Origin of the sequence: Rhizobium esperanzae, assembly GCF_014197615.1 — a bacterium.
Classification (GTDB): domain Bacteria; phylum Pseudomonadota; class Alphaproteobacteria; order Rhizobiales; family Rhizobiaceae; genus Rhizobium; species Rhizobium esperanzae_A.
Map to the genome: position 1 here is coordinate 1 of NZ_JACIFY010000029.1, position 48,791 is coordinate 48,791.

At 62.5% G+C, this 48,791-nt stretch carries 43 protein-coding genes, 1 tRNA gene and 1 pseudogene; 19 read left to right on the plus strand and 26 right to left on the minus strand.

From position 1 onward, the window contains the following. Positions 1 to 86: 86 nt before the first annotated feature. Positions 87 to 242: pseudogene (locus GGD57_RS27390) on the plus strand (IS630 family transposase); the annotation flags it as partial. A gap of 158 nt (positions 243 to 400) precedes the next feature. Here the strand turns inward: GGD57_RS27390 and pgi are convergent. Beyond that, positions 401 to 2,026 carry a glucose-6-phosphate isomerase gene (pgi, locus tag GGD57_RS27395; RefSeq protein WP_184473310.1) on the minus strand — a complete coding sequence of 542 codons (1,626 nt, stop codon included), beginning with the start codon at positions 2,024 to 2,026 and terminating at the stop codon, positions 401 to 403. Positions 2,027 to 2,164: 138 nt separating this feature from the next. Further along, positions 2,165 to 3,865 carry a long-chain fatty acid--CoA ligase gene (locus GGD57_RS27400; RefSeq protein ID WP_184473311.1) on the minus strand — a complete coding sequence of 567 codons (1,701 nt, stop codon included), beginning with the start codon at positions 3,863 to 3,865 and terminating at the stop codon, positions 2,165 to 2,167. 247 nt (positions 3,866 to 4,112) lie between these two features. Between GGD57_RS27400 and GGD57_RS27405 the strand changes: the two genes are divergently transcribed. Beyond that, positions 4,113 to 4,505: a PRC-barrel domain-containing protein gene (locus GGD57_RS27405; RefSeq protein WP_184473312.1), complete on the plus strand. Its 393-nt coding sequence runs from the start codon at positions 4,113 to 4,115 to the stop codon at positions 4,503 to 4,505. Between the two features lie 219 nt (positions 4,506 to 4,724). Here GGD57_RS27405 and GGD57_RS27410 read toward each other — a convergent pair whose 3' ends face one another. The 7 genes from GGD57_RS27410 to GGD57_RS27440 all read right to left on the minus strand — a co-directional run bounded on the left by GGD57_RS27410 (position 4,725) and on the right by GGD57_RS27440 (position 11,835). Continuing rightward, the gene (locus GGD57_RS27410) at positions 4,725 to 7,181 is read right to left on the minus strand and encodes a glycoside hydrolase family 2 protein (protein WP_184473313.1); all 2,457 of its coding nucleotides are present in this window, start codon (positions 7,179 to 7,181) and stop codon (positions 4,725 to 4,727) included. Positions 7,182 to 7,190: 9 nt separating this feature from the next. Beyond that, entirely contained in the window at positions 7,191 to 7,586 is a 396-nt protein-coding gene (locus GGD57_RS27415; protein ID WP_184473314.1) for a VOC family protein, read from the minus strand. Positions 7,587 to 7,633: 47 nt separating this feature from the next. Further along, positions 7,634 to 8,383, minus strand: coding sequence for an ABC transporter permease (locus GGD57_RS27420; RefSeq protein ID WP_184473315.1), 750 nt, complete (start codon positions 8,381 to 8,383; stop codon positions 7,634 to 7,636). Next, complete coding sequence (locus GGD57_RS27425; RefSeq protein ID WP_184473316.1) at positions 8,380 to 9,324, minus strand: ABC transporter ATP-binding protein; 945 nt, start codon at positions 9,322 to 9,324, stop codon at positions 8,380 to 8,382. Before GGD57_RS27425 ends, GGD57_RS27420 begins: the two co-directional genes overlap by 4 nt. Further along, complete coding sequence (locus GGD57_RS27430; protein ID WP_184473317.1) at positions 9,321 to 10,487, minus strand: ABC transporter permease; 1,167 nt, start codon at positions 10,485 to 10,487, stop codon at positions 9,321 to 9,323. Before GGD57_RS27430 ends, GGD57_RS27425 begins: the two co-directional genes overlap by 4 nt. Before the next feature lie 66 nt (positions 10,488 to 10,553). Continuing rightward, positions 10,554 to 11,462: a glycine betaine ABC transporter substrate-binding protein OsmF gene (gene osmF / locus GGD57_RS27435; protein ID WP_088684591.1), complete on the minus strand. Its 909-nt coding sequence runs from the start codon at positions 11,460 to 11,462 to the stop codon at positions 10,554 to 10,556. Positions 11,463 to 11,649: 187 nt separating this feature from the next. Next, positions 11,650 to 11,835 (minus strand): acetyltransferase, encoded by a 186-nt coding sequence (locus GGD57_RS27440; protein ID WP_246713748.1) that lies wholly within the window; start codon positions 11,833 to 11,835, stop codon positions 11,650 to 11,652. Positions 11,836 to 11,884: 49 nt separating this feature from the next. Between GGD57_RS27440 and GGD57_RS27445 the strand changes: the two genes are divergently transcribed. Together GGD57_RS27445 and GGD57_RS27450 are read left to right on the plus strand one after the other, a co-directional pair. Beyond that, on the plus strand, positions 11,885 to 13,111 hold the full coding sequence (locus GGD57_RS27445; protein WP_184473319.1) for a LysR family transcriptional regulator: 1,227 nt from the start codon (positions 11,885 to 11,887) through the stop codon (positions 13,109 to 13,111). After that, positions 13,108 to 13,833: a copper homeostasis protein CutC gene (locus tag GGD57_RS27450; RefSeq protein ID WP_184473320.1), complete on the plus strand. Its 726-nt coding sequence runs from the start codon at positions 13,108 to 13,110 to the stop codon at positions 13,831 to 13,833. Before GGD57_RS27445 ends, GGD57_RS27450 begins: the two co-directional genes overlap by 4 nt. A gap of 378 nt (positions 13,834 to 14,211) precedes the next feature. On the opposite strand, the gene GGD57_RS27455 is transcribed toward GGD57_RS27450, so the two are convergent. The 7 genes from GGD57_RS27455 to GGD57_RS27485 form a co-directional block, all read right to left on the minus strand. Continuing rightward, the gene (locus tag GGD57_RS27455) at positions 14,212 to 15,231 is read right to left on the minus strand and encodes a zinc-binding alcohol dehydrogenase family protein (RefSeq protein ID WP_184473321.1); all 1,020 of its coding nucleotides are present in this window, start codon (positions 15,229 to 15,231) and stop codon (positions 14,212 to 14,214) included. A gap of 235 nt (positions 15,232 to 15,466) precedes the next feature. After that, positions 15,467 to 16,441 carry an ABC transporter permease gene (locus GGD57_RS27460; protein WP_085735995.1) on the minus strand — a complete coding sequence of 325 codons (975 nt, stop codon included), beginning with the start codon at positions 16,439 to 16,441 and terminating at the stop codon, positions 15,467 to 15,469. Between the two features lie 27 nt (positions 16,442 to 16,468). Beyond that, complete coding sequence (locus GGD57_RS27465; protein WP_184473322.1) at positions 16,469 to 18,022, minus strand: sugar ABC transporter ATP-binding protein; 1,554 nt, start codon at positions 18,020 to 18,022, stop codon at positions 16,469 to 16,471. A 110-nt stretch (positions 18,023 to 18,132) separates the two neighbouring features. Further along, positions 18,133 to 19,122, minus strand: a complete 990-nt coding sequence (locus GGD57_RS27470) for an ABC transporter substrate-binding protein (protein ID WP_184473323.1) — start codon at positions 19,120 to 19,122, stop codon at positions 18,133 to 18,135. Positions 19,123 to 19,327: 205 nt separating this feature from the next. Then, positions 19,328 to 19,777 (minus strand): RbsD/FucU family protein, encoded by a 450-nt coding sequence (locus GGD57_RS27475; protein ID WP_184473324.1) that lies wholly within the window; start codon positions 19,775 to 19,777, stop codon positions 19,328 to 19,330. A 9-nt stretch (positions 19,778 to 19,786) separates the two neighbouring features. After that, positions 19,787 to 20,806: an aldo/keto reductase gene (locus tag GGD57_RS27480; RefSeq protein ID WP_184473345.1), complete on the minus strand. Its 1,020-nt coding sequence runs from the start codon at positions 20,804 to 20,806 to the stop codon at positions 19,787 to 19,789. 90 nt (positions 20,807 to 20,896) lie between these two features. Continuing rightward, positions 20,897 to 22,399: a UxaA family hydrolase gene (locus GGD57_RS27485; RefSeq protein WP_184473325.1), complete on the minus strand. Its 1,503-nt coding sequence runs from the start codon at positions 22,397 to 22,399 to the stop codon at positions 20,897 to 20,899. A 299-nt stretch (positions 22,400 to 22,698) separates the two neighbouring features. Between GGD57_RS27485 and GGD57_RS27490 the strand changes: the two genes are divergently transcribed. After that, positions 22,699 to 23,598 carry a GntR family transcriptional regulator gene (locus GGD57_RS27490; RefSeq protein ID WP_184473326.1) on the plus strand — a complete coding sequence of 300 codons (900 nt, stop codon included), beginning with the start codon at positions 22,699 to 22,701 and terminating at the stop codon, positions 23,596 to 23,598. 94 nt (positions 23,599 to 23,692) lie between these two features. Here GGD57_RS27490 and GGD57_RS27495 read toward each other — a convergent pair whose 3' ends face one another. Continuing rightward, a complete protein-coding gene (locus tag GGD57_RS27495; protein ID WP_184473327.1) occupies positions 23,693 to 24,370 on the minus strand; it encodes a DJ-1/PfpI family protein in 678 nt (225 codons plus the stop codon). 74 nt (positions 24,371 to 24,444) lie between these two features. Between GGD57_RS27495 and GGD57_RS27500 the strand changes: the two genes are divergently transcribed. The 3 genes from GGD57_RS27500 to GGD57_RS27510 all read left to right on the plus strand — a co-directional run bounded on the left by GGD57_RS27500 (position 24,445) and on the right by GGD57_RS27510 (position 27,805). Continuing rightward, positions 24,445 to 25,443 carry a GlxA family transcriptional regulator gene (locus GGD57_RS27500; RefSeq protein WP_184473346.1) on the plus strand — a complete coding sequence of 333 codons (999 nt, stop codon included), beginning with the start codon at positions 24,445 to 24,447 and terminating at the stop codon, positions 25,441 to 25,443. Positions 25,444 to 25,475: 32 nt separating this feature from the next. Then, positions 25,476 to 27,455, plus strand: a complete 1,980-nt coding sequence (locus tag GGD57_RS27505; protein WP_184473347.1) for an ABC transporter ATP-binding protein/permease — start codon at positions 25,476 to 25,478, stop codon at positions 27,453 to 27,455. 128 nt (positions 27,456 to 27,583) lie between these two features. Next, a complete protein-coding gene (locus GGD57_RS27510; protein WP_184473328.1) occupies positions 27,584 to 27,805 on the plus strand; it encodes a hypothetical protein in 222 nt (73 codons plus the stop codon). Between the two features lie 99 nt (positions 27,806 to 27,904). Here the strand turns inward: GGD57_RS27510 and GGD57_RS27515 are convergent, their stop codons facing one another. The 7 genes from GGD57_RS27515 to GGD57_RS27545 all read right to left on the minus strand — a co-directional run bounded on the left by GGD57_RS27515 (position 27,905) and on the right by GGD57_RS27545 (position 33,116). Continuing rightward, positions 27,905 to 29,395, minus strand: a complete 1,491-nt coding sequence (locus tag GGD57_RS27515; protein WP_184473329.1) for an MDR family MFS transporter — start codon at positions 29,393 to 29,395, stop codon at positions 27,905 to 27,907. 231 nt (positions 29,396 to 29,626) lie between these two features. Further along, the gene (locus GGD57_RS27520) at positions 29,627 to 30,007 is read right to left on the minus strand and encodes a hypothetical protein (protein WP_184473330.1); all 381 of its coding nucleotides are present in this window, start codon (positions 30,005 to 30,007) and stop codon (positions 29,627 to 29,629) included. Positions 30,008 to 30,277: 270 nt separating this feature from the next. After that, positions 30,278 to 30,598 (minus strand): addiction module antidote protein, encoded by a 321-nt coding sequence (locus GGD57_RS27525; RefSeq protein WP_184473331.1) that lies wholly within the window; start codon positions 30,596 to 30,598, stop codon positions 30,278 to 30,280. A 1-nt stretch (position 30,599) separates the two neighbouring features. Continuing rightward, positions 30,600 to 31,055, minus strand: coding sequence for a type II toxin-antitoxin system RelE/ParE family toxin (locus tag GGD57_RS29490; protein ID WP_348646004.1), 456 nt, complete (start codon positions 31,053 to 31,055; stop codon positions 30,600 to 30,602). Between the two features lie 257 nt (positions 31,056 to 31,312). Next, positions 31,313 to 31,786 carry a hypothetical protein gene (locus GGD57_RS27535; RefSeq protein WP_184473332.1) on the minus strand — a complete coding sequence of 158 codons (474 nt, stop codon included), beginning with the start codon at positions 31,784 to 31,786 and terminating at the stop codon, positions 31,313 to 31,315. Between the two features lie 173 nt (positions 31,787 to 31,959). Further along, a tRNA-Thr gene (locus tag GGD57_RS27540) sits at positions 31,960 to 32,035 on the minus strand. Between the two features lie 121 nt (positions 32,036 to 32,156). After that, positions 32,157 to 33,116 carry an NAD(P)H-dependent flavin oxidoreductase gene (locus tag GGD57_RS27545; RefSeq protein ID WP_184473333.1) on the minus strand — a complete coding sequence of 320 codons (960 nt, stop codon included), beginning with the start codon at positions 33,114 to 33,116 and terminating at the stop codon, positions 32,157 to 32,159. 288 nt (positions 33,117 to 33,404) lie between these two features. On the opposite strand from GGD57_RS27545, the gene GGD57_RS27550 reads away from it, so the two are divergent. Further along, positions 33,405 to 34,604, plus strand: a complete 1,200-nt coding sequence (locus GGD57_RS27550; RefSeq protein ID WP_184473334.1) for a regulator — start codon at positions 33,405 to 33,407, stop codon at positions 34,602 to 34,604. 351 nt (positions 34,605 to 34,955) lie between these two features. On the opposite strand, the gene ppk2 is transcribed toward GGD57_RS27550, so the two are convergent. Continuing rightward, a complete protein-coding gene (gene ppk2, locus GGD57_RS27555; protein WP_184473335.1) occupies positions 34,956 to 35,837 on the minus strand; it encodes a polyphosphate kinase 2 in 882 nt (293 codons plus the stop codon). Between the two features lie 241 nt (positions 35,838 to 36,078). On the opposite strand from ppk2, the gene phoR reads away from it, so the two are divergent. The 7 genes from phoR (at position 36,079) to phoB (ending at position 44,125) form a co-directional block, all read left to right on the plus strand. Beyond that, entirely contained in the window at positions 36,079 to 37,302 is a 1,224-nt protein-coding gene (gene phoR / locus GGD57_RS27560; RefSeq protein ID WP_184473349.1) for a phosphate regulon sensor histidine kinase PhoR, read from the plus strand. A gap of 402 nt (positions 37,303 to 37,704) precedes the next feature. After that, positions 37,705 to 38,739: a substrate-binding domain-containing protein gene (locus GGD57_RS27565; protein WP_184473336.1), complete on the plus strand. Its 1,035-nt coding sequence runs from the start codon at positions 37,705 to 37,707 to the stop codon at positions 38,737 to 38,739. 166 nt (positions 38,740 to 38,905) lie between these two features. After that, entirely contained in the window at positions 38,906 to 40,387 is a 1,482-nt protein-coding gene (gene pstC / locus GGD57_RS27570) for a phosphate ABC transporter permease subunit PstC (RefSeq protein WP_184473337.1), read from the plus strand. Then, entirely contained in the window at positions 40,384 to 41,706 is a 1,323-nt protein-coding gene (pstA, locus tag GGD57_RS27575; RefSeq protein ID WP_184473338.1) for a phosphate ABC transporter permease PstA, read from the plus strand. Before pstC ends, pstA begins: the two co-directional genes overlap by 4 nt. Before the next feature lie 15 nt (positions 41,707 to 41,721). After that, positions 41,722 to 42,537, plus strand: coding sequence for a phosphate ABC transporter ATP-binding protein PstB (pstB, locus tag GGD57_RS27580; protein WP_184473339.1), 816 nt, complete (start codon positions 41,722 to 41,724; stop codon positions 42,535 to 42,537). A 44-nt stretch (positions 42,538 to 42,581) separates the two neighbouring features. Next, entirely contained in the window at positions 42,582 to 43,295 is a 714-nt protein-coding gene (gene phoU, locus GGD57_RS27585; protein ID WP_184473340.1) for a phosphate signaling complex protein PhoU, read from the plus strand. Between the two features lie 146 nt (positions 43,296 to 43,441). Beyond that, entirely contained in the window at positions 43,442 to 44,125 is a 684-nt protein-coding gene (gene phoB / locus GGD57_RS27590; RefSeq protein WP_010068798.1) for a phosphate regulon transcriptional regulator PhoB, read from the plus strand. Positions 44,126 to 44,386: 261 nt separating this feature from the next. Here the strand turns inward: phoB and GGD57_RS27595 are convergent, their stop codons facing one another. After that, complete coding sequence (locus tag GGD57_RS27595; RefSeq protein WP_184473341.1) at positions 44,387 to 44,926, minus strand: GcrA family cell cycle regulator; 540 nt, start codon at positions 44,924 to 44,926, stop codon at positions 44,387 to 44,389. A gap of 424 nt (positions 44,927 to 45,350) precedes the next feature. Between GGD57_RS27595 and GGD57_RS27600 the strand changes: the two genes are divergently transcribed. The 3 genes from GGD57_RS27600 to GGD57_RS27610 all read left to right on the plus strand — a co-directional run bounded on the left by GGD57_RS27600 (position 45,351) and on the right by GGD57_RS27610 (position 48,588). After that, positions 45,351 to 46,550 (plus strand): aspartate aminotransferase family protein, encoded by a 1,200-nt coding sequence (locus tag GGD57_RS27600; protein WP_184473342.1) that lies wholly within the window; start codon positions 45,351 to 45,353, stop codon positions 46,548 to 46,550. A 37-nt stretch (positions 46,551 to 46,587) separates the two neighbouring features. Beyond that, positions 46,588 to 47,502, plus strand: a complete 915-nt coding sequence (argF, locus tag GGD57_RS27605; protein WP_184473343.1) for an ornithine carbamoyltransferase — start codon at positions 46,588 to 46,590, stop codon at positions 47,500 to 47,502. Positions 47,503 to 47,595: 93 nt separating this feature from the next. Continuing rightward, positions 47,596 to 48,588 (plus strand): Hsp33 family molecular chaperone, encoded by a 993-nt coding sequence (locus GGD57_RS27610; RefSeq protein ID WP_184473344.1) that lies wholly within the window; start codon positions 47,596 to 47,598, stop codon positions 48,586 to 48,588. Positions 48,589 to 48,791: the final 203 nt, after the last annotated feature.

Consider the following 48,791-nt stretch of genomic DNA (forward strand, 5'->3'; position numbering starts at 1 on the left):
CGAAGTAGGAACGCAACGTATCTGGCTTGTCAGCCTATCGCACGCCTCAACAGGAACCTGCACTGGAGAGTCATCATGACAAAGCGATTGAAATGCTCTTCGCCAAGATCAAGCACAGGCTCCGCCAGGCGCAGGCCAGAACCAGAAACGCCGTCTCCGACGCACTCGCAATCATCCTCCAAACAGTCACCCCGCAGGAGTGTCAAAACTACTTCAGCGAGGCTGGATATGAACGGACTTAAAACAATCCCGCTCTAGAAGAACGTTCAATCCGATTTTCGCACGGCAGCGATGCGCCAGGCCTGCCGGTCTCAGTTGATCATTTGCGGCCGCCTCGTTTGGCACGTCCCCTCGCCCCGCAAGCGGGGAGAGGGTTAGGGTGAGGGGCAATCTCGAATGCCTACTTCGCCAGCTTCGCCAGCGCCGCAACCAGCCCCTGCGTCGAAGAGTCATGCGATGCGGCACTCTGCTTGCCCTCGACGACAGGCAGCAGACCCGTCGCCAGTTCCTTGCCGAGTTCGACGCCCCATTGGTCGAAGGAGTTGATGCGGAAGAGCACGCCTTCGACGAAGACGCGGTGTTCGTAGAGCGCGATCAGGCGGCCGAGCGCGTAAGGCGTCAGCTTGTCGTAGACGAAGGTGATCGACGGGCGGTTGCCGGTGAAGACGCGGTGCGGCGCGATGAAATCGGCCTTCTTGTCGTCCATGCCCTTGTCGGTCAGCTGCTTCTTGGCTTCCGCGAAGGTGCGGCCCTTCATCAGTGCTTCCGACTGGGCGAGCACGTTGGAGATCAGCAGCTGGTGCTGGTGGCGCAGCTCCGGCTCGAAGGCATTGGCGGCGATCATGAATTCGGCCGGGATGATGCTCGTGCCCTGATGGATCAGCTGATAGAAGGCGTGCTGGCCGTTGGTGCCGGGTTCGCCCCAGACGACCGGGCCGGAATTGCCCTCGACCGGCGTGCCGTCGATGGTCACACCCTTGCCGTTCGATTCCATGTCGAGCTGCTGCAGATAGGCGGGGAAGCGCGACAGGCGCTGGTCGTAGGGCAGGATGGCGCGGGTCGGATAGTTCAGCACATTGCGGTGGTAGAAGCCGATCAGGCCGAGCAGGACAGGCAGGTTCTCGGTAATCGGCGCCTTACGGAAGTGATTGTCGACGGCATGGGCGCCATCGAGGAATTTGCCGAAATTCTCCGGGCCGACGGCGATCATCAGCGGCAGGCCGATCGCCGACCAGATCGAGTAGCGGCCGCCGACCCAATCCCAGAAGCCGAAGACGCGGGCGCTGTCGATGCCGAAGGCGGCAACCTTGTCGAGTGCCGTCGAGACGGCGGCGAAATGATGCTGGACGGCGGCTTCGCCGAGCGCCTTGGCGATGAAATTGCGCGCCGTCTGCGCATTGGTCATCGTCTCCACCGTGGTGAAGGTCTTCGAAGCGACGATGAACAGCGTCGTTTCCGGCTGCACCAGCTTCAGGGTATCGGCGATATGGGCGCCGTCGATATTGGAGACGAAATGGGCGCGCGGACCGTCATGGAAGGGCGCAAGCGCCAGCGTCGCCATGACGGGGCCGAGATCCGAGCCGCCGATGCCGATATTGACGACATCGGTGATCGCCTTGCCGGTCGCGCCCTTCAGCGTGCCGGAGCGGATCCCGTCGGCAAACCTGCCCATGGCGGCAAGCACGGCGTTGACATCGGGCATCACGTCCTTGCCGTCGACGAGGACAGGCGTGTTGGAGCGGTTGCGCAGCGCCGTGTGCAGGACGGCGCGGTCCTCGGTGAAGTTGATCGCCTTGCCGGAGAACATTTCCTCGCGCTTCTTTTCGACGCCGCCTTCTTCGGCAAGCTTGACCAGGAGCTTGAGGATGTCGTCATTCACCGCCGTCTTGGAAAAATCCATCAGCAGGTCGTCGAGCGATACGGAAAAGCGCGAAAAGCGCTGCGGATCGGCTGCGAAGGCGGCACGGATGTCGGTTGCCTTGGTGGCATCAGCGGTGCTTTTCAGCTGTTCGACGATGGCGTTCATGGAAGGCTCCTTTGGAGGCGGAAAGGTTGCGGAAACTATTCGCTTTATCGGGGGCAAATCAAGTTCAGCCGCCGTTCCAATATGAAAAAAGCCACCCGCGGCGAACGGATGGCCCTCATTTTCATAAAGCTGTCAAATTCAGCCGCGCAGGTCCTTGCGCAGGATCTTGCCGACAGGCGATTTCGGCAGCTCGGTTCGGAATTCGATGAAACGCGGGCGCTTGTAATTGGTGAGATTGGCGATGCAATGGGCCTTCACCTCGGCCTCCGTCAGGTTCGGATCCTTCCTGACGACGAAGAGTTTGACCGCCTCGCCCGAATGGCCGTCCGGCACGCCGACGGCCGCCGCCTCGAGAATGCCGGCATGCATGGCGGCGACCTCCTCGATCTCGTTCGGATAGACGTTGAAGCCGGAGACCAGGATCATGTCCTTCTTGCGGTCGACGATCTTGGTATAACCGCGGGCGTCCATGAAACCCATGTCGCCCGAACGGAAATAGCCGTCATCGGTCATCACCCGCGCCGTCTCCTCCGGCTTCTGCCAGTAGCCGGCCATCACCTGCGGCCCGCGGATGCAGATCTCGCCGACATCGCCCAATGGCAGCGACTTGCCCTGCTCGTCGCGGATATCGAGGTCGGTCGAGGGCATCGGCAGGCCGATCGAGCCGGTGAATTCGGCCGAATCGAAGCGGTTGGCGGTGGCGACAGGCGAGGTCTCGGAAAGGCCGTAGCCCTCCGTCACTGCCGTGCCGGTCATCTTTAGCCAGCGTTCGGCGACGGGGCGCTGCACCGCCATGCCGCCGCCGAGCGACATGATCAGCGAGGAGAAATCGAGCTTGGCGAAATCGGCATTGTTCATCAGCGCATTGAACAGCGTGTTGAGGCCGGGGAAGATATGCACATCGGACTTGCCGAATTCCTTGACGAGGCCGGGGATGTCGCGCGGATTGGCAATCAGGATGTTGCGGGCGCCGAGCGACATGCCCATCAGCGAATTCACCGTCAGCGCGAAGATATGGTAAAGCGGCAGGGCGCAGAGGAAATTCAGGACCTCCGGCTGTTTTTTGCGCTCGAAGGCCGTTCGCAGCCAGAGCGACAGCTGCAATTTGTTGGCAAGCAGGTTTGCATGCGTCAGCACCGCGCCCTTGGCAATGCCCGTCGTGCCACCGGTATATTGCAGGAAGGCGATGTCGCTGCCGGCAAGCGTCACCGGCTGCAGTGTTTTTTTCGCCCCTTCGCGCAGCACCTGGCCGAAGCTTTTGTGCTGAGGGATCGACCAGGAGGGAACCAGTTTCTTCACTCGGCGCACGGCGAAATTGACGATCAGCCCCTTGGCCCCCAGCATTTCGCCGAGCGAGGTGACGACGACGTGGCGAAGGTCGGTCTTGTTCAGAACCTGCTCCACCGTGCGGGCGAAATTCTCCAGCACGAAGATCGCCTTGGCGCCGGAATCGCGCAGCTGATGTTCGAGCTCGCGCGGTGTATAGAGCGGGTTGACGTTGACGACGACAAAGCCGGCCCGGAGGATGGCGTAGGTCGCGACCGGGTTCTGCAAGACGTTCGGCATCATCACCGCGACGCGGTCGCCCTTCTCGAGACCGGTGCTCTGCAGCCAGGCGGCGATCTTCCGTGTCTGGCTCTCCAGTTCGCGGTAGCTCATCGCCTTGCCCATGCTGGAAAAGGCGGTGCGGTCGGCATAACGGGCGCAGGATTTTTCGAGCAGTTCCGCCAGCGAGGCATATTCCAGCGGCGGAAGCTCGGCCGGAACCATATCCGGATAGGCGGCAAGCCAGGGCTTCTCAGGCTTGGCTCCGTTCGGATGGACGGAAATGCTGTTCATCTTATCCTCTCTCCCTTGCGGCCGCCGCGCCGGCACCGCGCCGGGAATCGACTGAAGGATCCTCCATCTTCCAGTCCGGCAGCTTATGCCATTGCCTGAACGGTTCAAGCCGAATGAAGCTACAATAACCTTGACGTAAACGTCAATCGTCGCCCATTGCGCAATCACACAAGAGCTGGGAACTTTGAGTCCGCCATGGCGTTGATCTTGCATCCCCAATCCGAGGAACACCCAAAGGAGATCGACAATGTTGAATCAGGATACTGACGCCAATCGCCGCGACCCGAATGCAAAGGAGACGCATTCGATGATCGCCAGCGACCGCGTCGAAGGCACCCGTGTTTACGGCGCCGACGGCAAGCATATCGGCTCGATCGAACGCCTGATCATCGGCAAGCGCGACGGCCGTGTCGCCTATGCCGTGCTGAGCTTCGGCGGCTTCCTCGGCATCGGTCACGATCACTATCCGCTGCCCTGGGAAAAGCTGAACTACGACACCCAGCTGGACGGCTACCGCATCGACCTGACCAAGCAACAGATCGAAGGCGCCCCGAGCTATTCGGACGATGACGACACCTGGTACAACGACAATGGCCGCCGGGTCTACGACTACTACGGCGTGCCGCCCTACTGGATGTAACGTCGCCCGATTGCCGAGCTGGAAGGGCCCCGTGGAGGCGGGGCCTTTTTGGTGGCGGTGACGACTAAAGCGCGTCGCATTCTGGAGCAAGACAGCGACGAATACGGGCCGCATTTGCGATTTACGTGGGCTTCGCTGGCCCCCTTCATCCGCCCTACGGGCACCCGGAGTCGAGCCGCAGGTCTCGACCCGGTCGGTGCCGGCAGGCGGATGGGGCAGCTAGCGCGAACCCGCAACAAGATCGTTGGCCGACCGCAGCACTCTGCCGACGACTATGTCATCCTGCTCAATAACCTTCGCCGTCTTCACCACAAACACATGGCTTTCGCCCGGCAGCAGCGTCACCAGCATCGAATCGACTACCGCATCCGGATCCAGCCGATCCGCTATCAGGCAGAGATCCTTGAGGAAATTCTCAGCCGTCACCTCTATCGCGTAACCGCCGTCGATCCCGGTGACATCGACGCTCAGCCGCGGCGCTTGCAGGGCGAGGTCGATATCCTCGACGAAATAGTGAAACGCCCGCCGGTCCAGCATCTCGACGACAACGACCTCGTCCTTCGGTAAGTCAGGGCTAACGATATCGCTCGGCAGCGGAAATTCCTTCGCCTCGAACCGGTCGCAGAGCAGCCGCCAGAATTCGAATTCGGCAAGCACGGTCCCGTCGAGCTTCAAACGTTTACCGGCAATCTTTGCCCGCCAGAACAGCGTCCGTTCGTTGACCGCCACCGCCGCCAGGCCATCGCCGCGCGGCTGGATCGTCAAGAGGCGCGGATCATAGGCGGCCTTCAGCGCGTACCAGAGCGGCTTGCGGCGCCCGGCCGAATCGAGGGCCGACCAGGAGGTCACCGGCCAGCAGTCGTTGAACTGCCAGACCACCGCGCCCTTGCAGACAGACCGGTGTGAGCGCATGTGCTCGATGCCGAAGCGGATGGCGCGGGCCTGGTTGAGCTGGGTGGCGAAGTGCCAGTCGTCCATCGTCTCCGGCTCCGGCAGGTGGCCGGCCAACCCGCGGATCAGCTTGTCATTACCCTCAGTCGCCTTCTGGTGATGGAAGACGCCGTTCGATTGCGGCGTCAGCGGCTGATCGTGGACGCTTTCTTCGACCGTCGCCCAGTTGGCCGGCGCCTGCCAGCCGAATTCGGAGCAGAAGCGCGGGATGTAGTTGCGGTAGACCTCGTAGCCGACATCGTTCCACACGTCCCAGATATGTTTGCAGCCATGCGCATCGGCATTCGGCGCGATCTCCATCGAGCCGGAATAGGGGCTGCCGGGATAATAGGGCCGGTCGGGATCGAGTTCACCGCAGAGCCGCGGCAGCAGATCGAGATAATAGCCGAGCCCCCAGCTTTCGCCCGCCTTGATGATCGGCCGCCAGCCCCATTCGTCGAAGCCCCAGATATTCTCGTTATTGCCGTTCCAGAGGACCAGCGAAGCATGTGGCATCAGCCGCACGACATTGTCGCGCACCTCCGCCTCGACTTCGCTTCGAAGCGGTTCCTCCTCCGGATAGGCCGCACAGGCAAAGAGGAAATCCTGCCAGACCAGCATGCCCATGCGGTCGCAGGCTTCGTAGAATTCGTCGGTCTCGAAGATGCCGCCGCCCCAGACGCGCAGCATGTGGATATTGGCGGCCTTCGCTTCCTCGATCCGGGCGGCGTAACGCTCGGCCGTCACCCGCTGCGGAAAGCAGTCATCCGGAATCCAGTTGGCGCCCGCGATGAACAGCGGCACGTCGTTGATGATGAAGGTGAAGGCCGAACCGTGCGCATCGGCTGCGGTATCGAGTCTGAGCGAGCGGAAGCCGAGCTCGCGCTTAAAGCTGTCGAGGAGATCGCCGCTCGCCTCGTCGATCAGCTCGAGCGTCAGGGAGTAGAGCGGCTGCGCGCCGAGATGATGCGGCCACCAGAGCTGCGGCGAGGGCAGGGTAATCTCGAAGGCGACCATGTCTTCGCCGGGCGCGATCGCTGCAGTCGTGGTCGTACCGCCGATCTCGGCGACCAGCCGGCACGGGCCGGGATTGCCGTGGCGTGCGAGCCTCGCATGCACCTTCACCAGCCCGTCGCCGCCGGCAAGTGTGGCCGACACCCGTGTCTCGGCAAGCCGCGCCCGGTCCCAGCTTTCCAGCCTGACCGGCTTCCACAGGCCCGCCGTCACCAGCGTCGGCCCCCAGTCCCAGCCGAAATTGCAGGCCATCTTGCGCATCAGATTGCCCGGTCCCGGATAGTTGTTGGGCCGGTAGCCGTAGTGCTTCTCCATCTCGGCGCCATAGGCATAGGCGGAGCGGAAGGTAACGGAGAGTTCGTTGGCGCCCGGCTTCAACAGCCGGGAAACATCGAAACGGTAGGTGCGGTGCATGTTGAAGGTGCGGCCGATCTCTTCGCCGTTGAGAGTGATAGTGGCGATCGTATCGAGCCCGTCGAAGACGAGTTCCTGCGACCTGTCTTCGTCAGGCGTCGCCTCGAAGCGGCAGCGATAGGTCCAGTCGGTTTTGCCGATCCAGTCGCTGGTGATCTCGTTGACGTCGACATAGGGATCGGGGATCAGCCGGTTGGCGAGAAGGTCGGTATGTACGCATCCCGGCACCGTTGCGGCTATCGTGTCCGGCAGTCCGGGCCTTCCTGTATCGTTACAGGTTAGCGTCCAGCTGGAGTTGAGCGCGGTCTTTTCGATCATGAGATATTCCTAGAGAAACCGGCCGTGGCGCTGCAGCACTTCGATCTTGTAGCCGTCGGGATCGCTGATGAAAAAGAACAGGCCGAACAGCTTGCCGTCGCGGTTGAGCTCGACCAATTCGCCCGGTTTGAACCCGAGTTTCAAGAGCCGCGCGCGCTCGACCGCGACCTCCTCGACGGAGACGGCGAGGTGGCCGTAGGCATTGCCGAGATCATAGGCTTCGGTGCGGCCCTTGTTGACGGTCAGCTCCAGCTCGAAGCCGGTCTCGGCATTGCTCATATAGATCAGCGTGAAAGTGTCGAAATCGACGCGATCGGCAACCGAAAGGCCGAAGGCCTTGCTGTAGAATTCGACCGAGCGCGCCTCTTCGAGAACGCGGATCATGGAGTGGATCATCTTCGCCAAGGCGGCCTCCCGTGGAATCGATCGCTGCAGCCTTGGTAGCGGTCCTCTTACGCCGGGCGCAAGCCGATTCTTCGGGTGATCGCCGCTTCGACGAGGCCCATGGCGTCATAGATCAGCACTGCCATCAGGCCGACGATCAGCCCGCCCTGCAAAATGAAGGCGGTATTGTCGGAGATCAGCCCGGCGATGATCACCTCGCCGAGGCCCTTGGCCGCAACCGTCGAGCCGATCGTCGCCGTGCCGATATTGATCACGGTCGCGACCTTCAGCCCTTCGAGGATCAGCGGCAGGGCAAGCGGCAGCTCGACGCGGAAGAGCCGCTGCGTCGCATTCATGCCCATGCCATCGGCGGCATCGAGGACCTGCGGCGAAACCTGCTTCAAGCCGGCGACGGTGTTTTCGAAGATCGGCAACAGGCCGTAGAGGAAGAGCGCAATCAGCGTCGGCATGGCGCCGAAACCGGTGGCGGGAACAGCGAGCGCCAGAACCGCGACCGGCGGAAAGGTCTGGCCGGCATTGGCGATGGCGCGCGACAGCGGTAGAAAATCGGCGCCGCTTTCCCGTGTCACGAAGATGCCGCCGGCAACGGCGAGCACGGCGCTGCAGGCAATCGATCCCACAACCAGCTGCAGATGGCCGGCGGCGAGCGAGGCAAGGCTGTTCTGCGTATAGACGGCAGGCGCATTGTTGCTGGTCAGCGGCGTCAACAGGAAGGAAAGCCACTCGGTCCTGAACAGCAGGATCAGCAGCAAAGCGAGTGCGGCCAGCCGGAAGAGATTGGCGACGACGAGTTTCATGCCTTGCGGCCCAGTTCGAGCAGGCGGCTCATCGAGATCGATCCGACGGGCGCCTTTTCGCCATCCTGCACTGCCGCCTCCTCGACCCCCTGCCAGATCATTTCGGCCAGCGCATCGCGCAGGCTGAGCGACTGCGGCAAGGCATAGGAAAGACCGCCCTTGGCCGGCTCCATGCTCTCCTTCAGCGGCAGCAGCGACATCAGCTTCAGCGCCCGGTCGGAGGTGCCGGTCAATTGCTGCACGAAGGGATCGGCGGGCTCGGTGAGGATCTTTTCCGGCGTCGAGCATTGCAGCAATCGGCCCTCGCTCATGACGGCGATCTGGTTGCCGAGATGGAAGGCCTCGTCCATGTCGTGGGTGACGAGGATGATGGTGGTGCCGAACTGCTTCTGGATCGCGAGCAGATCGTCCTGCGCCTTGCCGCGGATGACCGGATCGAGCGCGCCGAAGGGCTCGTCCATCAACAGCAGTTCCGGCTCGGCCGCCAGCGCCCGGGCGACGCCGACGCGCTGCTGCTGGCCGCCGGAAAGCTGATGCGGGTATTTCTCGGCAAAGGTTGCCGGATCGAGATTGAACAGCCCGAGCAGTTCCTCGACCCGTCTGGAAATGCGCGTGGAATCCCAGTCGAGAAGCTGCGGCACGGTGGCGATATTCTGCGCCACCGTCCGGTGCGGGAAGAGGCCGTGCCCCTGGATAGCATAGCCGATCTTGCGGCGAAGCTCGGTCACCTCGACGTCGACGACATTCTGTCCGTTGACGAAGATCTGACCTTCGGTGATCGGCACCAGCCGGTTGATCATCCGCATCAGCGTCGATTTGCCGGAGCCCGACGTGCCGACGATGACGGTGATCTCGCCCTTCTCGACGTTCATCGAGACCTTGTCGACGACGGTGGCAGCACCATAGCGCTTGGTGACGTTCCTGATCTCGATCATGCTCATGCGGCAGGTCCCCGGATGCTGTCGATGACCGCATCGAGGATGACGGCCGATGAGAAGGCGAAGAAGACGGTCGGCACGGCGCCGAGCAGGACGAGGTCCATCGCCGTCTGGCCGAGCCCCTGGAAGATGAAGATGCCGAAGCCGCCGCCGCCGATCAGCGCGGCGATCGTCACCATGCCGATGGCCTGCACCAGCACGATGCGGATGCCGGTGAGGATGACGGGAAAGGCGAGCGGCATGTCGATACCGGTGAGGATCTGCCGGCGCGTCAGCCCCATGCCGGCCGCTGCATCGCGCACCGAGGGGTCGACGCCCTGAAGGCCGACGACGGTGTTGGCGACGATCGGCAGCAGCGAATAGAGCACGAGTGCAATCAAGGCAGGCGCCGTGCCGATGCCGCGGATGCCGATAGCGGCCGCCAGCGCCACATGGGTGGCGAGATAACCGAGCGGCAGCATCAACAAGCCGAAAAGGGCGAGACTGGGGATCGTCTGGATCAGGCTGAGACCCTGCAGCACGACGGAGCGCAGCTTCGGCACCCAGAAGCAGAGGATGCCGAGCGGCAGGCCGAGAATGATGGCGATCGCAAGCGAACCGAAGGCGAGCAGCAGATGCGAAATCGCCTCCGTCTCGAATTGCGGCGCCCGCGTCGAGAATTCCTTCATGATCGAAAGGCTGTCGAGCAGGCCGGAAGAGAGGAAGGCGAAGAGCAGCGCCGTGTAGGCGGCAAGCGCTGCGACCCGCATCCACGGCGCCAGCCGGATCTTGACGAGCGCATCCGAGATGATGAGCCCGATCACCGCAAACAGCACCCAGAAACCGCCGCCGGGCGTCATGCGCGCCACCGTGCTGCCCGGCGGCGTGGCCGCGGCCGAGACGAGGCCGATCGCAGCGATCAGCGCCGCAAGGCAGAGCGTAGCGATGACAAGCCGCGCCAGAGCATGGCGCAGGAACAGCGCGGCCAAGGCGGTGAGGATGAGAAGCACGCTGAGGATGATGACGGAAGGCTGGGGAAGAAGCTGCGTCAGCAGCATCGGCTTGCCGGCGGCGATGCGGTTCGCCTTGACATAGATGAAGGGCATCAGCGCCGTCGCTGCGATACCGCCGGCCACCAGAACCACGCCGAGCCGGTCCAGCCTGCGGACCGCTGAGGTTTCTTCCATCAAATCAACCCTGTCTGGCCTACCGGCAAAGGGAGGCTCCGCCCGCAAGGGGCGGAGCGGCAATGATTACTTCAGGAAGCCTTTTTCCTTGAGATAGGCTTCGGCGACGGATTTTGCCGGCTCGCCGTCGACCTGGATCTTGGCGTTGAGCTTGCGCAACTCGTCGGCGCTCAGGCTCTTGAAGATCGGCGAGAGAATTTCCTCGATCTTCGGATTGGCCTTCAGCACCTCCTCGCGGATGATCGGCGTCGGCGCATAGACCTGCTGCACGTTCTTGTCGTCTTCGAGAACGGTCAGCTCGGCCGCCTGGATCGCGCCGTCGGTGCCGTAGACCATGGCGGTGTTGACGCCGTTGGTCTGGTCGGCCGCCGCCTTGATCGTCGCCGCCGTATCGCCGCCGGAGAGAACGACCATCTGATCGGGCTTCAGCTGGAAGCCGTAGGTCGTCTGGAAGGCAGGAAGCGCGCCGGCCGAATTGACGAATTCGGCCGAAGCCGCGAGCTTGGCTTCACCGCCGCCGGCCACCCATTTGCCGAAATCCGTCAGGCTCTTCAGCTTGTTCGGCTCGGCGACGTCGTTGCGCACGGCAAGCGCCCAGGTGTTGTTGGCGGGCGACGGCGTCAGCCAGACGATCTTGTTGGCGTCGTAATCGAGCTTCTTCGCCAGCTCGTATCCCTGGTCGATGTTCTTCCAGGCCGCGTCGTCGGCCTTGTTGAAGAAGAAGCCGGCATTGCCGGTATATTCCGGATAGATGTCGATTTCGCCAGCGGTGATCGCCTTGCGCACGACCGGTGTCGCGCCGAGTGCGATGCGGTCCTGCGTCTTGATGCCGTTGGCTTCGAGCGCGAGCGCAATGACGTTGCCGAGCAGCGTGCCTTCCGTGTCGATCTTCGACGAGACGACGACGTCTGCGGCCTGAACCGCGCCCGCTGCGAAGGCGGAGAGCGAAACGGCAAGTGCGAGTTTCTTCAGCATGGAATATCCCCTTGTTAAACACCGTTGAATGAGGCTCAAGCCCTTGGCGGGAGGCTTGCGCACAGAAAACCCGCCGGCGAAGGCGACGAAGCCGCCATCATGCCGGAATTGCGTGCGTCATGGAAATAGCGTGCCCGCCCGAAAAATCGATGCAAGCGCCCTCCAGTATTTGCGGTCGCGCTGACGATTATGGCGGCGAACACATCTCCGCGCGCGGAAATGCATTCCCTTTTCCAAAGTCGGCGCGATTTGTTTTTGTTCCCTTGCGTGTTTCCACGATATTCCCCGGCTCTTTCGCGGATTCCCGCCGGCCGGATTTTTCTTTGACGAAACGATAGCCCGCCTCTCTGGAAGCAGGGATATCTTTTTTCACGAACACATCATATCGTCCGGTTTTTCCAGCGCTTTCCGGAGGGAGCGGTTTGCATCTCGGTGCCCTGTTCGTAAGCCATCATGTCCTGATCTCCGGTTCGGTGCGCGAGACGGCGCGGCGTTTCCAGCTGTCGCCGTCCACCGTGTCATCCGCCCTCCACCATCTCGAGACCGAACTGGCGATGAAGCTGACCGAACGCGCCTCCGGCGAGCTGGTGACGCTGATTGCAAGCGGCAGGGTGCTGGAAGGCCTGGCGCCGATCACGGCGGCGATCGGCGAACTCCGTCAGTTCACCGGTCACGATAATGCCGACGCCCATGACGCCTGGGCGTCCCGCATTCCCGTCAAGATCGTCACGATCGAGCGTTTTCTCGAAGTGGCCGACCAGGGCAGCATCAACCGCGCCGCCCGCCGCCTTCGCCTCGGTCAGCCGCAGCTTTCGCTTCAGCTTGCCAATCTGGAGAAATTCCTGGGTGGCCGCCTGTTCGAGCGGCAGGCGCAGGGCTCGGTGCTGACGGAGGAGGGCAGGCGCGCCTACCAGATTTTCACGGCGATCAGCCAGGCCTGGAACGATCTGAAATCGCAGGCCGACGAGCGTTACCGGCGCGCCGCCCGCTCGCTGCGCATCGGCTCGATCATCCCGACCGGCTCGGAAAGCTGGGTGGCGCGTTGCCTGGGTGTGCTGGTCTCCGAATGGAATGCCGGCCGCAACAACAATGCGATCTCGCTGGTCTCGATGACCGCCGACGATCTGCGCGAGGCGCTGAAGAGCGGCCGCATCGATGTCGCAATCCTGGATTCGGTCTTTGGCCTGGAAAGCTTCCGGCACCGTCAATTGCTGCAGACCGAGATGGTGGTGATCGCCCCGCCCGACAGCACCGTTACAAGCGTCGCCGATCTCGTCGCCGCTCACCCGATCTGCATGCCGAGCCCGCGCACCGGCCTCGGCCATGCGGCGATGGCCTTCAGCGACGAGCGCGCCCCGAACCGCCGCCTACGCAGCCGGGATATCACCGCGGCGGATTCGCTGCCCGTGATCGTCGACCTCGTCGCCAATCACGGCTACGTCTCCTTCCTCGGCCGGGTCAGCGCCATGCCGATCGCCGATAAGGTGCGCATTGTCGATCTCGACGAACACCTGCCGATGTCCTATCACGTCGCCTTCAACCATCGCAAAGCCGCAGCCGATGCCTGCGCCGTCATCATCGAAGCGGCGGCAAGGATTACGTCGGAATCTGTCGCGCAAACCGACAGCGTGAGGGAGAGCGCAGCATGACGATTTTACTTGAGGTCTGCGTCGACAGCGCCGAAGGCCTTGCTGCGGCCATCGAGGGCGGCGCCGGCCGGATCGAACTCTGCTCGGCGCTGGAGCTCGGTGGCCTGACGCCGCTGCCGAGCCTGATGAGGATCGCTGCCCGGGCGCCCATTCCGGTCTACGCAATGATCCGCCCGCATGCCGGCCCCTTCATCTTCGGCAGTGCGGACGAGGAAGCGATGATGCTCGATATCGATGCCGTGCGCGCCGCAGGCCTCGCCGGCGTCGTCATCGGCGCCAACCGGCCCGATGGCACGCTCGACATGCCGCTGATCCACCGGCTGAAAGCGCATGCGGTCGACCTCGGCTCGACGCTGCACCGCGCCTTCGACCTGGTGCCGGATGCCGATCAGGCGCTGGAACAGGCGATCGAACTCGGCTGCGAGCGCATCCTCACCTCCGGCTGCGCGCTGAAAGCCGCCGATGGCCTCGACACGCTGAAGCGCTTCTCGGCGCATGCTGCCGGCCGCATCTCCATCATGCCCGGCAGCGGCATCCGCCCCGCCAATGTCGGCGCGATATTGCAGGCAACCGGCGCCCGCGAGGTGCACGGCTCCTGCAGTTCGCCGGTCGAAAGCCGCGATCCGCGTGCGGTGGCTTTTGGTTTCGAGGCGAAAAGCGCGAACCGGACGGATGTCGCGGTGGTCCGGGAGATGCGCAGGGCGATTGCGGCGGTGGATTAGCGGCTTCTGCACTTTTGACGGCGAACGGTTGGAGTTCGGAATCTGAATGGAGGGCTTGCGGCCATGGGTCCTCGGGTCAAGCCCGAGGACGACGGAGGATGGGGGAGCCTATGCGGCAGGTACCGCAAGCGCAGCGGTTTCCCAAGGCAAAGCGCGAAGCGCTTTTGCCGGGAGTTGTGTAAAAACAAAAAAGTTTGAGCGGTTCTGCGCTTCCGCGAGAACCTGAACCGCCGGAAGCGATTTTCACCAAACCGCCCCGCACTTTGCTGGAATTCCTCCGGAGATCCCGCCTCTTACCGCGTCGATTTCCCCATTCTCCGTCATACTCGGGCTTGACCCGAGTATCCACGCGCAGCACTCCGCGCGCATGAACACGCCCTACCTACCAACCCTGATCACCGCCTTGATCAGCCCACTCTTCTCATGCGCCCAGCGGGCGAGGTCGCGCGGTGCGTCGGCGAGTGTCGTGCGGTGGGTGATGAGCTTGTCCACCGGCACCAGGCCCTTGGCGATCGAATCCGCCACATGTTCGAAATCGACGCGGGTGGCGTTGCGGCTGCCGATCAGCATCATTTCGCGCTTGTGGAATTCGGGGTCGGAGAAGCGGATATCGTCCTTGACGACGCTGACCAGCACCAGCGCGCCGCCATGGGCGACGAAGGAGAAGGCCTTTTCCATCGACGGGCCGTAACCAGTGGCGTCGAACACCACGTCGAAACCGTCGCCGCCGGTCTTTTCCTTGACGGCCTCGGCCGTCGCGTCGTTGGCGACGATGCCTGATGTGAAGCCGAAGCGCTCAGCCGCCATCTGCAGCCGCTCGGCGCTGGTATCGAGCAGCGTCACGTCATGGCCGGCGATGCGCGAAAAGATCGCCGCCCCGAGCCCGATCGGGCCGGCGCCGATGACGAGCGAGCGTGCGCCGGCGCCGGCGAGCGAACGGCGGACCGCATGGGCGCCGATCGCCAGGAATTCGGTCGTCGCCGCCGCTTCGAGGCTGAGGCCTTGGGCAGGATACAGGTTCCCGGCCGGAACCGAAATTTCCTCGCAGAAGGCGCCGTCCGTATGGACGCCGAGCACCTTGATATTGGTGCAGCAATTCGGCTTGCCCTTGATGCAGGCGACACATTGGCCACAGGAGAGATAGGGATTGACGATGACGGGGGTGCCGGCCGTGAGTGCGACGCCGTCGCCCGCCTCGATCACCGTCGCCGAGATCTCGTGCCCCATTACCCGGGGATATTCGAGGAAAGGATGTTTGCCCTCGAAGATATGATAATCCGTGCCGCAAATGCCGACATGGCTGACGGCCAGCCGCACCCAGCCGGGCGCCGGTGCTGCGGGCGAGGGGCGTTCGACGAGTTCGAGCACGCCGGGCTCCCGGCAAACGACTGCTTTCATGACGGATCTCGATTCTTCGTTTTTACTCTGTGTCGGATAGCTACACCTCACCCTAGCCTTACCGGGGTCGAGCCACTCGTCTCGACCCGTCCTGCGGACCCTGTTTGCGGGGCGAGGGGACGTGCCCAGCGAGACGTTGGCGAAGGACCGAGAGGTTGCGGCCTGGTCCCTTCGCCCCGCGAGCGGGGAGAAGGTGGCGGCAGCCGGATGAGGGGCAGGCGGCCGCTCTCGCCGCTCAGTTGCTCTTGCGGCGGCGCAGCTGGTCGAAGAACACGATCACGATGATCAGCAGTCCGGTGATGATGCGCTGCCAGAAGGAGTTGACGTTCAAAAGGTTGGCGCCGTTGTTGATCGTGGCGAGAATGAAGGCGCCGATCAGCGGGCCGTGCACGGAACCGACCGCGCCGAACAGGCTGGTGCCGCCGATAACCGAGGAGGCGATCGCCTGCAATTCCCAGCCGTCGGCCTGCGTCGCATTGCCGATCGCGATGCGCGAGGCGAGCAGCACGCCGACGAAGGCGGCAAAGCCGGCGGACAGGATATAGGCGAGATAGATCATGCCCTTGACGTTGACGCCGGAAAGGCGCGCGGCTTCCGCATTCGAACCGACGGCGAAGAGATAGCGGCCCCAGCGGCTGAGATGCAGGAAGACGAAGGAGGGCACCGCCACCAGGATGACCATCCAGAACAGGCTCGGAATGCTGAGGAAATCGGCGCGGGCGAAATTGCTGAAACCTTCGTCGGTGATGCTGATCGTCGAGCCGTTGGTGATCAGGAGGCCGATGCCGCGCAGCGACGTCAGCGTTGCCAGCGTGATGATGAAGGGCGGCAGGCCCATATGCACGATGCCGAAGCCATGGAAGGCGCCGATCGCCACACCGATGGCGAGCGTCAGCACGATCGCGCCCCAGAGCGGCACGCCGGCCTGCAACAGCCAGGCGATGATGACGGTGCAGAAGCCGACGATCGCGCCGACCGACAGGTCGATGCCGGCGGTGATGATGACGAAGGTCTGGCCGAGCGCCAGGATCGCCGTCATTGCGCCCTGACGCAGCAGGTTCGAGATGTTGAGCGGCGTCCAGAAGCTCGGGGTGACCAAGCCGAGCACGATCCAGAGGAAGACCAGCAGCCCGATCAGCGTCAGGCCGAACAGGATGTTCATTTTCCGGCGCGGCGGCGGTGCGGCGATTTCGGTGGGGGTGGCAGTCATGAATTTTCTCCCTCTTATTCTTCTGGCTCAGACGCCGATCGCTTCGCTGAGCACTTCTTCATGCGTCGCCGCGTGGAAATCATGGCTCGCGACGATCCTGCCGCCGCGGAAGACGTGCAGCCGGTCGGCCAGTTCGTAGACCTCCGGCAGGTAGGAGGAGATCAGGATGATACCGGCGCCCTCCTTCAGAAGCTTGGCGAACAGCCGGTAGATTTCCGCCTTGGTGCCGACGTCGACGCCGACTGTGGGTTCGTCGAAGATGAACAGCCGCGCGCCGTGGCTCAGCCATTTGCCGATGACGATCTTCTGCTGGTTGCCGCCCGACATGCTGGAGGCTGGCACCCGCCGGCTCGGCGTCTTGATGCTGAGATCGCGGATCTGCCGGTCGGCATTCGCCGATTCCCGCGTGTGGTTGATGACGGGGCCGTGGCTCAGCCGCCCGAAGACCGGCAGATTGATGTTGAGGCCGATCGGCAGGTTGAGGCAGAGCCCCTGGTCGCGCCGGCTTTCCGGTGCGAGCGCAATGCCGAGCTCCATCGCCGTGCGTTCGTTGCGGATATCGACGCGTTTGCCCATCCAGTGAATTTCGCCCGCACTGGTCGGCTGGCGTCCATAAAGGCCGAGTGCGAATTCGCTGCGCCCGGCGCCGATCAGGCCGTAGAGCCCGACGATCTGTCCGGCCTTGACGCTGAGCGACACATCCTCGAAGCCCGGACCCGAAAGGCCCTTGACCTCGACGATCGTCTCGCCGATCGCGATCTCTTCCTTGTGGTAGATCTGTTCGATCGAGCGGTTGATCATCAGTGCGATCAGCTCGGCATCGTTGGTATCGCCGATCAGCCGCGTGCCGACATGGGTGCCGTCGCGCAGCACCGAGACCCGGTCGGCCAGCTCGAAGACTTCTTCCATGCGATGGCTGATATAGACGATGGTGACGCCTTCGCCCTGCAGGCGGCGGATCAGCTTGAAGAGCTGTGCCGATTCCTGGCGTGTCAGATAGGCGGTGGGTTCGTCGAAAATCAGGAACTGGGTACCGCGCATGGCCGCGCGCGCCGTCGCCACCAGCTGTTGCTGGCCGATCGTCAGCGAACTCAGGAGCGCGCCGGCCGGCAGGCCGAAGCCGAGATCGTCGAGCACGGCCTGCGCCATCTTCTCCATCTGCTTCTTGCGCATCAGGCCGTAGCGGTTGACCTCGTCGCCGAGAAAGAGGTTGGCGGCGACTGTCAGATGCCGGCAGAGCACGACTTCCTGGTGCACGGCGTTGATGCCGCGGGCAATCGCCTCGTTCGGCGTCGACAGGCCCACAGGATGGCCGCACCACAGCACTTCGCCGGCGGTGCGGGTGATGACGCCGGTCAGCAGCTTGATCAGGGTGGATTTGCCGGCGCCGTTTTCACCGACGATGGCGTGAATTTCGCCGGCAAGAAAGGTCAGCGTCGCCGGCTTCAGCGCCTGCACATGACCGTAATTCTTCTGCAGGCCCTTGAGTTCGAGGATAGGCGATCCGGCGGGAATTCGATTGGCTTCTTTCAGCGTCGCGCTGTCATCGTGGCGATGACTGACCTCTTCCAGTCCGATCATGGACCTCTCCTCCTTCTTGTCACGTCTGCTCTCCATCCCTTGGTAATCATACCATGGATGGAAAAGGCCGCGCCGGTTTTTGAAGCCGGCGCGGCTTGGGTCTTGTCGTTTTACTTGATCTTCGGGTTCAGCAGCGCGTCGATCTTCGGATCGGCCATATTCGCCTTGGTGACGAGGTTTGCGCCGGTATCGACATTGGCTTCGACCTTCTCGCCCTTGGAGACGGCAAGCGCGGTCTTGATGCCGTCATAACCCATGCGATAGGGGTCCTGAACGACGAGGCCGGCAATGGCGCCGTCCTTGAGGAAGCCGACCGTCTTGTCGTCGCTGTCGAAGCCGATGACCTTGATCTTGTCGCCGAGCTTGTTTTCGGCGATCGCCTGGCCGACACCCTGCGCCAGGATCAGGTTCGAGGCGAAGACGCCGACGAGCTTCGGGTTGGCGGTGATCAGGTCGGTCATCATGTTGAGGCCGGTCGTTGCCTGGCCGTCGCCGTACTTGTCGGCAATGACCTTCAGACCCGGATGCTTGGTCTTGATCTGATCCAGGAAGCCTTCACGGCGCTGTTCCAGCGAGCCGACGCCGGGAAGGTTGGTGAGGATGACGATTTCGCCCTCTTCCTTGCCGGTCATGCCCTTGATCGCAGCAGCCAGGCCGTCGGCGGCGATGCGGCCGCCCTGGACGTTGTCGGTCGTCAGGAACGAGCTGAATGCCTTGGAGTCGGCGGCCGAGTCGATGCCGATGATCGGAACCGACTTGGCGGCTTCATCGATCGGCTTGCCGAGCGCCTTGAACTCGGTCGGCGAGATGACGACGGCGGCCGGCTTGCCGGCAACGGCGTTTTCCAGAATGCTGATCTGGCCGTTGATGTCGGATTCTGCCTGGGCGCCGAGTTCCGGCACGTTGACGCCGAGATCCTTGCCGGCCTTGCGGGCGCCGGCCAGAACGATCTGCCAGTAGAAGGACGTGGTGTCCTTGACGATGATCGGGATCGTCACGTCGGCGGCAAAGGATGTGACCGGCATCGCCGTGGCGATGACGGCAGCACCCGCGAGCGCGGTAAAGGCGCGGCGCGACAGAAGGGATTTCACGATGGTCATAAGGGTTCTCCTCTCAGGATGCGTTCTCCTCCAATAAACCGGACCGCTGAACGCTGGCGGAGGGTTTTTATCGATAAAAAACATTTGCAGGGAGAAGCTAGCCGAGGCGCAATCAAATTGCAAGAGCGTCGATCCGGCTTTTTTGCTTTGGCAAACTCCCTGCAAGCGACTGATTTTATTTCAATACAACGATAACCTAAAATAGCTATCGGCTCAGATCGACCTCATGCGGATGCACGACGCCTTTTTTTAAAATCAGGTTGCCATACAGTCGAAACTCGGTGGTCGCGACGATATAGGCAGCCTTGCGGGCCATTGCGTAAAAGGCAAAGCGCTCCACCGGCACGATACGGAAATCGCCGGCGCGCCGGGAAACGATTTCCTGGAACTCGGCGCAGACTTCGGGCACGGCTTGCGGGTCGCCGACCACCTCCATCCGCCAGGCCGTCTCAGGCACGAAAGTGTCGAGCGGCATGTGGGTCAGGATCGCCTCGGCCATGGCGGTGGCGCTGACGCCGTCGGCGCGGATGACCGGCGGGCCCATCGAGCCCGAAGGGAAATTGGCGTCCGATATGACGATGTCGTCGCCATGCCCCATGGTCTTCAGCGCATGGAGCAGGTCGGGGCCGAGCAGCGGATGAATTCCCTTGAGCATAGTGTCTCCTCAGACTCGCACGGCGTCAGCGCCAAGCGGCGGCGCGACCAGCGTATAGGGTTCGAATTCGCCGTAGATCGCGTCGGCCAGCCGCGGTTCGACGATTTCCATGTTGCGAGTCAGGCTCGAAGGCTTGGCTGTACCGATCAGCACCGATGCAACGATCGGCTCGCGCAACGGAAATTGAAGCGCCGGAGCGGCGAGCGGCACCCCGTGGCTTTTGGCGATCGCCTCCATGGCGCCGACCTTGGCCAGCACGTCGTCGGTGGCCGGCATATAGTCGAAATGCGAGCCCGGCACCGGGCCGGTGGCGAGAATGCCGGAATTGAAGACGCCGCCGACGACAAGCGAGGTGCCCTTCTGCCGGCAGAGCGGCAAAAGTTCGGCAACGGCCGAGCGGTCGAGCAGCGTATAACGGCCGGCGAGCAGGATGCAGTCGAGGTCGGCATGGCGCATGACGTCGAGGCAGACCGGCACTTCGTTGACGCCGAGGCCGAAGGCGGAAATCGCGCCTGACGAGCGAAGCTCCTCCAGCGCCTTCACGCCGGAATCGAGAAACTGTTTCAGGTGGACGGCATTTTTTGCCGCGCCATGTGTGTAGCCGCCGAGATCGTGCACGTAGAGAATGTCGATGCGGTTGAGGCCGAGGCGGGCATAGCTGAACTCGACCGAGCGCATGATGCCGTCATAGGAATAGTCGTAATCGGCATCGAAGGAGAGCGGATCGATATAGCCGTAATTGGGCACGGTGCCGGTCGGCACCGGCCGCAGCAGCCGGCCGACCTTGGTGGACAGCACGTAGGCGCCATCCGCCTGATCACGCAGGAAATCGCCGACGCGGCGTTCGGCAAGGCCCAGCCCATACCAGGGCGCCACGTCGAAATAGCGGATGCCGCTGTCCCAGGCCGCCTGCAGCGTGTCGATCGCCGCCTCGCGCGGGCATGCGCGGTAAAGACCGCCGAGCGCTGCCGCGCCGAAACTGATTTCGGTCACCTCGAGCCTGGTCTTGCCGATCCGTCTCGTCTTCATCATTCCTCCTCGCGAAGAATTAGAAATTCGCTATCTCAGGCCATCCCGGGAAAGCCGTGAAGCGGCTCCGGGAAGCGCGTAAAACAAGGATTAGAGCGTTGCGCCCAGATGCCAGGGCACGAATTCATTGTCGCCGTAGCCGAAGAGCTCGCTCTTGGTCTTCTTGCCCGAGGCCGTGTCGACGATCAGTTCGAAGATCTCGCGGCCCTTGCCGCTGATCGTCGCATCACCGGTGGCGATCGTGCCGCAATCGATGTCCATATCCTCTTCCATCGAGGCATAGAGCGCCGAATTGCTGGAAAGCTTCAAGGACGGCGCCGGCCGGCAGCCGAAACAGCTGCCGCGGCCCGTGGTAAAGGCGATCATGTTGGCGCCGCCGGCCACCTGGCCGGTCGCCGAAACCGGGTCGTAACCGGGTGTGTCCATGAAGACGAGGCCGGGGGCGGTGACGCGCTCGGCATAACCATAGACCGCCGTCAGCGGCGAGCGGCCGCCCTTGGCAACCGCGCCGAGCGACTTTTCCAGGATGGTGGTCAGCCCGCCGCGCTTGTTGCCGGGCGACGGGTTGTTGTCGAGCGAGGCGCCGTGCAGGGCGACATAGTCTTCCCACCAGGCGATCTTCTCGTCGAGCTTCCTGGCCACCTCGTCGCTGACGGCGCGGCTGCGCAGCAGATGTTCGGCGCCGTAGATTTCCGAAGTCTCCGACAGGATCGCCGTGCCGCCGGCCGCTGCCAGGAGATCGGCGGCGACACCCAGCGCGGGATTGGCGGTGATGCCGGAAAAGCCGTCCGAGCCGCCGCACTGCAGGCCGATGATGATCTCGCCGACCGAGATCGGCACGCGCTTCTCCTTGCCGACATCGGCGGCAATTTCGCGCAGTATGCCCATGGCGCGCTCGACCGCGCGGCGCGAGCCGCCGGCATCCTGGATGTTGAAATGCCGCTTGGCGGCACCGGCACCGCTCTGGCCGTACAGCGTCAGCTGGTTGACCTCGCAGCCCAGGCCGATCATCAGCACGCCGCCGAAATTGACATGCCTGGTATAGCCGGCAAGCGTGCGATGCAGCACGTTCATGCCGTCACCGGTCGAGCTCATGCCGCAGCCCTGGTCGTGCACGATCGGCACGAAACCGTCGATGCCCTCGTAATGCGGCAGGATCGTCCGGTTCGCCTCGTCGGCGATCGCCCGGCAGACCGTGGTGGAACAGTTCACGCTGGCGATGATGCCGATATAGTTGCGTGTCGCCGCCCGCCCGTCGGCGCGCCGATAGCCCATGAAGCTGCGCGCCTTGTCTTCGGCGGTCGCCGTTTCCGGTGCCGAGTTGGCGGTCGCGGCCAGCCGGTCGTTTTCGAAATGCAGATTGTGGCTGTGCACATGGTCGCCGGCCTTGACCTCGGCCGTGGTGCGGCCGATCGCCTGGCCGTATTTGACGACGGGGGATCCCAGCGGGATATCTGATATCGCCACCTTGTGGCCGGGGTCGATCTTCTCACGGGCCGTAATGCCGGCAACCGTCGAACCCGGCGCGATTGAGCCCGTTGCGACCGCGACATTGTCGCCGGCCGACAGGATGATCCAAGGCAGTTTGTCCAAGTCTCTTCTCCCTGGAGCATGATGCCGAAAAACCCCAAGCGGTTTTCGGGCGGCATCCTGCTCTCGCTGTTGAACTCAGAAACGCTCGCTGCATCGGCGAATGCGCATTGATTTTGTTTTTTATCTACAATAAACATTTTCAAGTCAACGGGAATATTCATCCTGTGGACGAGGGAGGCAATGAGCCGCAGACGGCTGGAAATACGCTAATGGTCGTTTGAACAAGCCCCGGTCCGGCGCCGTCCTGCTTCTCGAGCGGGGATGGTGGTTCCGACACGCGGGCGAAAAGCGGGGGTCTGATGGCAAGGCAGAACACGGTCTTCAAGGAAGCCTATAACAGGTATGCCGCGGCGCTCCGCACGGATACCGCCCTGCCTTCGGAGCCGGAGATCGCCGCCCAGCTCGGTGTCAGCCGCTCGACGGCGCGCGCCATCCTGACGCGGCTCAGCGAAGAAGGCATCATCCGCTGGAACAAGCGCCAGAAGACCGTGCTGCGCCAGCCGACCGACCGCGACCTCTTTCCCTCTGAAGAAACCGATTCCCTGCATGACATCATCGAGCGCAGCTTCATGCAGCGCATCCTGGCCGACGATGCCGCGCCCGGCATGCAGATCAACGAGCTGGAGCTTGCCCGCGAGATCGGCACCGGCACGACCAGCGTGCGCGAATTCCTGATCCGCTTCTCCCGCTTCGGCCTGATCGAGAAACGGCCGAACAGCCACTGGACGCTCAAAGGCTTTACCCGCGAATTCGCTCTCGAACTGGCCGATGTGCGCGAGATGTTCGAGCTGCACTCGGCGGCCGAATTCGGCCGGCTTCCCAAAGGCCATCAGGCCTGGGCCGATCTTGCCGCCATCCGCGACGACCATCACGCCATGCTTGCCGACATCAACCAGCGCTTCCGGGATTTCTCCGTCCTCGACGAACGCTTCCACCTGCTGATCCACCGCGCCTCGAAAAACCGCTTCATCGCCGATTTCTACGATGCGATCGCCATCGTCTTCCACTATCACTACCAGTGGAACAAGACCGCCGCCCGCGAGCGCAACGAGCGCGCCATCCACGAACATCTGGATTATATCGCCGCCCTTGAATCCGGCGACCAGGCCGCGATCGAAAAAGCCTGCCGCGCCCACCTGCACTCCGCCCGCCAGACCCTGCTGCAATCCCTGCCGCAGATGGCGAGCGAGAGCGGCTGAGGTAGGGAGGGAAACGCCGAACCACGCGCCATGAAGAGAGTTTGCTATGAACACGGCTTCATGGACGGCCGTCGCCAAGCCGATCACTTCCCCTTCAACTATCTCTCGGCAATTGAGACAATATCCTCTCGCGCGCGGCGCGCGATGCGGAAAGACGCTGCCTCGCATCTCCCAGCACTTTCACTGATGCTTCCTTCGGCGTGCCGGAAGAAAACGGCGGTGCGGGCGCATATTCCAGCGCGAGTTGGATCGTTTCGGCTTCCGTTCGCCCGAGAAGCTCGCCGATGACGGATAGTCCGAAATCGATGCCCGAGGTTACGCCGCCTGCGGTGATCAGATTACCATCCTGGACGACACGCTCCTCGACAGGCGTGGCGCCAAAGCGAGGAAGGAAATCGAGCGCATTCCAATGGGTCGTAGCGCGTTTGCCCTTGAGCAGCCCCGCCGCCCCCAGCACCAGCGCACCAGTGCAGACGGATGTGACGTAGCTTGCCTTTGCCGCCCGCTCTCGAACAAAAGCCAGCACCATCTCGTCGAGCAGCAGTGCGTTGATACCGCTTCCGCCCGGAATGCAGAGAACGTCGAGTGGCGGGCATCCCGCAAAGGTCGTGGTTGGCCTCAAAGTCAGCCGTGTGGAGGCCAGGAGCGGCTGCAAATCCTTCCAGATCAGGTGAACCTCTGTGTCTTCAGCCGAGGCGAAGACCTCGTAAGGGCCGGTGAGGTCAAGTTGCTGAACATCGGGGAAGACGAGGATTCCGAACGAAAGAGGCATGGGGAAACTCCTGATTGACTTTCCCGATCCTAATGGAGCAATAATTGGCGTGTTTGCCAATCATCCCTCGGTTTATGCCAAATCGCACTCGCCGTATCGAAATTCTGACCTTCCCTGATAGCCAACTCCTCGATGTGGCAGGACCGTTGCAGGTCTTTGCAACGGCAAACGATCTGGCAGTGCTCGAGGGCAAACCGAGACCCTATGAGACTGTCGTGGTGGCGGAATGCGCTGAGGTGAAAACATCGGCGGGCCTCGCTTTGGCAACCTCGCCGCTGCCGTCGACAGATACGCCGTTGGACACGCTTGTCGTGGCGGGAGGCTGGGGTGTCAATGCGGCTTGTGAAAACCGCGATCTGGTGGAATGGGTCAAATGCCGCTCGAAGGCGGCGCGGCGCACCGCTTCCGTTTGCAGCGGTGCATTTTTGCTGGCGACAGCCGGATTGCTCGACGGACGGCGTATCGTCACGCACTGGCAGCGTTGCGCGGAATTCGCGAAACGCTTTCCGCTGGTTCGCCTCGATCCCGACCCTATTTTTATCCGTGATGGCGACATGTGGACATCGGCTGGCGTGACAGCGGGGATCGACCTTGCCTTAGCGCTCATCGAGATCGACCTGGGTCGGAGGGCAGCGCTCGCTGTTGGGAGGCAGTTGGTGGTTTTTCTGAAGCGACCGGGGGGACAGTCGCAATTCAGCACCGTCTTCTCGCTGCAGGAAAATGACGGGCGTTTCGACCAACTGCACGCATGGATCATCGAAAATCTGAGCGGCCCGTTGCCGCTGGCGGCACTCGCCGAGCGGGTCAACATGAGTTCTCGCAGTTTTTCGCGGCATTATCGGCAGGCAACAGGGCTGACGCCAGCCCGCGCGATCGAAGACATACGGATCGAAACCGCCCGACGCCTGCTGGATGAAGGCCAGTCCGTTGCCAGGGTCTCCAGGCGTTGTGGTTTCGGGTCGGAGGAAACCATGAGAAGGGTATTCCTGCGCCACTTCGGCACCAGCCCAAAAGCCTATCGTGAGCGTTTCGCCAGGCAGACTCCGCTACGACCCTCCACACCACCCTCATGAAACCTTCTGATCCATAAGCCGTTATCGTGCTTATGACCGGCGCTAAACTTCATCCGAAATCGGTCGACGGCCCCGAACCGCAGGGTTCCAAGACGTCGACCGAAGAGAAGGCATCGACTGTCGAGGTCGTGCCGCCGCCGGAGGTCAATGAACCCAGCCCGGAACTCACGCCCGAGGAGGCCGAGCAGGCGCGCAAGAAATATCTGCTCAAACGGTTCTGGATCAGCGCGCGCCGTTACTGGGGCCGCAGCGGCGAGAGGCTCGCCTGGCCGTGCACACTCGGGCTGCTGGCCCTGATCGGCATCAATGTCGGCTTCCAATATGGGATCAATCGCTGGAACCGGGCAATTTTCGACGCCATAGAGCGACACGATGCCGGCACCGTCTATTTCCTCAGCGCCGTCTTCCTGCCGCTCGTGCTCGGAACCGTCGCCGTCGTCACCACGCAGGTCGCCCTTCGCATGATGATCCAGCGCCGCTGGCGGTCCTGGCTGACGACCGCAGTCATCGGCCGCTGGCTGGCAAATGGCCGTTACTATCAGCTGAACCTCATCGGCGGCGACCACAAGAACCCCGAAGCCCGCATTTCCGAGGATTTGCGGATTGCCACCGAAGCCCCGGTCGATTTCATCGCCGGTGTCATATCGGCCTTTCTCTCGGCCTCGACCTTTATCATCGTGCTCTGGACGATCGGCGGCGCCCTCACTCTACCGATCGCCGGTTTGACTGCCACCATTCCCGGCTTTCTCGTCGTCACCGCCGTCCTCTACGCCGCGATCACCTCCAGCTCGATGGCGGTCATCGGCCGGCATTTCGTCCAGGTCTCCGAGACCAAAAACCAGACGGAAGCCGAATTTCGCTATACGCTGACGCATGTGCGGGAAAACGGCGAAAGCATCGCCTTGCTCGGCGGTGAAGAGGAGGAGCGCAACGACCTCCACAAGACCTTTGCCAAAGTGCTCGCGCAATGGGCGCTGCTCGCCCGCCAGCACATGCGCACGACGCTGGTGTCGCATGGATCGATGCTGATAGCGCCTGTCGTGCCGGTGCTGCTGTGCGCCCCGAAATTTCTCGAAGGCAGCATGAGCCTCGGACAGGTCATGCAGGCGGCCTCCGCTTTCGCCATCGTTCAGGGCGCGTTCGGATGGCTGGTCGACAACTATCCCCGTCTTGCCGATTGGAACGCCTGTGCCAGGCGTGTCGCTTCGCTGATGATGTCGCTCGATGGGTTGGAGCGGGCCGAACAGAGCGACGCTCTCGGACGCATCAAGCATGGTGACACGCAAGGCGAGGCGATGCTCAGCCTCAACGATCTCTCCGTGTCGCTCGATGATGGCACTGCCGTGGTCAAGGAAACCCGGGTGGCGATCGAACCCGGCGAGCGGGTGCTGGTGGCCGGTGAATCCGGTTCGGGCAAGAGCACGCTGGTGCGGGCGATCGCCGGTCTCTGGCCGTGGGGCGAAGGCAGCGTCGATTTCCACCCCGACCGGCGATTGTTCATGTTGCCGCAACGGCCCTATATCCCCTCCGGGACGCTGCGCCGTGCGGTTGCCTATCCCGGCGCTGCCGATCGCTGGACGGCGGATCAGATCAAGGCGGCCCTCGACAAGGTGGGACTGGATTACCTGAAAGACAGGATCGAGGAAGACGCGCCGTGGGACCAGACCCTGTCGGGTGGCGAAAAGCAGCGGCTCGCCTTTGCGCGTCTCTTGCTGCACACGCCCGATATCATCGTGCTGGATGAAGCAACCTCGGCGCTTGATGAGAAGAGCCAGGACCGGATGATGCAGATGGTGATCCATGAATTGCCTGAAGTGACCATCATCAGCGTCGCCCATCGCGTCGAGCTGGAAGCCTTCCATAGCCGCAAGATCACGCTGGAGCGACGCCGGGGCGGCGCAAAGCTCGTCAGCGATATCGATCTCGTCCCGCGCAAGAGAAAAGGCAACCTGTTTTCACGCGTCCTGGAGAACCGCCGCTCCCTGCAGAAGGGCGGCACCAGTTCGAATTAGGCAGCGCAGCCCCGAATGGAAAGCTAGCGGTTAAAATTTGACGGCAGCAGACAGGCAAATTCTTGGTAGGAAAAAAGTTCAGTATTATATGCTGGTTATCCAGGTGCTTCAGAGGGTAACTTTGCGCCGTGACGCAAGAAAAACCAACAGTTATCCGCCGCTTGATCTCATTGGTCAAAATCGTATGGACCGTTTCGATCGTCATGACGGCCACAGCCGTGGGCGCCAGCTACGGTTGGCAAAGTCACGGCTTTGTCGGAGCGTTGGCGCTTGGTTTTGTCGGCCTTGTTGCCGGAGGTTTCCTCAGTTCACCGTCGGTTCTTTTGGACGTGCTGGTAACGCTGTCTTAAACGCCTTTTCGACCTCGCTCTCGAACCTCTGCCTTGTCAGACAATCTTGTCGACGGCGAGCGGCGTCGAGACGCCCGTTTTCGCTCTCGCTGATCCCGCTCAATGCGAAGCGGCCTCGCTTGCGACCGCCGCCTCTTCGCGCTTCCAGCCATGGCCGACCGGGATCAGCCAGGTGGTGAAGAAGGTCAGCACCGCGACGACGACCACGCCCCAGAAGCTCCAGTGCAGCGCCGCATCGAAGACGGCGCGGATTGCCGGATCGGCGGCGAGCGCCGAGAGCCCGGTCGGCTGGTTGAGCGCCTCATGCAGGCCCGCTGCCGCCTCACCGCTCGCATAGTGGTTGATGCCGGCGTTCAGGATCGCGCCGAGCACGGTGGCGCCGAGCGTATTGCCGAGGCTGCGGGCAAAGATGATCGAGGCGGTGGCGCTGCCGCGCATCGACCATTCGACGCTGTCCTGCACCAGCACGATGCTGGTCAAGCTGATCAGACCCATGCCGAAGCCCATGAAGAAGGAACCGACGCCGGCAAGGGCGGGCGAACTTTCCGGCGTCAGAAACAAGAGGAAGCAGGCGCCGAAGGGAAACATCAGGCTGCCGACGCGCAGTGTGCGGCGAATGCCGAAAGCCCTGTAGAAGCGGCTGGAGAGCATAACCGCCAAAGGCCAGCCGACGACCAGCATGGTGAGCGTGAAGCCGGCAACGATCGGTGAGCGGCCGAGCACGCCCTGCACATAGATCGGCAGGATGGTGGAAAGCCCGATCAGCGCCATGCCGGCGAGCAGCGTTGCCGCATTGCTGGTGGCGATCAGCCTTCGGCTCCAGAGCGGGATCGAAATGATCGGCTCCGGCGCCCGCTTTTCCTGCGCGAGGAAGAGAATGCCGGCGACCACGAAGACGGCGAAAAGTGAAATCAGGATCCAGGCGCCGGCATCGGTCTCCGTCAGCATGACGAGCAGCGCCACGATCGAGATAGAAAACAGCAGCGCGCCGAGGTAATCGATCTTCGCCTGCTTGTGCGCCACCTCTTCTTTCAAAAAGATCATGAAGGCGATGATCGAGAGAATGCCGATCGGCAGGTTGATCCAGAAGATCCAGGCCCAGGAAATATTGTCGACGATGATGCCGCCGGCGAGCGGCCCGACGACGGCAGATGTCGCCCAGACGGTCGCCATCGCGCCCTGCACCCGGCCGCGCTCCTCGAGCTTGAAGAGATCGCCGATGATCGTCATCGTCACCGGCTGGATGGCGCCGGCGCCCAGCCCCTGCAGCAGCCGGAACAGCACCAGCGACATCATCGACCAGGCAAAGCCGCAGAGCAAAGAGCCGGCGAGGAAGATCAGGATGCCACCGATCAGCACCGGCTTGCGCCCGAAAATATCGGAAAGCTTGCCGTAGATCACGGTCGTCGTCGACTGCGCCAGCAGGAAGGCCGAAAACACCCAGCTGTAATAGGAAAAGCCGCCGAGCTGCCCGACGATGCGCGGCATGGCGGTTGCCACGATCGTCGCCTCGATCGCCACCATGAAGGTGGCGAGCATGATGGTGGCGACGACAAGCACGCGGTTCGAGCGATGCGCTGCATTCGACATGACGATCCTCTTCGGGTGCTCCGCGGACGCCGGAATACGGCAGGCTGGCTGGGTGTGGGATAATGCGCCAAGTGCGGAGTGACGTGTAGTTTTACGTCCGCAGTCGCGAGTCGTAAAGCCGTTCCCGCGGCAGCCGTTATTTTCGTCCGATGTGGGAGCGGCCGAAGCGAAGGCCCCGGCGCCTTCGCCCGGAGCCTCATTTCGTCAGAAAGTCAGGGGGCCCATCCGCCCTCATTGCGGGCAGGCCTCGCCGCCCGACCCGCCGCCATCCGCGGAACCGGCGGTGCAATTCGGCGTCGGCTGCAGATCCGGATTGACCCCACCGGGATTGATCGTGCTGCGGCCGCGATTGAGCTCGACCCCGCCATTGCCACTGGTGCTGCCGGTCGTGCCGGGATCGGTGCCGACGGAACCGCTGCCCTGCGAATTGGTGCCGGTAGAGCCGGTGCCAGCCGAACCGGTGCCGGCGGAACCACCGCCCGAATTCCCCGATCCGATAACCGGCGCCACCGAAAGCCGCCCACTGGAATCCGCCCCGCCCGCCGCCTGCGCCAGCGCCGGGCCGGCAAGGCCGATGGAAAGCAGCGATATCGCGATGAATTTGCAGGACATGATTTTCTCCATGCTTGTTGTCACAGGGAGAAACCAGTTCGGTAGTAGCATGTTCCTGTCGCGGTTGTTGTCTTCACGGTCGTTTGATCGGGGCGGAAACCTCGATGCGCAACTGCTGGTGGCGTGGCTCGGTTGTATCCAAGCAGAACGCGTCGAGCAGCTATCGTAGCGTTAAAACGGGAATGTGGGCGGGACAAGCGGGCTATCAAGGCTCGAAATCTGTTTAAACCCCGGAGCGGCCTCAGCTTCGAATCATGCGGCCGGTACTTGCTAAGCAGATCGGCGCTCGTCCTCGCGCGCCGAAGCATCCACGGGCGTCGCTGTCAGCTTGTATCCGAGAGCTGCAGCTACACCGATGAGCGTCGAGAGCTTTGGGTCGCCTTTTTCACTCAGAGATTTGTACAGAGCCTCACGGGTAACGCCGGCATTCCGGGCGACTTGTGACATGCCACGAGCTTTTGCAACGACACCCAATGCGTGCGCAATATAACCAGCATCCCCGCTCTCGAATGCATCTTCAATGAGATGAGTCTGAGATTCTTCGGTATCCAGAAATTCGGTTGCGTCGAACGGTACGATTTCGAGTGGCATCTCATATCTCCTTGGACATTTCGATTGCTCGCTTAATGTCCCGCTCCTGGCTGTCCTTGTCGCCCCCACACAGAAGAATAACGACAACGTGCCCCTGCATTGCAAAATACAAACGATACCCAGGACCGTAGTCGAGCCTCAATTCCCCGATGCCATCGAAGAACTTGTGGTCTCCCAAATTGCCGGCCTCCGCACGAACGATGCGCGTGACAATACGGTCCCTTGCATTCCGGTCCTTCAGTTTGCGCAGCCATTTCCGGAATTCGCTTGTCTGAAGGACTGTGTATTTCTGTGAACTATAATTAACGCCCTGTCGGGAATAGTCAACTTTTTGTTGATCGGAGGTTCGGCCGCCGGGGTGTTCGCCGGCAGGTCGCGGCTGCTTGGCAACCGGTTCCTCTATTTCGCCAAATATTGCGGCGGGCAGCTTTTCTTCAGGTGTTTCGTCTGAGGCCATTGGCGTATCCAATAGCAGAGTCGCTTCCAAGGATACAGCTGATATGCGACCCGCTCAATTGCGTTCTAACGACTGAAGCGAAGGCGGCACTTTGACGGCCGAAGCATGCGGCCTGCGATTTGCGTGGCGCTGATATAGGCGATCGTTTGATGCACAAAAGAGCCGAAGCGGGATAAGAGGGACTGCATCATCTTTTGCCCATCAAATCGGCAAGGTGAGTGAAGCGCGAGTCTATGGCGCTGTTGCACCGCCACCCGTCATTCGTCATCCATCAAATGAAACTCCCGCGCTGCCTGAGGGCAGAGAAGGCTGAACTGCTCGATCAGCGGCGGCATCCCCGAAGCGCACGAGACGTCTGAATTCTCCGGTAGCGGGAAAGTGACACTCTGCGGTGTTCCGGCAGAAGGTTCGAAGGAGAGCGTGCCTTCGCTGCAATTGGCGGTGGAGCGGAAAGTGTCTTCCCCATTCTCCTTCGTGTACATCGCCACGCACTGCTTGACGGTCAGTTTGCCGCCATGGGCTTTTGTCTCCCATCCCGGGTCTCGCTTGCAATATTCCTGGAAGTCGGCCCGAGTGAGCTTGCCTTCCATCACTGCATTGCTTGTATCGGTGCCGGTCTTGCTGACGAGCGTTCCGTTCCATCCGGCACAGGAGGCGAGGGGAAAGTCTTTTGCCTGCGCAGCGGACAGGGTAAGTGTGAAAAGCGCGATGCTGAAAAGCGATGTCCGCATAGATCCTCCCAATTGCCAAACCTGCTCGCGTTCGATCGATATCGGTCACGCATATGTCGACGAAGGGCAGCCCAGCCGCCTTGAGTGAAGAAGCCCTCAAGCCGTTGACGCTTTCCCTGACGACTCGCCAAGGCCAGTCTAAAGGTGGATGCAGAATTTTAAGAGAGGAAAAATGGTGCCGCTTGCAGGACTCGAACCTGCGACCCCATCATTACGAATGATGTGCTCTACCACCTGAGCTAAAGCGGCATCTCAGGGCCGAAGCATGCGGCCCACGATTTGCATGGCGCTGATACAGCCATTGTCCGAAGATTTCAAGCGCCCTGTCATGCCTTTGGCAAAAAAGAGGGAAGGGCCGGGAAGGCGCGCCTCAGAGCGCCAGCCGGGCGCGCGCCGCCTTGTATTCGGCCTCCAGCCGGTCGACGAGTTTTTCCACCGGCTCGACGGCCTTGACGGCACTGATGCCCTGGCCGCTGCCCCAGATGTCCTTCCAGGCCTTGGCGCCGCCGGTTGCCTGCTCGAAATCCATCTTCGAGGGATCGGCCGGAGGCAGATTGTCCGGGTCCATGCCGGCGGCCACGATCGAGGGCTTGAGATAATTGCCGTGTATGCCGGTGAAATAGTTGGAATAGACGATGTCGCCGGCAGCCCCTTCGACGATCGCCTGCTTGTAGGCTTCGCTGGCGCGCGCCTCCTGCGTGGCGATGAAGGGCGAGCCGATATAGGCCATGTCGGCGCCCATCGCCTCTGCCGCAAGGATGGCGCCGCCGGTGGCAATCGCCCCGGCAAGCAGCAGCGGCCCGTCGAACCATTCACGGATTTCCTGGATCAGCGCGAAGGGCGAGAGCGTGCCGGCATGGCCGCCGGCGCCGGATGCGACCGCAATCAGCCCGTCCGCACCCTTGCGGATGGCCGAATGGGCGTGGCGGTTGTTGATGATGTCGTGCAGCACGATGCCGCCATAGGAATGCACGGCGGCATTCACCTCCGGCACGGCGCCGAGCGAGGAGATCACAACAGGCACCTTGTATTTGACGCAGAGCGACAGGTCGTGCTCCAGCCGCTTGTTCGACATGTGGACGATCTGGTTGACGGCAAAGGGGGCGGCCGGCCGATCGGGATGGGCGGCGTCGTGACGGGCGAGTTCTTCGGTAATCTCCGCCAGCCATTCGTCGAGCTGGCTTTCCGGCCGGGCGTTCAGCGCCGGAAAGGCGCCGATCACACCCGCCTTGCATTGCGCCAGCGTCAGCTTGGGATGCGAGATGATGAACAGCGGCGAGCCGATGACCGGCAGTCTCAATTTGTCCTTGAGGATCGGGGGCAGGGCCATGGTCCATCGCTTCCATTGACGTTTACGAAAACGTCAATCTCATAACAGAGAAGAAAAGACGATAAAAGAGCGGCTGCCATGCCTTCGCCGATTTCGCCGCGAATATATCAGCCCGAGACAGCTCATCATATAAGGTCCGCAAGCGCTGAAACCTGCCGATTATCCCCGCCGATCAACCGCGGCCCGCCCGCGCAAGGCTTGCGGTTTGCCGCACTTGCCGCTACCGAATTTTGATGGAGAACGGCGGGGATTGCAGTCCGATGCCGAGTTCAAGGTGAAGGACTTGACGTGAGCGGATTAGAAACGGCCATCAGAACAGCGCTCGACAATTTCGAGCGCGACAATCCGGAGGTTCGAGCGAGGATCTATCAGTCGGCCCGCCAGGCGCTGGAAGCCGGCCTGCGCAAGCAGGATATCACCGATACCGAGGTCGTCGCCCATCACCGCCATCGCCTGGAAAGCACCATCCACGCCATCGAAAGCGAGGAGCGCGACCGCCTTCACCCGCGCCAGAGGCCGCCTGAAGTGCCCGTGCCGCCGGTCGTTGAAATGCCGGCGCCGCCGGTTCATCGGGGTGACGTGGCCGATATCGACAATCTCATCGACGGCCCCGGGGCAGATGCACGGAGCCGCGCTCCCGAGGTGGCCCACGGCCGCCGCGACGATTTCAGCCTCGACGACGTGCATGCCGGCAGTACCGATCATCTGGCCGCGGCCCCGGTCGGCGACGAGCGGCTTCTGCGCGGCCAGCGCGCCACCGACATGGATTTCCGCCCGGAGCGGGCGGCAGGCCGCCGCAAGCCGCGCAAATTCTTTTCGCGGCTTCTCGTCTGGTGCGTGCTGCTCGCCTTCATCGGCATCGGCGCCTGGTGGGCGCATACATCGGGCCTGCTGCTGACGGCGGCCGAACGCGACACCAGCGTCGCCAACCCGCCGGCCAGCACCCAGCCGGAGGATTTCACCGGCAATGACGACAGCGCCGCAAAAGCGACCCCTCACACCGATGAGCCGGTGACCATCGATCCGCAGAACAGTTTTTCGGCCGATTGGATCCCGCTGTTCAAGCCCGACGACGCCGACAAGATCCAGAGCGGCCCGCGGGCGCGCACCGAAAAAATCGCCGAGAATGACGGCCCCGCCATCCGCCTGATTTCTGAAAGCGGTGCAGCCGACGGCAATATCGCCATCAGCGTGCCGCCTTCGGTGCTGCAGCAGTTGGCCGGCAAATCCTCGACGATCGCGCTGACGCTGCAGTCGACCAGCGACGAGCCGACGCAGGTCACCGTCGAATGCAATTTCCAGTCGCTCGGCAATTGCGCCCGCCATCGCTTCAACGTCACCCGGGAAAAATCGGATGCGCTGCTGCAGGTGAAGTTCGACCGCTCGCTGGCGCCGAATGCGCCGGGCACGCTTGTCATCAACAGCGATCTCGACGGCAAGGCGCGCGGCATCAACCTCTTCGCCATCCGCATCCTGCCGGGGCAATGATGTGGAATTGCCACCTTTTATTTTACGCGATCCTCACGCAAAGCCGCTGGCTCATTTGGTGAAATTCTTCCGGGCGTCTCGCCTCTTGCTCATCTCGCCCCCCACTCTCCGTCATACTCGGGCTTGACCCGAGTATCCATGCCGCAAGCGCTTCGCTTGAATTTGTTGGGTGGCGGTCGCCTCAGTTCAACAGAAATGAAGTGCTCACCCGCATGGGTCCTCGGGTCAAGCCCGAGGACGACGGAGGGGGGGAGCCTGTGTGGCAAGTAGCGCGAGCGCGCGGTGATTTTGTGCCAGCCTCGGCGAAGCCAATGGCTCCGGCTTTCCGCTCGCCGCCTGTTCCAGGAAGCCTTATTTCAAGAATCCATGCCCGGAGCCGATGATCTCCTCATCGACGGTGCCGAGCACCTTCTTGTCCTTGCCGTCATAATCCATCCGGTTCAGCATGTGGCGGATCAGTTCGAGGCGGGCCCGCCGCTTGTCGTTGGCGCGGATCACCGTCCACGGCGCGAAATCCGTATGGGTTTCCTTCAGCATCCGGTCGCGCTTTTCGCTGTAATCGTTCCATTTCGTCAGCGCCGCTATATCCATCGACGATAGTTTCCAGACTTTCAGCGGGTCGTGCCGGCGGTCGTGGAAGCGCTTCAGCTGCATCTCGCGGCCGATATCGAGATAGAATTTGAAGAAGAAGATGCCCTCATGGGCGATGATTTTTTCAAGCTGCGGCGCCTGTTTGAGAAAATCCTCGTATTGCTGCGGCGTGCAGAAGCCCATCACCGGCTCGACGCCGGCGCGGTTGTACCAGGAGCGGTCGAACAGCACGAATTCGCCCGCGGTCGGAAACTGCGCGACATAACGCTGGAAATACCATTGCCCCTGTTCGCGCTCGGTCGGCTTCGTCAACGCCACGACGCGGGCAAGGCGGGGGTTCATATTCGCCGCGGAAGCCGAGATCGCCCCGCCCTTGCCGGCCGCATCGCGGCCTTCGAACAGCGCCATCACCCGCTTGCCGGTCGCCTGCAGCCAGAACTGCACCTTGACGAGTTCCACCTGCAGCTTTTCCAGCTGCTCGACATAATCTTCTTCCTTGAGTTTCTTCTTGTAGGGAAATTCGCCGGATTCAAGCGCGTGTTCCTCCACCCAATCCGGCAGAACGGGATCGTCGACATCGAAGATGCGTTTCTCTCCGCGAATATCCAGCGCCACGGCCCTGCTTTCGACGTCCTCGCCCATGTGCCTCTCCTCAGCCCGATCGGTTCTTTCTCTCAGGCGAACACAGTTACCGTTGAAAATCAAATCTTTCGCGGTCGGTCGATAATTTTTCATGGGTTTTGGCTGCGGCCCTTCGCATCACGGCGGCATCCGGAAAATTTCTGTCATGAATCGCCGCTATCAGGCAGAGTTCAATATAAATATAAACGAATCGACGCCGCGAGGGCACTTGCAAGACGAAACATCGTGGACAACCAGCCTGTTGGCGCGCATCCGGCGCGAGCGGCCGGTGCTGCTTGCGGCAATCCTCAGCGCCCTTGTCGCCCTTGCCGCCGGCATGAACAAATGGGTCGTGTTCGGTCTCCTGCTGGCCATGGTCCTGACCGCGCTCTTCAACGAGGCGCCTGTCATCAAGGCCGAGCCCGTCGAGCCGGCGAAGATCGAGCCGGAAGCGCCGCCGAGCCGGCTGCCGGAGATTTCCGCCACGCTTTCCGGCCTCGACATCCCGGTCATGGTGCTGTCCGACGACGCTTCGGTGCTTTTCCAGAACCGCGCCGCCGAAAAGGCCTTCGGCGAGATGGCGCTCGGCGCCCATATATCGGCCCGTCTGCGCTCGCCTGGTGTGCTCGACATGGTACGCGAAACCATCGCCACCAACGCCCCGAACCAGATCGAGCATGCCGAGCGGCTGCCCTCAGAGCGCGTCTATATCGTGCGCAGCGCGCCCATTGAATTCGCGGCCGAAGAGGGCGTGCGCGAACGTTATTTCATCCTCTCCTTCCGCGATATTTCAGAGGTCCGCCGCATCGACCGCATGCGGTCGGATTTCGTCGCCAATGCCAGCCATGAGCTGCGCACGCCGCTTGCCTCGCTGCGCGGCTTCATCGAGACCATCCAGGGGCCGGCGAAGAACGATCTGAAGGCGCAGGCGCGTTTCCTCGCCATCATGTTCGATCAGACGACGCGCATGAGCCGGCTGGTCGACGATCTTTTGTCGCTGTCGCGGCTGGAGCTGAAATCGCATATCGCCCCGGACGAGAAGATCGATCTGGTGCCGCTGCTCGGCCATGTCCGGGATTCGCTGGTGCCGCTGGCAAGGGATGTCGGGGTCGCCATCAACCTGCATCTGCCGGATGGCAAGGTCGAGGTGCTGGGAGACCGCGACGAGCTTGTCCAAGTCTTCGAGAACCTGATGGAAAATGCCTGCAAATACGGCCAGGAGGGCGAGGTCGTCGATGTCTGGCTGAAGAACGGCGCCGGTGAGCCGGTCGAGGTCAGCATCATCGACAAGGGGCCGGGCATTCCGGCCGAGCATGTGCCGCGCCTGACCGAGCGTTTCTACCGCGTCAGCATCGAAGACAGCCGCTCGAAAAAAGGCACCGGCCTCGGCCTCGCCATCGTCAAACACATCCTCACCCGCCACCGCGCCCGCCTGATCGTCAAATCCGAAGTCGGCAAGGGCACCGATTTCACCGTCCGCTTCTGACGTGTCCTGTGAGAGGTCTGCGAGGAACGGAGAGGTCGCGGCTATCCCGCTTCGCCCGGTTTACAAAGGTGCCGGCAGGCGGATGAGGGGCAAATTCCACGCAACGACTTTGATGAGGGAACGTGGGTCAGAAAGGCGCCCGGCAACCGCTGGGCCGTCTATGAAAAATTTTGCAATGTCAGGTCGAGAATACGGTCTGAATTTTGCCGTCCGTCGACGTGATTAGTTGGATCCCGTATAATTTATAATTCAAAAACAACAACTTAACCTGTCACAAATGTTTCACCGATTTGACATAAAAGGACGGTGCTTACAGCGCTAAGAGAGTCCCGCCGATGAAAAAAGGCAATGCGAGGGCCTCTCTAGGCCGCACTCACACAAGCCCAATGCCGGGAGATTCAAATGAACACCTTTAAGCTCACCGTTGCCGCGCTCGCTGCAACCGCCGCTTTCGCTGGCGCTGCCGTCGCCCGCGACCAGATTCAGGTTGCTGGTTCGTCCACCGTCCTGCCTTACGCAAAGATCGTAGCCGAGTCCTTCGGCGAGACCTTCACCAACTTCAAGACGCCGGTCGTCGAATCCGGCGGCACGGGCGCTGGTCTGAAGGAATTCTGCAAGGGCGTTGGCGAAGACACCATCGACATTGCAAACGCTTCGCGTCCGATCAACAAGAATGAAGCCGAAGCCTGCAAGGCAGCCGGCGTAACGGACATCCAGGAAGTCAAGATCGGTTATGACGGCATCGTCTTCGCAACCGACGCTTCCAACCCCGACGTCGCTTACGTCCCGGCTGACATCTACAAGGCTCTGGCTGCTCAGGTCGTCGTCGACGGCAAGCTCGTTGCCAACCCCTACAAGAAGTGGTCGGAAGTCAACCCGAAGCTCCCGGCTGTTGATATCGCTGCCTACATCCCGGGCGAAAAGCACGGCACCCGCGAAGTCTTCGAACAGAACGTCCTCGCTGCCGGCTGCAAGGCTTCGGGCGCTGTAGACGTGATCGCCAAGGAAATCTCCGACAAGGCCGCCCAGGGCAAGGCTTGCGTCGCAGTCCGCAAGGACGGCGCTGCAGTCGACATCGACGGCGACTATCCGGAAACGCTGGCTCGCATCGCCGCCAACAAGACCGGCGTCGGCGTATTCGGCCTTTCCTTCTATGAAAACAACGCCGACAAGCTCAAGGTCGCAACCGTGAACGGCATCGTTCCGTCCACCGAGACGATCTCCAACGGCACCTACCCGGTTTCCCGCCCGCTGTTCTTCTACGTCAAGAAGGCACATCTCGGCGCCGTTCCGGGCCTGAAGGAATACGTCAACTTCTTCGTATCCGACCAGATGATCGGCCCCGACGGCCCGCTGGCTGAATACGGCCTGGTTGCCGCTCCGGATGCCGAGCGCGACGCGATCCGCAAGGACGTCGAAGCCGGCAAGTCCATGTAATGCCTTTGCCGGCGCGGTGTCTCAAAACCCGCGCCGGCATTGCCTTATCCCTTTGCGCGCCAGCGTTTGCGGTGCCGCAGGGTTGAATTCATTCCGCATGATTGGAAGCTGCAGGCGGCTATGAAGCTGCCGGGCTTTGGGGGCTACGGGCCTGGGGACGTAACGAATGAGCACATCCATCATACTTTTGTGCCTTGTGGTGATCGGTGCCGCCGCCTATCTGGTCGCGCGCAGCCGGGCCGCAGCACTTGCCGGCGGCCGATCCTCGGCGCTGCATTCACGGCCGGCCTATTACGGCGCCTATGCGGCGATCTGGGCCGTTCTTCCCGCCCTCATCGTCCTCTGCGTCTGGCTCTCGGTCAGCCCCGGCATCATCCAGTCTTCGGTTCGCGGCGGTTTTCCTGCCGAGGTCAAGGCGCAAGCCGCCGTCGAGCAGGATCTCGGCTATTCCATGGTGGCGACCGTCGCCCGCGGCCTGACAATGCTGACGGCGGATGAAACCGCCGCCCTTGCCGGCGATCCGGCCGCTCTCCAGGCCAAGCTCAGCGAAAAGGGCGTGCCGCTTGCCGGCCAGCCCCAGCCTTATATGCTCGATGCCGCCAAGACGCTCAACGCCATGAGCGCGACGAGCCGCCTCGCGATGACGGCGGTCGTCTTCATTCTGGCCGTTGCCGGCGCCTTCTATGCGCTGCGCGCCATCGCCCCGCGCTTCCGCGCCCGCAACCGGGTCGAGCGCGTCATGCTCTGGGGCCTGCTGCTTGCCTCTTCGATCGCCATCCTGACGACGATCGGCATCGTGCTGTCCATGCTGTCGGAAGCCGCACGCTTCTTTGCCGCCGTTCCCGCCGGCGAATTCTTCTTCGGCACCGTCTGGGATCCGCGTTTTGCCGGTGCCGGCAGCTCGTCCTTCGGCCAGTTCGGCCTCATCCCGCTGCTGCTCGGCACGCTCTATATCGGTCTGGTGGCCATGCTCGTCGCCGTGCCGGTCGGCCTTTTCGCCGCCATCTACATGGCCGAATACGCCTCGCCGAAGCTGCGCGGGGTCGCCAAGCCGCTGCTCGAAGTGCTGGCCGGCATCCCGACGATCGTCTACGGCTTCTTCGCGCTCGTCACCGTCGGCCCGTTCCTGCGCGATTTTTCGGCCCAGATCAGCGGGCTACTCTCCGGCAGCTACACCAACTTCATCCAGGCGCAGAGCGTTCTGACGGCTGGCATCGTCATGGGCATCATGCTGATCCCCTACGTGTCCTCGCTGTCGGACGACATCATCACCGCCGTGCCGCGGGCCCTGCGTGACGGTTCGCTCGGTCTCGGCGCCACCCGCTCCGAAACCATCAAGAAGGTGGTCCTGCCGGCCGCTCTTCCCGGCATCGTCGGCGCATTGCTGATGACGGCCTCGCGCGCCATCGGCGAAACCATGATCGTCGTGCTGGCCGCCGGTGTCGCCGCCCGCATCCAGATCAACCCCTTCGAGCCGATGACGACGGTGACCGTCAAGATCGTCAACCAGCTGACCGGCGACCTCGAATTCACCTCGCCGCAGACGCTGGTTGCCTTCGCCCTCGGCATCACGCTGTTCTGCATCACGCTTTGCCTCAACATCTATGCGCTCTACATCGTGCGCAAATACCGGGAGCAGTACGAATGACGGATATTGTTTCTCCCACAACAGGCGTCACCGTCTCCCAGGCGCCGGCGCGCCGCGATATCGGCATCAAGCGCCGCTACGCCGCCGAGCGCCGGTTCCAGGCCTATGGCATCGCCGCCATCGCCTTCGGCCTGATCTTCCTGTTCATCCTGCTGTGGACGGTGATCGGCAAGGGCTACACCGCCTTCCAGCAGACGGCGATCACCCTGCCGATCGAATTCACCGAGAAGACGATCGACCCGAACAACAAGCGCGCGACCGACCCTTCGGTGCTGGTCGCCGCCAACTATCCGGTTCTCCTGCGCGACGCGATCGTCAAGCAGCTGAACGTCAACGCCTCGAGCAAGCCCGACGTGCGCGATGCATCGGCCATGCTCTCCAAGGGCGCGCCGATCCAGCTGCGCGACATGGTCGTCGCCGACCCGTCGATCATCGGCAAGACGGTCAATGTCACGGTGCTCGCCGACGCCAATATCGACAGCGCCAACAAGGGCCAGATCGACCTGACCGTCGATGAGAAGAACCGCAAGGTCAACGACAAGCAGGTTGGCTGGATGAACGAGCTTACGGCGAGCGGCGCTCTCCACAAGCAATTCAACACCGGCCTCTTCGTCAACGGCAATTCCAGCCGTCCGGAGGCCGCCGGCCTTGGCGTCGCCCTCATCGGCTCGCTCTATCTGATGCTGATCGTGCTGGTGCTCGCTCTGCCGATCGGCGTCGCCGCCTCGATCTATCTCGAGGAGTTTGCGCCGAAGAACAGGCTGACGGATCTGATCGAGGTCAACATCAACAACCTCGCCGCCGTCCCTTCGATCGTCTACGGTCTGCTCGGCCTTTCCGTCTTCATCAACTTCGTCGGCCTGCCGCGTTCGGCTTCGCTGGTCGGCGGCCTGGTGCTGACGCTGATGACCCTGCCGACGATCATCATCGCGACGCGCGCGGCTCTGCGCGCCGTGCCGCCGTCGATCCGCGCCGCAGCTCTTGGCCTCGGCGCCTCGAAGATGCAGATGGTGTTCCACCATGTTCTGCCGCTCGCCATGCCCGGCATCCTCACAGGCACGATCATCGGCCTGGCGCACGCGCTCGGCGAAACCGCGCCGCTGCTGCTGATCGGCATGGTCGCCTTCGTCGCCAACGCGCCGACCACACCGCTCGATCCCTCGACGGCCCTGCCCGTGCAGGTCTATATGTGGGCGAACGAGGCCGAACGCGCCTTCGTCGAACGGACTTCGGGTGCCATCATCGTCCTGCTCCTGTTCCTGATCGTCATGAACATGGGCGCCATCCTCTTGCGTCGTCGCTTCGAGCGCCGCTGGTAAACGGAGTTAAACATCATGAACATGTTGACCGAAGCTGCAGTTGAAAGAGCGCTGGATCAGAAGATGAGCAACGTCCCGTATAAGATGATCGGACAGGATGTCTCGGTTTACTACGGCGAGAAGCGCGCGCTTTTCGATGTGAACCTGAACATCCGCGAAAACACCGTCACCGCGCTGATCGGCCCGTCGGGCTGCGGCAAGTCGACCTTCCTGCGCAGCCTCAATCGCATGAACGACACGATCGACGGCTGCCGCGTCACCGGCAAGATCACGCTCGACACCGACGATATCTATGATCCCGATATCGACGTCGTCGAACTTCGCGCCCGCGTCGGCATGGTCTTCCAGAAGCCGAACCCGTTCCCGAAGTCGATCTATGAAAACGTCTCCTACGGCCCGCGCATCCACGGCCTGGCCAAGTCGAAGGCCGATCTCGACCAGATCGTCGAGACCAGCCTGCAGCGCGCCGGCCTCTGGAACGAAGTCAAGGACCGCGTGCATGAATCCGGCACCGGCCTGTCGGGCGGCCAGCAGCAGCGCCTCTGCATTGCGCGTGCCGTCGCCGTCAGCCCAGAAGTCATCCTGATGGACGAGCCCTGCTCGGCGCTCGATCCGATCGCCACCGCCAAGGTCGAGGAGCTGATCCACGAACTGCGCGAAAACTACACGATCGTCATCGTCACCCACTCCATGCAGCAGGCCGCGCGTGTCTCGCAGCGCACCGCCATGTTCCACCTCGGCAACCTCGTCGAGGAGAACGACACCGACAAGATGTTCACCAATCCCGACGATCCGCGCACCCAGGACTACATCATGGGCCGCTTCGGTTGATTTTGGCGACAGCAAGCCTTCCCTTTATTCGAGGATAAAGCCCCATGGCATCGACACATATTTATTCTGCCTATGATGATGATCTGAAGTTTCTCTCCAGGCGGATTTCCGAAATGGGCGGCCTGGCCGAACAGATGGTCGCCGAATCCGTGCGGGCGCTGGTCAACGGCGATACCGCACTGGCCCAGAAGGTCATCTCCGACGACGTGATCCTCGATCACGCCGAACGCGAAATCGGCGACAAGGCGATCGTCACCATCGCCCGCCGTCAGCCGATGGCAGCGGACCTGCGCGAAATCATGGGCTCGATCCGCATCGCCGGCGATCTCGAACGCGTCGGCGACCTCGGCAAGAACACCGCCAAGCGCGTCATCGCCGTGCAGAGCACCGGCGTTCCCCGCAAGCTCGCCCGCGGTCTCGAGCATCTCTCCGAACTGGCGCTCGTCCAGCTCAAGGAAGTGCTCGACGTCTACACGACGCGCGCCGCCGACAAGGCGAATGCGATCCGCGAGCGCGACAACGAGATCGACGCGATGTACACCTCGCTGTTCCGCGAGCTCCTGACCTACATGATGGAAGATCCGCGCAACATCACCAGCTGCACGCATCTGCTCTTCTGCGCCAAGAACATCGAGCGTATCGGCGATCACGCCACCAACATCGCCGAGACGATCTTTTACATGGCCACAGGCGCGCAGCCGGAAGGCGATCGTCCGAAGGACGACAGCGCCAACACCGTCGGCGCGGTCACGGAATAATCTCCCGGGCCAGTTGCCCGCCAGTCGATTGCGTGCGCGCCCGTCCGGGCGCGCAAAGAGGTCGCAGCCAATTTTCTGAATTTGCGCAGGATGCATTGCTTAAATCACCCCCGGTTTAAGGATCATGCGCGAGGAGACCGAGACGCATGATCCCGAGAGTTGCAGTTGTTGAAGACGAAGAGGCCCTCAGCGTGCTTCTCCGCTACAATCTCGAAGCCGAAGGCTTCGAGGTCGATACCATCCTTCGTGGCGACGAAGCCGAAATGCGGCTTCAGGAGCGCACGCCCGATCTTCTCATCCTCGATTGGATGCTGCCCGGCGTCTCCGGCATCGAGCTCTGCCGGCGCCTGCGCATGCGGCCGGAAACCGAGCGCCTGCCGATCATCATGCTGACGGCGCGCGGCGAAGAGAGCGAGCGCGTCCGCGGCCTTTCCACAGGCGCCGACGATTACGTCGTCAAGCCCTTCTCGACCCCCGAGCTCGTCGCCCGCGTCAAGGCGATGCTGCGCCGCGCCCGCCCGGAAGTGCTGTCGACGGTGCTGAAGTGCGGCGATATCGAGCTCGACCGCGAAACCCACCGCGTCCATCGCAAGAGCCGCGAAGTCCGCCTCGGCCCGACCGAATTCCGCCTGCTGGAATTCCTGATGTCGTCGCCGGGCCGGGTCTTCTCCCGCTCGCAGCTCCTGGACGGCGTCTGGGGCCACGACATCTATGTCGACGAACGCACCGTCGACGTCCATGTCGGCCGCCTGCGCAAGGCGCTGAATTTCTCCAACATGCAGGACGTCATCCGCACCGTCCGCGGCGCCGGTTATTCGATGGAAGCCTGAGGCTGAGGGAGTGTGCGGTCGGCGTTCCACCGAGGCAGCGTTTCCCCCTCCCTCATAGCGCCGGCGCGGCGTATGAGCCGATACTACCTTACCTCTGTCATCCAGGCACCACCTCTCCTCCGTCATCCCAGGGCTTTACATCAAGCTCTGGGATGACGGAGCGTGGGGTTGGCTTTGTTGCCAAACGCGAAGGTCCGCTTCCCCACTCGAATAAAAAACGGGCCGCTCGGCCCGTTTCTCATTCTCGGCGATGCTGTCTTCTCAGCCGACCCGCGCTGCTGCCCGGCGGCGTTCGTTGACCGGCTGGTAGGCGAGTTTCTGGTGATAGCTGCAATAGGGCGAATTGTCGGGGGATTCGCAGCCGCAGAAGTGGAAGTCGTCCTTCAGCGGATCGCCGACCGGCCACTTGCAGGTGCGTTCGGTCAGTTCCGTCAGGCCGAGGCGGCGCGAGATCGGCACGACCACGTTGCCCTTCGGCACATATTCCATTTCCTCGACCGTTTCGATCTCGATCTCTTCCTTCAGCATCGTCGCGCCCTGCTGGCGGGTCACGGTGCGGGTGGTGGTCGTGATGCGAGAGGCGTAGTTCGGTGCGCGCGGCGCCGATGTGGTGCGCTTCGGCGTTCGCGCCGCGGTGTTGGTGCCGCCGGCCTTGGCGCGGCCCGGAAGGCTCAGCCTGTGTACCTTGCCGATAACAGCGTTTCTGCTGACACCGCCAAGTTGTGCCGCGATCTGGCTCGCGCTCAGTCCTTCGGCCCAAAGCTTCTTGAGTTTCTCGACCCGCTCGTCTGTCCAGTTCATGCCCTGTCTCCACCTTTCGCGTTGGTGATGGCAGAATCCCTCACCGTTGTCCCGGAAGGCTCCGAAACAAGAAACGCCCGATCAATTTTGGTGACTAGTTCCGCCGCATGCAGTCTAGTAATTGAACTTTAACCTAGTGTGAGCCTGACTCCCTGACAAGAGTCGCGGGAATCCGGATGAATCGAATTCCGAGTTTTCCCCAACTTGCTGCCCCGGCGTGTCATTTCTGCAATAATGCCTGTTGAAGACTGAAAATGCCGCTGTACACCCTTGCTGCATGCGCTAAGGGCGCAGTTTTGTTGACATTGCAGCGCGAAAAGGAAATAGTGCCAGTCGCCGCCGCAAGGCGGCATTTTTGATTTTTCGGGCCCGGTTTTCTTAGCCGGAGTCCGGTGATTGACAACGCTGATCGGGAGACCGCGCCATGGCTGAAGCCGCGCCGCTTTATGACACCTATTCTCGTGCCCCGCTGCGGTTCGAGCGAGGCGAGGGCGTGTGGCTGATCACCGAGAGCGGCGAGCGATATCTCGATTTCGGCGCCGGCGTCGCCGTCACCTCGGTCGGCCACGGCAATCCGCATGTCGTGGGCGCATTGAAGGAGCAGGCCGACAAGGTCTGGCACCTCTCCAACATCTATGAGATCCCCGGCCAGGAGCGCCTGGCAAAGAGGCTGACGGACGCCACCTTCGCCGACAAGGTGTTCTTCACCAATTCCGGCGCCGAGGCGCTTGAGTGCGCGATCAAGACGGCGCGCCGCTACCAGTTTTCCAAGGGCCATCCCGAGCGCTTCCATATCATCACCTTCGAAGGCGCCTTCCATGGCCGGACGCTGGCGACGATCGCCGCCGGCGGCCAGGAGAAATATCTCGAAGGTTTCGGCCCCAAGGCGCCGGGTTTCGATCAGGTGGCTTTCGGCGATATCGAAGCGGTCCGCGCCGCCATCACCGATGCGACGGCGGCCATCCTCATCGAGCCGGTGCAGGGTGAGGGCGGTGTGCGTCCCGCCACCCCCGAGTTCATGAAGGCGCTGCGCCAGATCTGCGACGAACACGGCCTGCTGCTGATCCTCGACGAGGTCCAGACCGGCGTCGGCCGCACCGGCAAGCTTTTCGCCCATGAATGGTCGGGCATTACACCCGACATCATGGCCGTTGCCAAGGGCATCGGCGGCGGTTTCCCGCTCGGCGCCTGCCTTGCGACGGCAGAAGCCGCCTCCGGCATGAAGGCCGGCACCCATGGCTCGACCTATGGCGGCAATCCGCTGGCCATGGCCGTCGGCGGCGCCGTGCTCGATGTCATTCTGGCCGACGGCTTTCTCCAGCAGGTACGCGATGTCGCGCTGGTCTTCCGCCAGGGCCTCGCCTCGCTGAAGGATCGTTATCCCGATGTGATCGAAGATATCAGAGGCGAGGGGCTGCTGCTCGGCGTCAAGGCCGCCATTCCCTCGGCCGAACTGCTGCAGGCGATCCGCGCCGCCCATCTGCTCGGCGTGCCCGCCGGCGACAACGTCATCCGCCTTCTTCCGCCGCTCGTCGTCACCGCCGAGGAAGCCCGCGAGGGTCTCGCCCGCCTCGAGCGCGCTGCCGAAAGCATCCGCGCCGCCAAGATCAAGAAGACGGCTTGAAGGGATTGCGCCTTCGGGCGCACGACAGGTTAACAACATGGCTCCTAAACATTTCCTCGATCTTTCGGCGGTCACCTCAGCCGACCTCAGAACCATCATGAACGATGCGCTCGCCCGCAAGCAGGCCTTCAAGGCCGGCACGGGCGACAAGCCGCTCGCCGGCAAGATGCTGGCGATGATCTTCGAAAAGCCGTCGACGCGCACCCGCGTCTCCTTCGACGTCGGCATGCGCCAGCTCGGCGGCGAAACGCTGTTCCTGTCCGGCACCGAGATGCAGCTCGGCCGTGCCGAGACGATCGGCGACACCGCCAAGGTGCTGTCGCGTTATGTCGATGCGATCATGATCCGCACCACCGAGCATTCGCGCCTGCTGGAGCTTGCCGAGCATGCGACGGTACCGGTGATCAATGCGCTGACGGATGACACCCATCCCTGCCAGATCATGGCCGATATCATGACCTTCGAAGAGCACCGCGGGTCGATCAAGGGCAAGACCATCGCCTGGACCGGTGACGGCAACAATGTGCTGCATTCGCTGGTCGAAGGGGCCGCCCGTTTCGGCTATCGCATGAACATGGCCGTCCCCCTTGGTTCGGAGCCCAAGGATCACTATCTGAACTGGGCCCGCAATGAGGGCGCCGAAATCATGCTCTGCCATGATGCCGACCGTGCGGTCGAAGGCGTCGATTGCGTGGTGACCGATACCTGGGTCTCCATGAATCAGGAACATCGGGCCCGGGGTCACAATGTCTTCCAGCCTTACCAGGTCAATGCGGCCTTGATGGCGAAGGCCGGCAAGGATGCATTGTTCATGCATTGCCTGCCTGCTCATCGCGGTGAGGAAGTGACGGACGAGGTGATCGACGGTCCGCAATCCGTGGTCTTCGATGAAGCGGAAAACCGTCTTCATGCGCAGAAGTCGATTCTTGCTTGGTGCCTGGGCGCGATCTGAACCATATTCGGATGTTGCGAGTTAGAAGCTTGCGGCCCGACTGCGCGAGCGCCGGACACTTTGGCCGCCGCTCCCGAAACTAGGAGTAAAGCCATGGCAGAAGCTGCAGCCGCCCTCGGCCAGTTCGATTTCGCCGGCGATGACCATGTCGTCCCTTTCCAGGTGGAGGGTCTGGATGTGCGCGGACGCGCCGTCCAGCTCGGCCCCATGCTCGATGCGATCCTCGAGCGCCATCATTATCCCGCGCCCGTTGCCCGGCTGCTGGCCGAAGTCGTCGTGCTGACGGTGCTGCTCGGCACTTCGCTGAAGTTCGACGGCAAATTCACCGTGCAGACCAAGGGCGATGGCCCGGTCGATCTTCTCGTCGCCGATTTCTCGACGCCGGAAAATGTCCGCGCCTATGCCCGTTTCGATCAGGCGCTGCTCAACAAGGCGGTTGCCGCGGGTGAAACCGAGCCTGAGCAGCTGCTCGGCCGGGGCGTGCTCGCCTTCACCATCGACCAGGGCAAGTTCGGCCAGCCCTACCAGGGCATCGTCGAGCTCGACGGCACCTCGCTCGAGGAGATCGCCGGCGTCTATTTCCGCCAGTCGGAGCAGATCCCGACGCGCGTGCGGCTGGCTGCGGCCGAACTGCTCGATCGCGACGAGGCCGGCAGGCCGCGCCATCGCTGGCGGGCAGGCGGCCTTGTCGCCCAGTTCCTGCCGGAAGCGCCGGAGCGCATGCGCCAGCCCGATCTCCACGGCGGCGACGGCGACACCGGCAGCCGCCTGCATGGCGAGGACGATGCCTGGCTCGAAGCCCGTTCGCTGGTCGAGACCATCGACGCCGATGAACTGACCGACCCGCTTGTCGGGACAGAGCGGCTGCTGTTTCGCCTGTTCCACGAGCGCGGCGTGCGCGTCTACGAACCCCGCGCCGTCTTCGACCGTTGCAGCTGTTCGCGGGAAAAGATCGGCGGCGTGCTGAAGGGCTTTTCGGCCGAGGAGATCGAGGCCAGCCAGGAAGGTGGCGAGATCGCGGTCACCTGCGAATTCTGCTCGACCACCTACCGCTTCCAAACCGTTGAGCTTCAGCCGGCGGAATAAGTCTCGTAGCGCCGGCTGCCCCTCACCCTAACCCTCTCCCCGTAAAAACGGGGCGAGGGGACGTGCCTTGCGAAAGGTTGGTGGGGAACGGAGAGGTTGCGGCGATCCCCCTTCGCCCCGTTTACGGGGAGAAGGTGCCGGCAGGCGGATGAGAATCTGTGTTGGTTGTCAAGGCGGATTTGGGGTCCAGAGGCGGTCCTGAG

Coding starts and splice junctions, on each gene's coding strand:
- GGD57_RS27470 (WP_184473323.1), bottom strand. CDS start 19,122: ATGACCATCGTGAAATCCCTTCTGTCGCGCCGCGCCTTTACCGCGCTC.
- GGD57_RS27425 (WP_184473316.1), bottom strand. CDS start 9,324: ATGAGCATGATCGAGATCAGGAACGTCACCAAGCGCTATGGTGCTGCC.
- GGD57_RS27490 (WP_184473326.1), top strand. CDS start 22,699: ATGGCAAGGCAGAACACGGTCTTCAAGGAAGCCTATAACAGGTATGCC.
- pstB (WP_184473339.1), top strand. CDS start 41,722: ATGAACATGTTGACCGAAGCTGCAGTTGAAAGAGCGCTGGATCAGAAG.
- GGD57_RS27460 (WP_085735995.1), bottom strand. CDS start 16,441: ATGACTGCCACCCCCACCGAAATCGCCGCACCGCCGCCGCGCCGGAAA.
- GGD57_RS27535 (WP_184473332.1), bottom strand. CDS start 31,786: ATGCGGACATCGCTTTTCAGCATCGCGCTTTTCACACTTACCCTGTCC.
- GGD57_RS27610 (WP_184473344.1), top strand. CDS start 47,596: ATGGCAGAAGCTGCAGCCGCCCTCGGCCAGTTCGATTTCGCCGGCGAT.
- GGD57_RS27480 (WP_184473345.1), bottom strand. CDS start 20,806: ATGAAGACGAGACGGATCGGCAAGACCAGGCTCGAGGTGACCGAAATC.
- GGD57_RS27400 (WP_184473311.1), bottom strand. CDS start 3,865: ATGAACAGCATTTCCGTCCATCCGAACGGAGCCAAGCCTGAGAAGCCC.
- pstC (WP_184473337.1), top strand. CDS start 38,906: ATGAGCACATCCATCATACTTTTGTGCCTTGTGGTGATCGGTGCCGCC.
- GGD57_RS27545 (WP_184473333.1), bottom strand. CDS start 33,116: ATGGCCCTGCCCCCGATCCTCAAGGACAAATTGAGACTGCCGGTCATC.
- GGD57_RS27430 (WP_184473317.1), bottom strand. CDS start 10,487: ATGGAAGAAACCTCAGCGGTCCGCAGGCTGGACCGGCTCGGCGTGGTT.
- GGD57_RS27595 (WP_184473341.1), bottom strand. CDS start 44,926: ATGAACTGGACAGACGAGCGGGTCGAGAAACTCAAGAAGCTTTGGGCC.
- GGD57_RS27505 (WP_184473347.1), top strand. CDS start 25,476: ATGACCGGCGCTAAACTTCATCCGAAATCGGTCGACGGCCCCGAACCG.
- GGD57_RS27455 (WP_184473321.1), bottom strand. CDS start 15,231: ATGAAAGCAGTCGTTTGCCGGGAGCCCGGCGTGCTCGAACTCGTCGAA.
- GGD57_RS27405 (WP_184473312.1), top strand. CDS start 4,113: ATGTTGAATCAGGATACTGACGCCAATCGCCGCGACCCGAATGCAAAG.
- GGD57_RS27525 (WP_184473331.1), bottom strand. CDS start 30,598: ATGCCACTCGAAATCGTACCGTTCGACGCAACCGAATTTCTGGATACC.
- GGD57_RS29490 (WP_348646004.1), bottom strand. CDS start 31,055: ATGGCCTCAGACGAAACACCTGAAGAAAAGCTGCCCGCCGCAATATTT.
- GGD57_RS27600 (WP_184473342.1), top strand. CDS start 45,351: ATGGCTGAAGCCGCGCCGCTTTATGACACCTATTCTCGTGCCCCGCTG.
- GGD57_RS27520 (WP_184473330.1), bottom strand. CDS start 30,007: ATGTCCTGCAAATTCATCGCGATATCGCTGCTTTCCATCGGCCTTGCC.
- ppk2 (WP_184473335.1), bottom strand. CDS start 35,837: ATGGGCGAGGACGTCGAAAGCAGGGCCGTGGCGCTGGATATTCGCGGA.
- phoU (WP_184473340.1), top strand. CDS start 42,582: ATGGCATCGACACATATTTATTCTGCCTATGATGATGATCTGAAGTTT.
- GGD57_RS27500 (WP_184473346.1), top strand. CDS start 24,445: ATGCCAAATCGCACTCGCCGTATCGAAATTCTGACCTTCCCTGATAGC.
- GGD57_RS27410 (WP_184473313.1), bottom strand. CDS start 7,181: ATGATCGAAAAGACCGCGCTCAACTCCAGCTGGACGCTAACCTGTAAC.
- GGD57_RS27420 (WP_184473315.1), bottom strand. CDS start 8,383: ATGAAACTCGTCGTCGCCAATCTCTTCCGGCTGGCCGCACTCGCTTTG.
- osmF (WP_088684591.1), bottom strand. CDS start 11,462: ATGCTGAAGAAACTCGCACTTGCCGTTTCGCTCTCCGCCTTCGCAGCG.
- GGD57_RS27515 (WP_184473329.1), bottom strand. CDS start 29,395: ATGTCGAATGCAGCGCATCGCTCGAACCGCGTGCTTGTCGTCGCCACC.
- GGD57_RS27450 (WP_184473320.1), top strand. CDS start 13,108: ATGACGATTTTACTTGAGGTCTGCGTCGACAGCGCCGAAGGCCTTGCT.
- GGD57_RS27475 (WP_184473324.1), bottom strand. CDS start 19,777: ATGCTCAAGGGAATTCATCCGCTGCTCGGCCCCGACCTGCTCCATGCG.
- argF (WP_184473343.1), top strand. CDS start 46,588: ATGGCTCCTAAACATTTCCTCGATCTTTCGGCGGTCACCTCAGCCGAC.
- GGD57_RS27495 (WP_184473327.1), bottom strand. CDS start 24,370: ATGCCTCTTTCGTTCGGAATCCTCGTCTTCCCCGATGTTCAGCAACTT.
- pstA (WP_184473338.1), top strand. CDS start 40,384: ATGACGGATATTGTTTCTCCCACAACAGGCGTCACCGTCTCCCAGGCG.
- GGD57_RS27565 (WP_184473336.1), top strand. CDS start 37,705: ATGAACACCTTTAAGCTCACCGTTGCCGCGCTCGCTGCAACCGCCGCT.
- GGD57_RS27465 (WP_184473322.1), bottom strand. CDS start 18,022: ATGATCGGACTGGAAGAGGTCAGTCATCGCCACGATGACAGCGCGACG.
- phoB (WP_010068798.1), top strand. CDS start 43,442: ATGATCCCGAGAGTTGCAGTTGTTGAAGACGAAGAGGCCCTCAGCGTG.
- pgi (WP_184473310.1), bottom strand. CDS start 2,026: ATGAACGCCATCGTCGAACAGCTGAAAAGCACCGCTGATGCCACCAAG.